The sequence below is a fragment of the Streptomyces sp. PA03-3a genome (assembly GCF_033792735.1).
GTDB lineage: Bacteria > Actinomycetota > Actinomycetes > Streptomycetales > Streptomycetaceae > Actinacidiphila.
Window position 1 is genome coordinate 1 of sequence record NZ_JARAVM010000039.1, and the last position, 57,671, is coordinate 57,671.

Consider the following 57,671-nt stretch of genomic DNA (forward strand, 5'->3'; position numbering starts at 1 on the left):
GAACCCATCACACCAACTCCCGCCCGGCAGAGGGGAAGGAACATCTGCCGGACACCACCATCCCAACCAAATAACCCAGGATTAAGCAACGACACGCTACTAGCGTGCCGTGAGCTGTCGCCCTTGTACCGATCGGCCGGCAGCCGCCGGCTGTCCGGCCCGTGTCCGAGATGTTCGCGCATGAACCCGCTGTGCCGGATGAGTGCCGCTGACACCGGCTGCCAGGCTCGGGCGTCCAGTCGCCACAGCCCTGCTGGTCTGTGCTGGCTCTGCTCTAGGGTTGCGCCTGTGCTGACGACCGCCTCCCCTTCGCCCGCGACCACGCCCTCGGACGCCCGGAGGCTGAAGCGTGAACCACGAGGTGCCGGCAGACTTGCTGGAGATCGTTGACGCACTCCTGCCGGGCGCCCCGCTGGATCGGGCGCTTCTGGCTGCCGATGGCAACGTCCATCACGTGGTGCTTCTCCCCGGAGTCGCGGCCGTGCGGATCAGCAAGCGTGCGTCCGCGGCCGAGGCGCTGCCGCGCCGGACGGACTTGCTGCGTGCGATCGGGGCGGCCGGACTGCCGTTCGCCGTACCCGAACCGCTCACACCGGTCACTGTCTTTGACGGACGCGCCGCCGTCGCCGTGTCCTGGCTTGACGGCACCGCACTACCCGAGGGCGAGGGAGATCCGGAACAGATCGGCGAACTGCTACGGGCCCTGCGAGAGGTGCCTCTCACTCCGCTGCTCCGCCGAGCCATGGCCGCCTCCCAGGCGCAGACTCCGACACGAGGCTGGGCCGTCGTCCTGGCCGAGGATGTCATCCCCCGACTGCCTCCACGGTGGCGCGCTGAAGGACGACGCCGCCTGGACGACGCGGTCGCGCTGGAACCGGTCCCGGATGCGCTCGTCCACGGCGACCTCGCCGGCTCCAACGTCCATTGGGGCCCGGACGGCAAGCTGGTCGGCGTGCTGGACTGGGACCTCGCGCTGCCCTTCGACCCCGCCGTCGACGCCGCCTGCATGGCCTGGCACGGTGGGGACACGATCCGCGCCGCCGTCGACGACGAGACCTACCGGCGAGCACGGGTCTGGAACCAGACCTTCGGCATCGAACACCTCATCGCCGTCCTACCTGGAAATACCCTGTCCAACGTGGACAGTTACGTCGACCACATCGTGCCCTGCCTCGAACACAACACCCGTTGGACGAGAAGTTGATCCCCGTAAGAACCGTGCGCCCGCAACACGGTGCCGGTCAGCGTCCCCGGCCCGCGTGCGTTGTGCAGCCGGATCTCGCAGGTGGAACCCGCGCCCCGGGCATCGGCGAGCGGCCGGCCGTCACCTCCGGACATGGTCACCTGGGCGACTTCCTCCCAGGGGATCGCTGGGTCCTTTCCGTTGCGGAGGCACGTCTCCCGCCCGGATGCGACGGATGGGAGGGGGTTCCGAGAAGACCGGCTGATTCAGCGGCCACACATAGGCCCGGCCGGGGCCTCCCGTGTGGGGAGACGGGCCCGGCCTCGTCGGTGCACGACGCCTTCATGCGCCGTCGACGCCACCGCTTTCGTCTTCCGCGGCATCACTGTGCCCGGCGGCGGTCGCCAGCTGCATCTCGATGGCGAGGGCGCCGAGCGCCTCCTTCTCCTCCGGGTAGATGCTGCGGATGCTGCCCAGTTGCTCAGCGCGCGTGGCCGTCGGATCGATGTTCGCCGCGCCCTCGGCGTCGAGCAGGGCTTCGAAGTCCTCGTAGGCGGTCACCCGCCTCACGGACACCTCGCACGTCTCGTCGGTGCCCTTGACGCGGAACCGGATCACGTCCCCGGCGGCCAGGTCGGCGAGGTGCGCGTAGCGCACGCGCACCTCGATCGACTTACGGCCGGCGGCGACCAGTTCGAAATAGCGGCGGTAGAGGTGGAGTTCCCGGACGCGGGCGGCGGTGCTCATGGGCGGACACACTCCTGGCGGCTGGTGCGGTCATCGTGCGGCCGAGCTCGCCGGCCGGGTGTCGATGTACCGGACGAGGGTCGGCGCGTCCTGAGGGGTCGTCGGCCTGGAAGGCGGTGCGAGGCGGCAAGGCGAAACCCTCCAGAACGACTCGACTCGCCTGATTCGGCGTCAACCATGATAAAGAACGCGGACGACCAGCGCCTCGGGCGGCAGTTGTTCGAGGTAGGTGTTGAAGTGACGGCGGCCCTCGAGCGTGCCCGCGTAGGTCCATTCGCCGTCGAGGGTCAGGAGGGCATGAGTCGACAGGACGTCCATCGCCTGGCGTTCCACGAAGGCCTCAAGATCGTCACCAACATAGTCGACGGGGCAACTGCTCACTCGATCCCGCAACTCCGGGCGCTCGCGGTGGAGCGCCTTGATCACCGATTGGCTGTCGTGATCCTCGTGCACACGCTGCCCGCGGAGGGCCTGGGGGGCGGCTTGGTGCTTCTCCCAGAAGTAGTTCAGCGGCCGCGCGGGCGGGTAGTGGGAGGCGAACTCGTGCCACTCTCGGAAGGTGCGCGCTGCCTCGGCGGCCACCGGGTCGCGCGCGGCGCCGAGATCCAGCAGTCCGCGAGGGCCGCCGTCACATGTACCCGGAGGAAAGACCCGCGGCGTGCCGGAGATGGTCAGGGCGCCCCTGATGATGCGGGGGTCGTCCTCGTAGCCTGCACGGACGGGCAGTTCGCAGCCTCTGCCGTCGATCTGCCAGTAGTCCCACTCACCCATCCATTCGGGATCGTCGGGTACATCCTCGCGGTTGTAGTCGTACGGAGCCATGGCGGCGCTGATCGCGTCCTGCACGTCGCCCGGATCGCAGGGGGGCAGACAGACCGTCACTCGTTCTCTCGCCATGGTTTTCCCTGCCCCCAACTGATCGTTCCGGAATGACGTGCTGAGCCGTCGAAGGCAGGCGACGCCACAGGCGAGTCGCCGACGCATGGCCTCCTGCCGGGGCCCGAACCGCCCGCAGGCAAGATCAGCCACGACGTTCCGGCGTCTCGTTCGCGTGCCTGCCTGCCTGCCTGCCCGCAGGATGTCATCGTTCGGGAGGGCCGCGCGCACCGCGTCCACCATCCGCCCGGGGTGAGGTGTCCGATGCCGAACGGCAAGAGGGCCTGCCCGCGACCTCTCGGTCACGGGCAGACCCTTCGTTCCAGCGGGCGCGCCTACTTCTTGAACGCGTAGTTCATCATCTTCGTCGCGTCCGTCGCACGGCTGGTCGCCGAGGAGGAGGCGAGAACGGTGCCGATGACCGTCTTGCCGTTACGGGTCGCGGCGAAGACCAGGCAGTACTTGGCAACCGAGCCGGAACCGGTCTTGACGCCGATGGTCCCGGAGTAGCTCTTCAGCAGCGTGTTGGTGTTGGTCCACGACATGTAGCGGTAGCCACCGCTCTTCGTGGTCACCTTCTGCTTCGTCGACTTGGTCTTCACGACGGCGCGGAAGGTGGAGTACTTCATCGCGCTGCTGGCGAGCTTGGTCAGGTCGCGGGGCGTCGAGTAGTTCGCCCCGTTCCCGATGCCGTCGAACGAGTCGAAGTGGGTGTTCTTCAGACCCAGGCTCTTGGCCGTCGAGTTCATCTTGCCGATGAACGACTTGACCCGTGCGGCCCGCGTGGAGCCGGTGCCGAACTTGTCGGCGAGGGCGTAGGCCGCGTCGCAGCCGGACGGGAGCATCAACCCGTACAGCAGCTGACGGACGGTCACCTTGTCGCCGACGATCAGGCGCGCCGAGGAGGCGCCCTTGGAGACGATGTAGTCGCTGTAGGCCTTCTGGATCGTCACCTTGGCGTCAAGGTTCAGATGCGGCTGGGCGAGCACGACCCGGGCGGTCATGATCTTGGTGGTGGAACCGGTGGAACGACGGGTGTCGGCAGCCTTCGAGAAGAGGGCCTTGCCGGTCCCGTTGTTCATCACGAATCCGCCCTTGGCGGTGATCGTGGGCACCGCCAACGTGGCCGCCTGGGCCGGAGCGGTGAGCGCTCCAGCGGACAGCACGGCTCCCGCGGTGATGGTCACCGTGGCCAAGCGAGATGTAATTTTTATGCCGTTTTTCAAAGCTTGTACCCCAAATGCTCCTACGGGTTGACGGCAAAACGAGGCCGCCAGCCCATAGGACTCCCGAGCGGATCAAATGGATGCACGATCAGCGTGAGAAAAGTTGCGCCACAGCTCAGGGCAAGGACGTCCGGATGCGGCGGAGCGACGCGCCCCCGCGACCCGCTACCGCCCAGGCCGTGGACCACCGCCGCCCTCGCACGAGTAGCCGGAGTCTCGCGCGCCACTCTCGACCGCCGCTTCGCGGCTGCGACCGACGAGTCACCAGGCGCCTACCCCACCCGCTGGCGCATGGACCTCGCCGCCCGCCGCCTATGTGACACCCAAAACAGCCTCGGCACGATCGCCGCCGCGGTCGGCCACTCCTCCGGCTACGCCCTCAGCCAGGCCTTCCACCGCGCACGCTCGCAGCCGCCCGGCCAGTTCAACTGCAACCGCTCGTACCGAAGGGAACCCGACCCCGACCGGTGCAGCCGTCGCCCCTGTCTGACCACCGCGCCCAGGCACGCGCCGTCCCCAGCCGCGGGCCACGGAGCGTCAGTCGCCCGCCTTGACGTCCTTCATGCACCGAAGCTCTCGGGACAGGGGCGGATCTCCAGCGCCTCATGCGGACGGCCCCTCCAGCCCCACCAGAGGTGCCGATCGCCGCACTGAGACGCCCTATCGCTGTTCCGCCACCTCCCAATCCAGATCGCCGACGTCGTCCACGCCGGCGACGCACGGCTGTACGGTGCCGCCGAGGGAAGCATGCCGGAGGAGGGCCGGCGACCCTGAATGGACGGCGGCTTCGACGTCTTGGAGCATCGCAGTGACCGAGCTCCACAGTTCCACTCCGAGGACCCAGGCCTCGTGGTCCCACAGGAAGACCGCGCCGTACGAATCACCGGGCCGCAAGTCGACGATGAGGCCGTCACCGCCAGGGCTCATCGCGATCGGCAGGAACGAGGGCAGAAAGCGCGTTTCCGGTTCGCCGTTCCCGACCACGGAACTCCCTTCTTGCTCCGCGCCGAGCAACCAGATCTCCCGCGTCTCCAGAGCTTCTTCCAAGCCCATCGGAGCAAACGCATCGGGGATTCAGTCGTCGGCGCTGACCCGGTGCAGGGTCCACCACGCCACCAGGTCGGCGGGAAAACTCGGCCGCACGCTGTCGGCTCTCGTCCGCAGCCGCTCTGACAGGGGCCTTCCGGAGACGACCCTCGAACCAAGTACCGATACGGTCCCAGGCCTGGTGCAGGTCGTGATCAATCGAGGTCATGGCCCGAGGTATTGCGATGTGCCCGGCAGCCGGCGGAGTCCGCCCATACGCCACTGCCCCGGTTGGCCACTGCCCCGCTCGCCGCCGGTTTCAAGCGGTGAGCGCCCTCGCGCACAGGCTCTGCGTACCAGCACGGCTCACCGCCGGCGTCCGGCATCGACTGTCGGGTCAGCCCAGCCCTCTCCTCCCCACAGCCCACACCCATGGTAACGTGCCTGCGCAAGCATGTTCAATGAAGGGCGATCGCGACGGCGCAGTCAGCCCCGGCCTCCGGGGACGAACCAGGTCGGAATGGCCGCAGAGCACTTCGCCCGCCCAAGCGATCGACCATCGAGCATCGCGGGCCAAGAGGACTCCTTGGGAGGAAGCACCATGACGCGGGCCACCACGACAGGAACAGACCCCGAAGGCGACGGCGACACGCCGGCGAGGGCCAACGCGGAGTTCGGCCGGCGACGCTTCAAGCGCTCCCCCAGGCACTTCGATGACCGCATCACGGCGGACGGCGGGAACGGCTGGCCCGTCGAGAAGGGTCGCTACCGCCTCGTCGTGAGCCGTGCCTGCCCCTGGGCGAGCCGCGTGCTGATCTCCCGGCGGCTGCTCGGACTGGAGGGCGCGATCTCCCTCGGCATCACCGACCCGATCCAGGACGACCGCAGTTGGCGCTTCACCCTCGACGAGTCGGGCCGCGACCCGGTACTCGGCATCCGCTACCTCTCAGAGGCATACGACGCACGCGAGACGGGCTACCCGGGCGGTGTGAGCGTGCCCGCGATCGTCGACGTTCCCACGGGGGAGCTGGTGACCAACGATTTCCACCAGCTGACCCTCGACCTCGCCACCGAATGGGGCGCCCTGCACCGGGAAGGCGCCCCCGACCTCTACCCCGAGGCGCTGCGGGACGAGATGGACGGAGTGATGGACGACATCTACCAGGACGTCAACAACGGGGTGTACCGGGCCGGATTCGCCACCACCCAGCACGATTACGAAGAGGCCTGCGGAGCCGTCTTCGGCCGACTGGCCGTCATCACCGAGCGACTGACCGGCCGCCGGTATCTGATGGGCGACACCATCACCGAGGCCGACATCAGGCTCTTCACCACATTGGTTCGGTTCGACGCCGTCTACCACGGTCACTTCAAATGCAATCTGTACAAGCTCGTCGAGAACCCGGTGCTCTGGGGCTACGCGCGCGATCTCTACCAGACACCGGGCTTCGGCGACACCGTCGACTTCGACCACATCAAGCGGCACTACTACCAGGTGCTCACCGGGGTGAACCCGAGCGGGATCACCCCTCTCGGACCCGACCTCGCGGCCTGGCTGACACCACACCGCAGGGAGGAGCTGGGCGGCCGACCGTTCGGCGACGGCACGCCTCCCGGTCCCGCTCCCGCGGCCGAGGAGGTGCCCGCCACGGGCCGCCCTTGAGTGCCGCGCCCCCTGCCTTGCCGGTCGTCTTCTACGGCGACCAGCACCACGTGGCCTTCTACGCGGGCAATGGCATGGCCCTGCACGCGCCGCGCACCGGCACGGTCGTGTGCTACGAGTCGATCGACAACATGCCGTTCCAGTTCGACGTCCGCATCTGACGCGGGACCGCCGGACCGGTTGACCGCGGACGCCTGCCACCCGCGCAGGCGTCCGGCACGTCTCCCCCGGTGCGGTCACCGTGCGCCGCGCGCACGCCGACGGCCGGGGCCCGTGCACCTGCTGCTGCGGCACGTTCGCGCTCACGGATGCCCGGGCCGCGCGCGAACGCGCGGCCCGGGGACGCCTCCAGGGCAAGATCGTGCTTACGGTCGCTCAGACGTCCGTGTCCCCGGCGGCGTCCCTGACGCTCAGCGCCAGGTGGTTGCTGATCGTGAAGAACGGCTTGATCCGGGTGGCGCCGCGCTCCGCGTGGTCGAGCAGGACCGGCGGGAAGGCGTCGGTCTTCTTGCGTTCGACGAGATCGCCCATGATCCGTCCCACAGGCACGGTCCGGTCGCCCAGCTGGAGCCGCAGATCCCACAAGTCGTGTTCGGCGCCGCGCCGTTCCAGGGCCTCGCGGTACGGCAGGACGAACTCGAAGCGGTCGTCGCCCAGCACGCGAACCGGTACCTCGAAGTCGTGGGCGGTGTCTTCCCGGGGGACGGCGCGGACGGTGGCGTCCGCGAGCCGGGCATCACCGAGCAGCCGGACCGCGACGGTGGCCTCGTTCTCACCGATGACGACCGACTCCACCTCGCCGTGCGCCGGGCGCAGCCAGGTCCGGACGGCGAGGAAGCCGTCGCTGGTGGCGTACGGGATCCACGAGGAGACGCCGTCGGTGCCGACCACCGGCGCGAGGGGGATCAGCCGGGCCTGTTCGACGAGTTCGGCGGTGACGCGGTGCCGCTCCTTGGTTCCGCGGACGCGCACATAGCAGTCCCACCGGCCCTCGGGCAGCTGGTGGGCGGCACGCTCGACGAGTGCGGTCGCGTGCTGCTCGCCCGTGGCGGCGAACTCCAGCGGTACCCGGATCTGCCGGCGCTCGGGGTCTCGGCGCAGGCGGGCGACGAAGTCGACGGGCTTGGTGCGGGGGATGGTGTCGAGGTCGATCCGGACCACGAACCCGCCGTCCGGCGTCGCGGCCGCGTGGCCACGGGGGACGGGGGGCCGCTCGGCGTCAACCGGCTGCGGCTTGTCCTTCCTGCCCGAGGAAGGGACGAGGGCCCGCAGCGAGGTGCGCAGCCGGGTGGCCAGCGAGCTTCGGCTGCGGCGCTCCCGCTGGAGGCGTTCGAAGAGTTCCTCGTAGCGTGCGGCGATCACGGCCGGGGCGTAGGTCGCGGCCTTCGCCTGTGCCGCGGTGCCCATACGCCGGCGCAGGTCGGAGTCCGCGATGAGGCGGAGCAGGGCCTGGGAGTACGCGTCGGGACCGCCGTCCAGCGGCACCAGCAGCCCGTCCTGGCCATGGGTGATGATCTCCCCCGGGCCGTGCGGGCAGTCCGTCGCGACGACCGGGACTCCGCAGTGCATCGCCTCGACGATGGTCATACCGAAGGACTCGCTGTCCGAGGAGACGGCCGCGATGGCACCCTTGCTCCACTCGGTCTCGATCGGGGAGACGGGACCCATGAGGAAGATGCGGTTGTAGAGACCGAGTGCGTCGATCTGCTCACGCAGCGCGGCCCGCATCGGGCCGCGCCCGTATATTCGCAGAGTCCACTCCGGCCGCTCGGCCGCCACCTTCGCGAAGGCGTCTATCAGCCGGTCGTAGCGCTTGACCGCCACCAGCCGGCCCGCGGCGATGATCGTCTTGCTGTCCAGGGCGGACATCTCGACGGCAGGTGCCGGCACGCCGTTGGGGACGCAGACGACGCGGTCGGCGAAGCCCGGGAGGGCCGCGCGGTAGTCGGCGGCGTCGGCTTCGGAGACGGTCACGAAGGCGTCGAGGCCGACCACCGCGGCGTTCTGGTCGTCACGCAGCTGATCGCTGTGGGAGTGGAGGGTCAGATGTTCCTGTCCCACCCTCACGTAGTGGCTCTGCCCGAAGCGGGACAGGTACCCGTTGAGGATCGGACGGGTGGCGACCACCACGTCCGCGTCGGTGCGCGCCAGGTAGTCGGCTATCCGCTGGTCGTGCAGCCCGGTGAAGCGGAGCCGCCCGAAGTCCACCCCCGACTCCGGGAACATGCTGTTCGGCTGCTGCGTGAGCTCGTGCTCGCCCTCGTACGTCGGACTGTCCGGCCGCATGTCGATGAGCGACTCGAGCCTGACCCGCGGGTCGAGGGCGAGCGGCGGTTCGTCCAGGACCCGGTGGACGCTGACGACCTCCACCTCGTGTCGCTCGGCGAGGCCAGCGGAGAGGTTCGCGGTCGAGCGGATGGTGCCGCCGATACCGTACGCGTTGTTGATCAGAAACGAGACCTTCATCGATCCACCCTTGTCGCTGCCCCGCACCCAAACAGTCCGTGAACGCCACGCCATGAAGGCATGGCCAGTCGGGAACTGTCAAAGAGTAGATCATCGCTCCGGGAAGGCGCCCATCATCGCATTGCGGAACGCCTCCGTTACCGCTCCGTGCCGTCGATACAGGCACGGGCACAGTGGCCGCGCCTGAGCAGCGTCACGTCGCGGGGAGAGCGCGGAGCAGTTCCTTGGAGGCCCGAGTGGCGCAGCCGATCCGGCGGGCCCGTGCTAGGTGTCCGTGTCGTCGATCCGGCGGGCGAGAGCGCGCAGGGCCTCGGAAGAACGTGAGCCCGGTTCGGCCGTGCTCACGAACAACCACTGGTCCGGATCACCCGGAAATACGAGGGTCTCATAGTTCAGGGTGAATTCGCCGACAATGGGGTGCCGGTAGTGCCTCGTACCGTGGGAGAACGCCTCCACATCGTGCGCGGCCCACCATCGGCGAAAGTCCGCGTCCGCCTCGGACAGTCCGTCGATCAGCTCGGTCAGTTGCGGATCGTTGGGACGCCGGCCCGCATACAGGTGCAAACCTGTGACCACCATGCGGGCCGCCATTTCCCACTCGACGAACAGTTCACGCGCCACAGGGTCGAGAAACATGAATCGCGCCAAATTGCGCTCACAGATCGGCATGGTCTCGAAGTCAGCGAATATCGCGCGAGCCATCGCATTCAGGGCGAGGACGTCCATACGGCCGTCGAGGATCATCGCAGGAGTGTCCCGGAGCACCTCAAGCAGCGCGTAGGCGCCCGGACGCACCCGGCGGGGATGAGCGGACCGGCTGACCGTGACGACGGACTGCGGCCTGGCCAGGGCGAACAGATGCGCACGTTCGACGTCGTCGAGCAGCAGAGCCCGGGCCACGGCCTCCAGCACCGCTTCGGAGGCATTGGCCACCCGTCCGCGCTCCAGGCGGATGTAGTAGTCCGCACTCAGTCCGGCCGAGAGGGCGACCTCCTCGCGGCGAAGTCCCGGGACGCGGCGACCCGCTCCTGGGGTGACTCCGGCCTGCTCGGGAGTCACCCGGGCGCGCCGCGAACGCAGAAAGTCGCTCAGCTCCTTGTTGTCACCCGAAGCGGACGACACCTTGGCCATATGTTGAGGTTAGCCCTCGATGCGCCATTCCAGCAAGACGGCCGACGGAAAGGGCCAGGCCCGGAAACAGCCGAACAGAGCCATACTGTTTTCCGCCAGAGAGGCGGCTGGCCTCGACGGGCGGACGCCTTTTCAAAATCCTGGCGTATTGAATCCACCGTCACGCCGGCCGCGCCTTTTCGGAGATTCCCGGGATATTCGCAGCGCTCGAGACGATACCGAGTCGCCGCCATGACGGCAGACACGGTCCGGCGATCGGCGCCGCCAGCCGCCCGCGCCGGCCACCGCCGCCCCACCCTCGGGCGACGGCAAGGCCCAGGTGCCGAACGCCCGCGCTGTGGCGCGAGCCGAACCGGCCACAGGGCGCCGCATGCGCCCCGCCGCCCAGGCACCGCCCGGGGCCGGCGCCGGCGAGGTCACCCGGGTTCTCGCGAGGCTTCCCGCCACCCATTCCTCAGCAATGAGGCCGGGGGGGCCTGCCAGTACCTGGACTGGTGGGCCACGTCCGAAGCAGGCCTGCTGCACCGATCCGGAGCGCTCTCTCGGCTGGTTCTCTGGCATTGCACGCCGGAATCGCCAAGAAGAAGGAAATCTCCCATGGACCTGAAGCTCGAAATGATCGTGCTGCCCGTTTCCGACACCGACCGGGCCAAGGCCTTTTACGAGAAGGCCGGATTTCGCCTGGACGTCGACTACACGGCCGACGAGGCATTCCGAGCGGTGCACCTCACGCCGCCCGGCTCCGAGTGCTCGATCATCTTCGGCGAGGGGATGACGTCCATCACGCCCGGCTCGTTCCAGGGCCTGTATCTCATCGTCTCCGACATCCAGGAAGCCCATGCGGATCTCACCGCACGCGGCATCGAGGTCAGCGAGATCTTCCACGACGCCGGCCTCTTCTTCCATGGCCACGGCGGCGGTGACGTCACCCACCGCAATCCGGGCCAGGAGCGGCTGCCCGGCCCGCACCCCGAGCGCTCCTCCTACGGCTCCTTCCTCACCTTCAGCGACCCGGACGGCAACGGCTGGGTGCTCCAGGAGGTCTCGCAGCGCCTCCCCGGCCGCTGACAACGCCGCCGGCCACCGTCCAAGGCCCGCACCGGCCCACCGGGCCATGCGACGCCGCTCTCCGCCGCCCGGGCCGGCCATCCGCGACCGCACACCCCGTGCGGCGCGCGGCGGCCCGGGCGCCGTCCGGCGGCGGGGTGACGGCGGACACGGCAGCCGACGGGCCGCTGCCGCAGCAGTGCCCGACCGAGTCACGGAAGCAATGACGAACGAAACAGTGAGGACCACAGCGTGATGAACGAGACCACCCGTACCTACGACGTGATCGTCATCGGCGGAGGGCCGGTCGGCGAGAACGTGGCCGAACGCGCCCGCGCCGCAGGGCTCAGCACCGTGATCGTGGAGCGCGAGCTCCTCGGCGGCGAGTGCTCGTTCTGGGCCTGCGACCCGAGCAAGGCACTGCTGCGGCCGGTGGTGGCACGCGCCGACGCGAGCCGCATACCCGGGCTCGACCCGGCGGTCGCCGGCCCGCTGGACGTCGAGGCAGTCCTCGCGCACCGCGACAAGATGTCCTCGTACTGGAAGGACGAGGACCAGGTCGACTGGCTGAACTCGGTCTCCGTCGATCTCCTACGGGGTCACGGCCGCCTCACGGGCCCCAAGCAGGTGGCCGTGCGGACCCCGGAGGGCGACACCGTCGCCCTGACGGCCCGGCACGCCGTCGCCGTCTCGACCGGCACCCGCGCCGCCCTGCCCCCCATCCCCGGACTCGACACCGTCCGCCCCTGGACCAGCCGCGAGGCCACCAGCGCCGACAAGGTGCCCGGCCGCCTCGCCGTCGTCGGAGGCGGTGTGGTCGCCGTCGAGATGGCCACGGTCTGGCAGGCCCTCGGCTCCCAGGTCACCATGCTCGTCCTCGACCACGGACTCCTCGAGCGGATGGAGCCGTTCGCCGGCGAACTGGTCACCGACGGACTGCGCGAAGCAGGCGTCGACATCCGCTTCGACACCACCGTCACCTCCCTGACCCGCGAAGGCGGCGAAGACGGCGAGGTACGGATGGCGCTCTCCGACGGAGGCGAGCTGGTCGCGGACGAGATCCTGCTGGCGACCGGCCGCGCCCCGCAGACACACGACGTCGGCCTGGAGAGCGTCGGTCTCACCCCCGGCGACTGGCTGACCGTCGATGACACCTTCCGTGTCACCGGCGTCGAAGGAGGCTGGCTCTACGCGGTCGGCGACGTCAACCGCCGCGCCCTGATGACACATCAGGGCAAGTACCAGGCCCGCATCGCCGGCGCCGTCATCGGCGCCCGCGCCAAGGGAAGGCCCGTCGACGACGCGCCCTGGGGCGCGCATGTCGCCACCGCCGACCACGCGGCCGTCCCCCAGGTCGTCTTCACCACCCCCGAGGTCGCCTCCGTCGGCATGACCAGCCGCGAGGCCGAGCGGAGCGGGCGCCGCATCGAGGTCGTCGACTACGACCTCGCCCACGTCGCCGGCGCCCACCAGTACGGCGAGGACTACCGCGGCAGGGCCCGCATGCTCGTCGACACCGACCGCAACACCGTGGTGGGTGTGACCTTCGCCGGACCCGGCGTCGGGGAACTGGTGCACTCGGCCACCATCGCGGTCACCGGCGAGGTGCCCCTCGACCGGCTCTGGCACGCGGTCCCCGCCTTCCCCACCCTCGGCGAGGTCTGGCTGCGGCTGCTGGAGACCTACCGCGGCTGAGCTCGCCCCGGCCGGCATACGGGCCGTCCTGGCCTGGACTCTGCCAGGTGACTCGGTCGTCTGCAGGTGAGGTGAGAAGCGCTCCCCTGTCCCAGTGGCCGGTACCGGCACGCCTCCGCGATAAATCCCTGCACGGTCGGCCCGAGGAACGTAAGCTGACTGCACCGACGCGGGGTGGAGCAGCTCGGTAGCTCGCTGGGCTCATAACCCAGAGGTCGCGTGGTTCAAATCCCGCCCCCGCTACAAATAGCCGGCCCCTGCCCGACTTCCCGTCGGGCAGGGGCCGGTGCGGTGCGTGGCCGCTTGGGCCGGCCGAAGCTCCGGGCGCGGGGGACTTCGTCCCGTGTGCCCCGGGGCTCACGGAGCCCGCCAGGGCCGAGCCCAGGCGTCGATGAGGAGACGTACCGGCAGGAGGGCGCCGTCGGTAGCGGCTCCCCGCGGCCGCCGGCTGGTGCAGTACGGCCGCGCGCCCATCGTGCAACTGTGCGATGTCGACTCCGGTGAGCTCCAACGGCCAAGCCGGCGCGGGGCGCGTATGGAGCCCGGCGTGTCGGGGGCCACGCCGGGCCGCTGTCGACCATCGAACAGCCGCCCCGGGTCCCGCGCAGTTCCAGGACCTCCATACGGGTCACGGCCGCACATGCCTGCCGCGACACTCCTGCCGTCGGCGGCACACGACGGTGATCGCCCTCCCTACCAGCGCTTCGACCGACCATCAGATGCGGACGGACGGGGCCGGGGCTCTCGGGCCCGTGAACCGCACACGCGGCCTGATCACCACCCAGTCGGCGACGTGCATCGAAACGGGACAAACTCAGATGTCCAAAGGAGTGCTCTGATTGTTCTCCCACACTCGCCACAGCGCGGCATACCGACCCTGGCGATCAAGGAGCTCCTGGTGGTCCCCGGTCTCGATGATGCGGCCTTCATCCAGCATGACGACACGGTCGGCGGTGAGCGCGCTGTCCAGTCGGTGCGCGATCGAAATGACTGTGCGTCCGGCCAGGAGTCCGGCGAGGCCGGAGTCGGCCTCGCGTCGCTGGGATCCGTCGAACATCGAGGTGGCCTCGTCAAGGACGATCACCTTCGGGTCCTTCAGCATCACGCGCGCGAGAGCGAGTTGCTGTGCCTGCGCGGGGGTCAGCTCGTGGCCGCCGTCTCCGACCACTGTGTCCAGGCCGTCGGGCAACTCGGCCGACCATCCCTGGGCTCCGACCGAGGACAGGGCATCGGTGATCTGCTGCCTGCTCGCATCCTCGCGTCCCAGCAGTATGTTCTCGGACACGGTGCCGGCGAACACATGGTCCTCCTGGGTCACCATCACCACGTGGTCGCGCAGCGCGTCGGACGTGAGTTCATGTGGAGCGTGCCCGTCGAGGGTGACCGTACCCACCGACGGCGCGTAGACGCCGGCGACGAGCAGCGCGAGCGTGGACTTCCCCGCACCTGAGGCGCCGACCACGCAGATCCGCTCCCCCGCGGCGATGTCGAGGTTCACTTCGCTCAGCACATCGATGCCGCGGTCGTAGGCGAAGGACACGTCACGGAGCACCACGCGTCCGTCGCCGAGTTCCACGTCCTTGTCACCGCGGTCCGACGGGATGAGGCCCACCCCGGTGATCCGGGCGAACGCGGCGCGGGACATCTGCAGGTCGCCCCACCAGTAGACGAGGTCGTCGAGCGGGTCGACGAGGAGGGTGAGGAACATCGACACGGATGCGACCTGGCCGATGCTGGCCCTTCCTTGGGTGACCAGCATCCCTCCGACCAGCAGCACACACAGCATCGGCAGTTGGTAGCCGAGCTGAACGAGGGGAAACCAACGGGTCCGCAACCGAAGAGGTACGAACTGCGCGTCGCGGGCTTCGCGGGCGCTGATCGCCATCTTCTCGCGGCGTGGGGCACGGATCCCGAGCCCCTCCACGACACTGGCGCCCTGCACGGTCTCGATGACCGACGCGTTGACTGTGCTGTAAGTCGCCAGCTCGGTCGCGAAGGCGGGGCGTGCCCGCCTGGTGAACCAGCGGGTGGCGGTGACGATCACGGGGAGGCCGAGCAGGCAGCAGAGGGCGAGTTTCCAGTCGACGACGAATGCGGCGGTCAGGGAGAGCAGCACGCTCAAAGTGCCCGTCATCACTTCGGGGATGTCGATGCGGACGAAGTCGGCGACGGTCTCGATGTCGTGGGTGGTCCGTGAGGCGATGTCACCGGTGCTGGTCCGCTCCACGGCGGAGAGCGGCAGCCCGAGCACACGGTCGGTGAATGTCGAGCGCAGCTCGTGGAACACGTCCTCACCCAGGACGAACGCCATGCGGCTGGCGATCCACCGGGTCACGGCCTGGGCCAGCACGCTGGCGGCGATCGCGAGGGCGAGCCGGTCCACCTGCGTGGCCTGGTGCCCCCCGGCGACCCGGTCGACGAGGACGCCGAGCAGCCAGGGGGCGACGAGGCCGGCGGCGACGGCGGCGGCGTGCGCGAGGGTCAGGAGGACGATCGGCCACCGGTGGGCGGTCAGCAGGTGCCGGACTTCGCGCCGGACGGTCGGATCGTCGGCGATGGGCAGGGTCACCGGCATCAGGCACTCACCCGCCGGTCCGCGACCCGGGCCAACGTCGCACTGCCGCTGATCACGACGGTCGTCAGGCCACGACGCTCGGAATAGAGGCGCTCCGCGACGCTCGCCTCGGTGACCGCGTCGACCGCCGTGAGCGGATCCACCAGGATCAGCAGCTCGGGCTTGGGCAGCAGGGCGCGGGCCAGCGCGATGCGCTGGCGCTGGCCGCCGGAGAGGTTGCTGCCCGCCTCCTCGATCTCGGTGTCGAGGCCCGAGGCGAAGCCCTTGACCGCGTCGTCGGCCGCCGCCGTGTGGAGGGCCCGCCCGATGGCGGCGTCGCCGTGCCGTCTCACGGGGTCGACGACCTCGCGGAGGGTGCCGGCGAAGAGGTAGGGCACGGCATCGGCGAGCACGGCACCTGTGTGTGCCCTCGCCAGCCGACGGGCGAGTTCGGAGCCATGGCGGCCCGTGGTGTCGACCACGGTGAAGTCGCCCCGCTGTATCCATACGCCACTGGGATGGTCGGTGATGCGATCCCCGGCGACCTCCGCCGCGGCGAGCGGCTCCTGGGTGTCGCCGACCGCGAGGACGCTTCTGATGCGCGTGGCCGCGGTCCTGGCCGCAGCCAGGGCGCTGATGGCGCCGGCCATCGCTGCGATGGGCTGGACCAGGAAGGCGGCGCAACCGTAGAGCGCGACCAGGTCGCCCGCGGCGAGCGTGCCGGCCAGCGCGAGGCGCGCGCCGAACCAGAGCACGGTCACCAGGAACAGGCCCGGGAAGAGCACTTGGGCCGCGTCGAGGAGCGCGTGGGTACCGGCCACCGCGATCCCGGCCTTCCGTACCTGCTGGGACCGGGCCGCGTAGCGCCGCCCGGCGATCCGCTCTCCGCCGATGCCCCGAAGCATCCGCAACCCCCGGCCGATGTCGCTGCCGGCCACGGTGAGAGCGCCGAGCAGTGTGCTCGCGCTGATCGCCGAAGCCGGCGCCGACCCCCAGGATCCGATCTCGAACGGCCCGACGCCGGTCGCACTCCGGCACCTGCGAGGCACGCTGCTCGGTGAGGCGATCCAGTCCGGGTTCCACGCCACCATGAGATCCGACGGCCATGCCTTCGAGATCGAGCCGCTGGTGCCGGACGGCCGCGAGCAGGCGGCCATGGAACTTCTCGCCGAGCTTCTGCCGGTCATCGGACCCTCGACGATGTCCTTCGTCAGCGGTCTGGGGGTCTTCACCGGCGAGCGGCTGACCAGCGCCTACGCGGCCGCGACACCAGGGCTCGTCTACGTCAGCGAGTCCCTGCTCGGCGATCGGCTGGAGACGGCCGATGCCATCCTCCACGAGTGCCTGCACCAGAAACTCGCGGAGATCGAGCTCACCAGGCGCGTGCTGCGGAACGGATACCGGGACGAGGACGCCCACCACATCGTGATCCCCTGGGGCGGGCCGGGCCGAACCTTCAGCGTGGACCGCTCTCTTGGGGCCTTTCACGTATATGTGCACGGCGCTCTGCTGCATCTGGCCGCCGTGGATCGGTCGCACCCCGATATCGATGCGGACGACCTGGACGCCCGGCTCGGGATCCGCTGGAGTCGTGCCGCGTTCTTCGCCTCCGCACTCGCGACGGCGGAGTCCCAGGCCGAACTCGGACCGGACGGCCGTCGCCTGGTGAGGTGGCTGACGGAGTTGAACGACCAGCTCGGCCGGTGCGGGGACCTGAGCGGACGTACCCTTTCCTCCGCCCGGGGCGGGCTGGGCTGAGACGTTGTGCCCGCCACCGGACCGCAGGCCCTTGCGGCAGGACGGATGGCGGACCCCGCTGCCTTCGCGCCCTGGGGACGATCACGCGGTTGCTCGTCGTCGGGGCGCCTGGGACTGAGCCCAGGGTCAGTCCCACCACAGGACAACGAGCATGCGGTGCTTTGCTGCGCGCTGATAGAAGTCGCGCAGGGCGTTGAAATGCTTCAGCAGATAGCCTCGCGGGCCGCCGATGACGCGGTCGGCGCCCTGGCCGATCAGGTATGCGGCCTCGCGGTCGTCGGTCGGCAGGGCGCGCAGAAGAGCGTGCATGTCGATCCCGTCGAGCAGTTCGGAGACGTGCGCCACTCGAGCGATGGACAGAGCCTGCGGGGCAGGCCCGAAGGGACCGATGGCGTGCGGGTGCGCATTGAGGAATCCCCGTTCGGGCATGGTGTCGCCGTGGGTGGCCTGACGCAGCGCGTCGAGGCGAACCTCGTCGAGTCCGGTCACCTCTCCAAGGCGTTCCAGCAGTGCCGGCGCCCAGTCCGGGTCCAGCACGTCCGGTGCCGGCGGATCCCAGCGAGGATCTCCGTCCGGTGACGCACCGGCCGATCGGCGGCAGGCGGCGAGATATTCCGCTGAGACTCGGGCATCTGCTGGGTAACAGCCATGATGGCAGTATCACGGTGATGTCCAGCCAATTCTCTGGCACTCACCCGGCGCCGAGCGCGAGGAGGCGATCAGCCGGGACGCGAATGAGGTGCAGGCGCGGAAGGCCGCGCTCCCGGCTCTCGTGGCGGCCGTCGCCTCCGGCAGGCCGACGCCGCGTCCCTCCAACGGCCGGCCCACTGCTACACCGCGTGACCGCAATGGCCCGGCTCGAGCCAGGGGACGGGCCGAGAACAGCGGCGCCCGTCCCCCGGTGCCGGCCCAGCGTGAGCCGGCGAGCCACCGAAGCCGTCTCGCGGATACCCACGTCCTGCACCGCGACCAGCGCGGGCTCATGCCCGCCGACCCTGGGCACTCCCCGCTACCCTGCACGCCGGGGCGCCCCCATGCGGAGTGAAAGGGCGCGGCTGGGGAGGGGCGGGCGTCCCATCGCCGTCGTGGCCTGAACTCGGGTGCGCCCTCCCGTCACATTCGCCAGAACAGGTGGTGCGTCACGCCGCTCGCACTGGGCACTACCTCCAGGTGGAACCGATCGAGCAGCTCGTCGGGGGACTCCCACAGTCGCAGTCCGGTCCCGAGCTTCACCGGCGCGACCGCCACGTGCAGGGAGTCGACCAGGTCGGCGTCGAGGAACTGCCGGATCGTGGTGACCCCGCCGCCGAGTCGGACGTCCTTGCCCTGCGCCGCTTCACGCGCGCGTTCCAGCACCGCGGCCGGGTCCCCGTCGACGAAGTGGAACGTGGTGTCGGAAAGCGCGAACGAAGGACGCTCGTGGTGGGTCATGACGAACACCGGAGTGCGGAACGGGGGCTCCTGTCCCCACCAGCCGCGCCACTCGTGGTCGTGCCAGGGCCCGCGCTGGGGTCCGAATTTGTTGCGGCCCATGATCTCGGCGCCGATGTTGCGGGCGAAGTCCCGCGTGAAGTAGTCGTCCAGGCCCCGGCTACCTCCCGGATCGGTCCGGTTCGGCCAACTCGCCGTGGCGCCGGCCCAGCCGAAGAGCCTCTCGGGACTGTCACAGCCGAACGGCCTCTCCAGGCTCTGGTCCTCACCGGCACCGATCCCGTCACTCGAGACATTGAAGTTCATGACTCTCAGCAGTTGATCCACGTCGTTCCTCATCACGTCTGTCGCGTCACCGGGTGGCGAGGCGCTTCCACACCATGACGTCGAACGGAACACGACCGGATCGACAGCGGCCCGCAGTATTTTTCCGTAGCCGTCAGGACGCAGCCCCACCTGCGGTGCGGCCGAACCGGACCTGTCACCAGCGTGAGCGTGACGGCGAGCAGCACCTGCCCGGTCGGCCACGCCGTCAGACGTTGGCGTAGCCGGGGATGCGGGCTTTGATGCGCTCGAGTTCGCGCACGTCGGAGATGCCCTGGAAGTCATGGCGGGGGGTGTAGGGCGTTTCCAGGCGGCGGGCCTCCTCGTCGGTGATGTCGAGGTCGAGGGACGCGACGGCGTCGTCGATCTGCTGGATGGTGCGGGCGCCGACGACGGGGGCAGCGACGACGGGGTTTCGGCGCAGCCAGGCCAGGGCGATCTGGGCGCGGGTGCGGCCGCGGGCGTCGGCGATGGCGCCGACCTCGTCGATGATCTGCCGATCGCTGTCGGCGTCGGTGTAGAGCGTGTCGGCGTAGGCGCCGTCGGTCGCGGCGCGCTCGCCGTCGTTCGCCTGGTCGTGGGGACGGGCGAGCCGGCCGCGGGCGAGAGGGCTCCAGATCATGGTGGCGACGGCCTCGTCAGCACAGAGCGGGAGCATTTCGCGTTCCTCCTCGCGGGCGAGCAGGTTGTAGTGGTCCTGCAGGGTGACGAACCGTGCCCAGCCGTTGCGTTCCTGCAAGTGGAGGGCCTTGGCGAACTGCCAGGCGTGCATCGAGGACGCGCCGAGGTAGCGGGCCTTGCCGGACTTCACGACGTCGTGCAGCGCTTCCAGGGTCTCCTCCAGCGGAGTGTCGCCGTCGAGGCGGTGGATCATGAAAACGTCGACGTAGTCGGTGCCCAGGCGGCGCAGGCTGTGGTCGACCTCGCTCATGATCGCCTTGCGGGACAGGCCGCCGCCGTTGGGCCTGCCCGGGCGCATGGCGTGCCGGACCTTGGTGGTGATGACGATGTCGTCGCGGTTCGCGTACTCCTTCAGTGCACGGCCGAGGATCTCCTCGCTCGAGCCGTAGGAGTAGAGGTTGGCGGTGTCGAAGAAGTTGATGCCCGCTTCCAGGGCGTGCTTGATCAGAGGCCGGCTGGCCCCTTCGTCCAGGGACCAGACGGGGTGGCCGCGGTCGGGTTCGCCGTAGGTCATGGCGCCGATGGCCACCGGGGAGACGTCCAGGCCGGTGCGGCCGAGTTTGATGTAGCGCACGAAAGGACTCCTACAATGGAGGACGACAGTAAGCGGAGATCTCTCCGCTTGACTTCGACCAACGTTAACGGAGACCTCTCCGCTTTGCAATGGACGGCCGTCCGCACTCCAGGAGGATCCATGCCCGACGCCGCACGGCAGCGCTCCGATGCGCTGAAGAACCGGGAAGCCATCCTCCAGGTCGCCCACGACGCGCTCGCCGAGTCCCCGGACGCCTCGCTCAACTCGATCGCCAAGCGGGCGGGCGTCGGCGCCGGCACGCTCTACCGGCACTTCCCCACCCGCGAGGCGCTGATCCTGGAAGTCCACCGCCGCGATGTGGAGCGCCTCGTGGACTCCGTGCCGGCCCTGCTTGCCGCCCATGCGCCGCTGGCCGCGCTGCGGCGCTGGTTCACCACTCTTGCCACCTACGTACGCATCAAGCACGGACTCGGAGAGGCACTGCACTCCGCCGCCGCACAAGAAGTCGTCAGTGCCTCATGGCCCCCGGTCACCGCCGCCGTACGCGGGCTCCTCGACGCCTGCGAACGCGCCGGCGAGGTACGACCCGGTATCGACCCTGTCGACGTGATCATGCTCATGAGCTGCTTGTGGCGTACTCCCGACACCGCCGAAGGCGCCGCCCAGGCCGAGCGCCTGCTGGAACTGGCCATCGACGGCTTCCGGCCGTGAACCTGCCCCCGGCCGTCCCTTCGCCACCCTGGAGTACGGCTACGGATCGGACCCGCTGACCGGGTCCACGAACGTCCGGGGGATCGAGCGCCTCCCGGTCGACGGCCGGGTGTCACGACCACGGGACCACCATGCCGAGCGACCGGCCGGTGGACCTGCCGCGCACAGGAGCCGCCCGGCCTGGAGTTGGCCGGCGCCGCCCGGCGCCTGCGATGACCGCAGAGACTTGGGCGGCGAGCGATGCGCCCGTGCGACCTCATGATCGCGGTCGACGTGCCGTCAGGACGCAACAGGCCAAGGACCTTTGCGTCCATACGTCCTCTCTTCCAACCCGCCCGGCCTGCGACGAAAGTAGTGCGAGCCACCGGGACGCCACCCCGAAAGATCCTTCACAGCTGCACCTGCAGGGCAGCTGTCTGGGCCAGGGACGCGCCCACGTCCGCCCGACTTTCCCACCGCAGGAGAAATCATGAAGCTGGGCCATGCCATCCGCCGTGCCACCGCCGCCGTGGTCGCCGTCAGTGCGATGTCCCTCGGCTTGGTCGCGACCGCCGCCGGGACCGCGCATGCCGTCGCGTCGTGCACCGGTGACGTGTCGATGTACGGCACGCTGTCCGACGGCCGGCTGACGTACACGCAGATCGAGCCGAACACCGGCAACCGTGTCAAGACGCTCATCGGCCCGAACCTCGGCTTCACGCCCAAGGCGATGGCAGCCCTCAACTTCAACACCGTCCTTGTCACTTCGACCACCGGCGACCTCTACCGGGTCGACGTGCAGACCAACAACACATCCCTCACGCTCGCCGGCGTCGTCCAGATCTGGGACGGCGGCTGGACCTTCGACAAGCTGGTCTACGACGGCGCGGGCCACCTCTACGGCACGGTCGACGGCCAGCTCCACCAGTACCTGGTGTCGCAGGCCAAGCCCTCAGGGTCGGCCCACATAGGACAGCACGTCGTGATCGACACCGGCTTCGTCCTCAAGACGCTCGCCGCCGCGGGCGACGACCGCATCGTCGCCTCGACCTCGGACGGCCGGCTGCTCAGCTACAAGATCAACGGAGTGAACGACTGGGACAGCGCCGTCCTGAAGTCGAGCGGCTGGTCGGCGGTCGACTCCCTCTCCTCCCCGGGCGGCGGCCTCTACTACGGCCGCACCAACGGCGGCATGTACTGGTACCACGACTCGGACCCGACCGACGGTGACGGCAGCGACATCGCCTACCACTCCGACGACCCGGTGGACGCGTCCGGCTGGACCCAGAGCCTGCTGTCGGCCTACGCCAACAACTGCGCCTACGTGGCGCCGACCCCGCCGAAGTCCGTACAGGGCGGCACCATCTACCGCAACGAGGTCATCGCCCGGGCCAAGGACTGGTACAACCGCAACATCCCGTACAGCCAGAGCGCCTACGCCACCGACGTCGACGGCGACCACTCCTACCGCACCGACTGCTCCGGTTTCGTCTCCATGACCTGGCACCTCACCACCTCGCTGACGACCGAGACCCTCCCCAGCGTGAGCACGCAGATCAACAAGGCCGACCTCCGGCCCGGTGACGCACTGAACGACTACTCCGACCACGCCGTCCTCTTCGCGGGCTGGAAGGACCAGGACGCGGGCACCTTCTACTACTACGCCGAGGGCAGCACCGCGACGGACATGAACTACTCGACCGCGAACGTCTACAGCGGCGACATCGGCGGCCACCCGGCCTCCTCGTACGTCGCCCTGCGTTACAAGAAGATCGCCTGACGCGCCACTCGACGCCGCGAAGGCCCCGCCGGTCCTCGGCGGGGCCTTCGCGGCGTCCATTGCAGGTCGAGCCCCTGGTCCCGGACTCCGCGGTCGGCCGTCACCGGCCCACACAGAAGGGCGGCGCCCCCTCGCTTCGAGGGGGCGCCGCCCCTGGCACGTCCACCGGCGTCGATCCAGGTGTTCGCATGCTGGAAGTCCGGCGGCCGAAGCGCAGGCTGCCACCTACTGCCAGCCGGCGTCCGCCGGGGTGACCTGCCAGCCGGCGTCCGCGACGAGAACGGAGGAGGACGGAACCGCGTCCGCCGTGAACCGGGGCGTGACCACCGGGGCGGCGAGAGCCACGGCGAGGACGAGGGAGCAGACCGCGGCGACCTTGGCGATTCGGGAGCGAAGCATGCCTGTTTCCGTTCATTCCAGAGGAGAGATACGGGGTCCGGCCCGTCCTCGCGTCCCGCGGTGACGCTCGGCCTGGCCGGTGACCAATAGGTTCGTCGCAGCTCAGGCTCGTGGAAAGAGCTCAGGGATGGACGGAAGGGGCCTTGGACTGATGCGTCCACACGGGCCCGTTCACTCCCCGCTCCGGGGCGCGAAGGCCAGCGGCATCAGCGGCACCCCCGCGCCGGTCAGCCGCGCCGTCGCCAACTGCGCCACGTCACCGAGCAGTCGGCGGCACACCCGCAGGGCTCGCTCCTCCGCCTCGTCGAGACCGTCGGCCAGCAGATAGAAACCAAGGGTGAGTTCGGAGCGAGAGACCGTGTGCACGGCGACGTGCTCGACGCGGTCGCGGGGAACGATCGCCGACCGCACCATTGCCCTCACATCCTGCGGCAGTTCCTCGCCGGAGGGCAGTTCCAGATGCACGTGGACCAGATACATGCGCTCCAGAGTCTCAACCGCGGGCGTTTTCAAGTCGCTTTGCTCGCTGGACCGTTGAGGCCCTGGCCGGTTCCGTCCTGCCCCTGTGACGATCCCCCGTCCCTCTGCGAACATCATCGTCGGGCAGGGGGACGCCGTGCGCAGGAAAACAGGGGGAACCACATGCTGACCGCTCTCGGACTCGACTCCGTCACGGAGACGGTGTACCGCGCCATGCTCAGGCACCCGGCCGCCGGTGTCGCGGCCCTCGCCCACACCGCGGGCCTCTCCGTCGAAGAGGTGGGCAACGCTCTCGACACCCTGAGCGAGCTGGCCCTGGTACGCCCCGCAGCGGGGGACGCGGGCCGCCTCCGGGCTGTCTCGCCGGACATCGGCATGGAGATCCTGATGGGCCGCCAGCAGGCCCAGCTGGCGGAGCAGCAGCTGCGTCTCGAAGCCTCGCGGGCCGCCGCGGCCCGGCTCATCTCCGAGTACGCCGAACTCCGCCCGGCCGCCAGCCATCCCGGGGTGGAGCACCTGGTCGGCCTCGACCAGATACGCGACCGGCTGACCGTGCTCACCCGCGAGGTGCGCGAGGAGTTCCTCACCTTCGCCCCGGGCGGACCGCAGACCGCGGAGAACATGGCCGCTTCACGCCCGCTCAACCAGGATCTGCTCGGCCGCGGGGTTCGGATGCGCACGATCTACCTCGACAGCGTCCGCACCCACCGGCCCACCGTCGAACACGCCACCTCGCTGGCCCGGCTGGGAGGCCGGATCCGTACCACTCCGTCCCTGCCGACCCGGATGATCATCATGGACCGGCTGACGGCCATGATCCCGGTCAGCAGCGACGACACCGCGGCGGGCGCCGTCCTGCTGACCGGTCAGGGCACGCTCACCGCACTGTGCGCGCTCTTCGAGACCACCTGGGAGTCGGCGCAGCCGCTCGGCGAGATCGTCTCCACCGACCCGAACGGGCTCAACGGCCAGCAGGCGACCGCCCTGCGGCTCCTGGCCGAGGGCCACACCGACGAGGCGATCGCCAAGCGGCTCGGGGTGTCACACCGCACGGCCCGCCGGATCGCCTCCGAACTGATGGAGCGCCTCGACGCCCGCAGCCGCTTCGAGGCCGGCGTGCGCGCCGTGCAGCGGGGCTGGCTGCCGGACCGGTGCTGAACACCGCCCCAGGGACGGGGCACCATTGACGCTTCGGGTCCGCGTGGTCGGCCGAGTGCCGGGGACGTGGCCGCCGGCGTCACACCTCCGGAAGCGCGGCCACCGATGGCGCCGGCGCTTCTCGAGGCGCCGGGACGGGGCCGTGGACGAAGGCGTGCGCAGCCGAGAGCTCGTCGCGAGCCGCGGCTTCGACCGCCTCCAGGTAGGCATAGGCGTCCTCCCCGACCGGCACGCGCACGGGCGCCGACGGGGCCGCGACGAGCCGCAGCACATGGGCGGCGAACGTCTCCGGACGGCCGATCGACGGATCGTCCAGCATGGCCCGCAAGCCCGCCCGCACCTCCGCCGTGCTCACCAGGTACTCGGGGATACGGTCGGCCGCCTCGGTCACCGCGGTGCTGTAGTGGGTGGCGAACTGGCCGGGCTCCACCGCGTGCACCCTGATCCCGAAGGGTGCGACCTCCGCGGCGAGCGCCTGGGTCATACCCTCCAGGGCGTACTTTCCCGTCACGTACGCGGACAGGCCGGGCAGCCCCATCCGGCCGACGAGCGAGGAGACGTTGACGATGTGGCCCGAGCCCTGACGGCGCATCAGCGGCAGGACGAGGCGGCTCAGGCGCCACGGGGCGACCGTCAGGACCTCGAGTTGGGCGCGCAGTTCCTCGTCGGACACCTCCTCGACCGCGCCGAACAGTCCCGACCCCGCGTTGTTCACCAGCACGTCCACTCCGCCGAAGCGATCGACCGCGTACGTCACCGCGGCCTCGCACTGCCCGGCGTCACACACGTCGAGCGCCATCGCCGTCACCCTGTCCGGATACCGTGTCACCAGATCCCGCAAGGCCGCCGGCTTGCGGGCCGTGGCGATCACAAGATCCCCGTACTCCGCCACCGCGCCCGCCAGCGCCCGCCCCAGTCCCGACGAACACCCCGTCACAAGCCATCGCCGCGTCATGCGTCCCCCCGTATCGCTCGCCGGCGGCACACCGTGCCGCTCGTAGGCGATCATGGCATTCGGACCGATCCACCAGCAGAGGCGTGCGGGGGCAGGACCGGAGCGCGCGCAGGCTCTCCGGCGCGCGTTCCGCGACCAGCACGAAGTCCCGGCCGGCATGGCGCGGCGTCCGCCCCCGCGCAGGCCCCGGTGGCGCACTCGACACGGTGGGATCGGCGGTAAGAGCACCTCACCTTTCCCAACCCGCCGCCGGGCTGGAAGGCGACCCGCGGCGCGCGAGAGCTCGGGGGTCGGCTCGGCTTCGGTGGACTGCTCCCCGCCCGCCGGAGCCCGGAGCGGGTGCCCGACGCAGCACACTTTCGCACACACGTTCGATTCGTCGAGGTGGTCGGAGCGGCCCGCGGCCGCGGCCGGAGTCAGCACCGGGCGGTTCATCGCGGCGCCGCCCTCGACCGCGCCCTGGCCCGACCGAACGCCTTCCTGGCGGTCGCCGTGGCCGGGGCAAGAGCGCTTCGCCGCCGCGTGGACCGAGTTCGGCCCCGAGGACGCCCAGACCGACGGCACGGCCTTGGTGCGAAGCCCGGGCCGCTGACGCACCGGCCGGCCAGTACGCCCGGGGGAACGCCGCTTGCACCCTCCCCGCGCTGCGGCTCCGTCGCCGGGCTTGCCCCGACCCGCTCCCGCCCCGGTGTGCAGGTGGGCCTACCCCTGCGCCGGCGCAGACGGTGGCCTGGCGGGTGCCCGCGCCGAAAGGTGCCTGATCACCGCCCCGGAGCAGCATCCCTCGCGGGGAACCGCCCCGTCTTGCAGGCTGACGGTACGCGCGGGACCAGGGCCGGCTACACGAGCCTCGGCCTGATCGTCATCCCGATCGGCCTCCACCCCGCGACCCCAGGGGAACGGCACCGGATTCCACCAGGTCCACGCGCGAGCGACGGAGCCCGACTAAGGCACCGGAGGTAGTGCTATGAACCCGAAGACGTGGAGATACCCCCGTCGGAGATCGCGCGCGGCGTGGAGCGGCGAGACGGCCTCACCGTCGTGCTCCTCGAAAAGGATCAGGCCGCACTCCCCCGCCCGGCAAGGCGCACTGTCGATGTCCTCGGTTTCTTCGACGGGCGCGGCGTCGGCCCAGTGCTCCACACCAGGGCCTGCCGGGGAGGCGCCGTCGGCGAACAGGGTCGGCGCCCACGCCCGCTCCTGGTGGAGGCTCTGGCCAGGCACGACGCTGTGGCGGTCGCCGAAGTCACCTTGCGCGCCGGGGAGCAGCCGGCAGTACTGAGGTCACCGCGCGCCATGCTCGTGCCATGGCTGCCGGTGTGTCCGTGCACCGGACCACACGTCTCCCCGGCCGTCCTGGGTGACCGAGCGGAGTTTCGAAGCTCGTCAGGCGAGGGTCTTCGCCCGGCTCGGGGCGGGCCGTCGGCTCCAGGCGTCGGCATAGGCGCGGGCCGCGGCACCGGGGTCCTCGGCGGCGCAGATGCCGGACACGACGGCCGCCCCCGCCGCGCCGGCTTCCCGCAGTCGTGGCAGGTCGCCCGGGTTCACGCCGCCGATGGCCACGGCGGGCAGCCCGCTGAGCCGGGCGAGGCGGGCGAAGCCGTCATGGCCGAGCGAGGGCGGGGCGTCGGCCTTGGTCCGGGTGGCGTGCAGCGCGCCGATGCCGACGTGGTGGACGCCTGCCGGGTCCTGCGCGGCGGCGCGCAGTTCTTCGGGAGTGGCGGCGCTCAGGCCCAGGACCGCGTGCGGTCCGATCAGTTCCCGTACGGCGGTCGGAGGCAGGTCCGACTGCCCGACGTGGACGCCCGAGACGCGTATTCCGGCGGCGCGGGCGGCAAGGAACACATCGACCCGGTCGTTGACGATCAACGCCACGTGCTCCGGGAGGACCGCTGCCACTTCCTTGACCGTGCGCAGGAAATCACCGCCGCCGGTGTGCTTCTCCCGGATCTGCACCGCGGTGACGCCCCCCGCCACGGCCTGGGCGACGGTTTCGGCCACGCTGCGGCCGCGGGCCTCGCACTGGGCCGCGTCCGTGACGAGGTAGACCGACAGATCGGCCGGCGTCACCGTCACGACACGGCCGCCCGCTCGACGACGTCGGACTCCCGCAACGCGGCAAGCGCGTCCAGGAACGCCACGGCGAAACTGCCGGGCCCGGAAGCCTGCTTCGCGGCGAGTTCGGCGGCGACCGTGTAGGCGGTGACGGCTGCGACCGTCGAGGCGAACGGGTCCTCGTCCACGGCCGCGTAGGCGGCCATCACGGCGCCCAGGGCACAGCCCCCGCCCGTCACCCGGGTGAGCAGCGGGTCGCCGTTGGCGATGCGAGCCGTACGCGTCCCGTCGGAGATGAGATCCACGGGCCCGGAGACGGCCACCACGCCACCGGTCGCATCGGCCAGGCGCCGTGCTGCTTCCTCGGCCGCCTCGACGCCGTCGGAGGAATCCACTCCGCGGCCGCCGCCGCCCGCTCCCGCCAGCGCGATGATCTCGGAGGCGTTGCCCCGTACGACCGTCGGCCGCAGTTCCAGGAGCTCGCGCGCGAGCGCGGTGCGCACGGGCAGCGCGCCGACCGCCACCGGGTCGAGCACCCACGCGGTACCGGCCGAGCCGGCCGCCCGCGCGGCCTCGGCCATGGCTGACCGCTGCTCGGCGTGCGGGGTGCCGAGGTTGACCAGGACCCCCGAGGCGACCTCGGCGAACGGCCCGGCCTCCCCCGGGATGTCGACCATGGCGGGCGAAGCGCCGAGCGCCAGAAGGACGTTGGCGGTGAAGCCCGTCACCACCGAGTTGGTCAGGCACTGGACCAGCGGTGAGTGGGCCCGTACGCGACCGAGCGCCCGCGCGGCGAAGGCGGTGTGGTCGGCGGAAGTCGGGGGCATGCGGACTCGCTCCTTGGGGGACGGACGGGGGACGATGGTTCAGGGCCGCGAACGGTGGCGCAGGCGCAGTGGGGTGTACACGCCGAGGGCCACGAGGAACGCCACGTAGTACGAGAGATCCGCGCCGTGCAGGGCCTCGGCCACCGGGCCGACGTACAGGCTGGTGTCCATGAACGGCACAGCGGCGGCGAAGGCGGCCACGAACGCGACGACGGCGTACCAGCCGGGCTGCGGTCGGCCGGTCTCGGCGGCGAGGTCGATCGGTGCGCCCGCTCTTGCCCGTGCCCGGGCCAGCCAGTCGACGATGACGATCGCGACGAATCCGGGAATCCAGTAGCCGACGAAGAGCAGCACGTTCTGGAAGCGGGCGGTGGTGTCGGCGGCGTGCATCCACAGGACCAGGGGGAAGCCGAGCACCGCGGCGAAGGCGGCCGCGGCGGGGCGGGGAACGCGCACACCGACGGTCTGCAGGGCCAGGGATCCGCTGTAGTCGTTCATGGCGTTGCTGCACAGGGCCGCCAGGGCGACGGCGAGCAGCCCGAACGCCCCGAGTGGCCCACCACCGAGCAGCTCGGCCACGCCTGCGGCGGTCTGGTCGGTGAGGACCGACGCGCCCCAGAGCCCGAGTGCCTGGACGCCCACGAAGGACACCACCAACCCCGCCAGCGTGTACCAGAACATGCGCGGGGCAGAGGTCGTCCGCGGCAGGTAGCGGCTGAAGTCACTGGCGTACGGAGCCCACGACAGGGCCAGACTCAACGCGATGGTGCTGGTCAGGACGAACGCCCCACCCCGGTCGGCGCCATGGGCGGAGCCGTTGGCCGCGGGGTGCACACCGTCGAGCAGCTTCCAGGCGATCAGCACGAAGGCGGCGGCGAGAACGAAGGTCATGACGATCTGGAGCCGGTGAACGGCCTCATAGCCCAGGACGCCGAGAGCACCCTGGGCGACCATCATGACCAGGACTCCGAGCCAGAACGGCCAGCCGCACAGCCGCGCCAGCGCGTCCCCGCCGAACAGCCCGATCAGCGCGTCCCAGGCGACCGAGGACAGCCACTGCAGGATGCCGGGCACCGCGACGGCCCGGCCGAAAGCGAGCCGGGCCAGCGGCAGCTGCCCCGCGCCGGTCCGGCTGCCCCAGGTGCCCAGGTAGGCGGTGGGTATCGCGCCGACCACGGTGCCGAGCACCACGGCCGTGAGCGCGGTGGCGAAGTCCAGGCCGAGGACTATCCCGATGGTGCCGGTGAACACGCCGGTCATCGTGAGATTGGGGGCGAACCACACGGTGAACAGGCGTCCCGGGCCGCCGTAACGGTTGCTCTCGGGGACCGGCTGTATGCCGTGTGCCTCGATCCGGAGATCGCCGGCGGCCGCCGGCATCCGGCCGTCGAAGACGGTCTGCCGGCCGTCGGCGGGCAGACCGCTGGAAACATGCGCCAATGGCATGGAAGACATCCCTCCGCCAGTACGAACTGGTTCAGGTTCGACGGGTGTGATCTCAGCCCCCGGTGGGGCACCCCGTGTCCGGTACGGGGGACAGAGTAACCCGACGGCGAAGCCCGGCGCGTCGACGGGATGGGACCTGCGCGGGTGGGACGGCCCACCTCTCGGCCGCTGAGGCTCACGCCCCGAGTGGGAGCGGCTCGCGTGGCGGTGCTGCCTCGGACGGGCGGACAGGAGGCGTCACGCAGAACTGGACACCTCGACGCCCGACGGGTAGACAAGCATGCGAAGCCTGGTGGGGACGGTTCCCTCGGTCAATGGCCCGTCAACCTGGGGCTTCACCACATCTGTCAGCCCAGCCACCGTGTTCTGGGGCAGGTTGGAAGAAGCTCATGTGCTTCAGCCCTCCCGGTCAACACCGCTCGCCCCCGGTAAAGGTCCATAGACCCGTGAATGCCTCAGACCCGCACGTCAACGCCTTCGCCAGGATCTTCGGCGATCCGCCGGCCGACTACGCCGTACCTGTCGACTGGGCGGCGGTCGAGTCCTGGTTGGGGACCGGCCTGCCCGCCGACTACAAGGCTGTCGCCGCCGCGTACGGCCCACTCGACATCGGCGCCTGGCTCTGGCTTCACATGCCCTGCGTGAACCGCGGTTGGTTCGACTACGGAGCCTGGGTCCAGCAGGCCCGGCGTGACGCCCCCGGCGTCCTTCCCTTCGGCGCCACCCGTACCGCCGACACCCTGTACTGGGACACCACAGAATCCGACGACCCCGACCAGTGGCCGGTCGTCATGCACTGCCAGGACGACGAGAACGCGGGCCGCGACCCCTGGCGGCGCTTCACGACGCCGCTCGTTCCGACGCTGGCCCGGCTCGTGGCCGACGGCATGCGCCCGGTGGCCTCCCGAAGCGGCATACAAAGCGACCTGGAGCGCACCCCGTGGACGCCGCCGCCGCGGCGGCCGGAGCCGACCGCTCGGCAGCGTGCGGCGCTCACCACAGGCAGCGGGCTGGATGCTCTGATCGCACTCGTGCCGCCGCCGGAGACGCCCGTGCTCGGTAAGCACAACTGGGACTGGCTGCGCGAACGGCTCGGTACATGTCTGCCTGGCGACTACGTACGGCTGATGGAGCGGTACGGGGCCGGCACCTGGTGCGGCTGGCTGCGTTTCAACCTCCCCTTCGGCGAGGGCCAGTACGCGCTCGCGCCGTGGGCCGAGTGGTACGCGGAGACGTACCAGGGGCAGCGCGAGGAGTTCCCTGAGTACCATCCTTTGGCGGTCCATCCCGAGCCCGGGGGATTCCTGCCCTTCGCCGATTCCATCGACGGCGACCAACTGTGCTGGCTGACCGAAGGCGCCACCCCGGACGACTGGCCGTTGATCGTCGTACCGCGCCATGGCGACCAAGGTCCCCCGCTCGACACCGACCTCACCGATACCCTGCTGGAGTGGCTGCGCGGCCGGTTCGCGACCCAAGGCCTGCCCCCGCTCGGACGCCGCGACGAGTACCCCCTCGACTACATCGGATTCGAGCACTACGGCGCAGAACCAGTTGCTGATGACCAATGAGTCAGCGCCGGTCGAGTTGCAGGGGCTGTGGCACGGGTCGCCTCATCGGCGTCGGCCCGGCGCTTGGCGTGGCGGATCTCCTGGGCAGCTTGCTGCGCCACCCACACAACGGCCTTTCGGTGGCGCGTGCATGGCCCTGACCTAGCGGACCCGCCTCTCGGTGCTCGGGTCGCGGGCTAGGTGTCCCGGCTGCGTTCGCGCCACTGGCGTCTCCTGTCAGCCGGGGCCGCGCTTCCAGCGGTAGTCCTCCGGTACGCGGCCCGTTTCGTCAATTCACGCCCGCACAGAATTCCCCACAGCAGGAGACCGAGCGCATCGAGGAAACGACTTATCTTGTCGTCCTCGGAGGTCACGAACACCAACTGCGGCACGATGAGCAACAGATACCAGGCCGGATGATTCTGCCATTTCGGCTTGTCCGTCACGCCTACCCCTCACAAAGCCGCACGCTCAGCACTGTCTTGAAACTGGTCAGGGGTTCGCCCGCACGACGTCCTTCGTGAGCGGTCCGGTGCCCGCGGGCCGTGGCTGAGGCGCCGCCGGCTCCGTCGCCGCGAACGCCTCCGTGCCGACGCCGCTGGGTGCCGCAGCCTGCGGCACCCTGCGCAATGACCACAGCCGCCACGGCCGCCCACTTCGTGCTACGCACAGCATCCCTTCCCGGGTCAGGGACTGTTTGCCCCCTTGATCAAGCGAGGAGTATGACAGGCGGTTGTGGCGGCGGTGATCAGCCCTCAGCTCCCGACTCTCCTGCCGGGGCCGGGCCGGCGCCACGGGCGAGGTCGCGCAGGGCGCGCATCACCGTGTCCGCCTCCTCCCCGCGCAATTCCTGACCAGGTCCCCCGAGAGCGACACCCCGGGCGGCGAGGTCGCGCAAGACCCGCAGCGCGGTGTCCGCCTCCACGGACTGCGGCTGCCGACCGGACCCCGCCGCCCGGAGGCCGCTCCCCATGGCAACGGAGATCGCTTCCCGGGCCGGGAGGAAGGCCATCGGGGCCGAGTACGCGGCCAGGTCGTCAACGCGGACCAGGCGCAGCCCGCCGGGTTCGATCCCGGAGCCGGACAGCACCACTTCGGTGTTCTCGACGCGGCCCCGGGCGACCCAGTGGGGGTTGCTGCCGTTCCGCCATAGTTCGAACGTCGCGGGTTTCCCGTCTGCGGTGATGGTGATGGGTTCGGGTACCGGCCGGCCGGCCGGAAGTCCCTCGTCGGGGTGGCAGTAGTCCTCCAAAGCGTCCTCCAGCACCTCGCGGGCCTCAGCGTTGCCGGAGGATGCGCTGAAAACCCTGACGTGCTCGGCCTGGGAGTCATAGGACGCAGAGCCGAACCACAGGAACACGTGCATGTCGCCGGTGACCTGGTTGTGGCCGCTACCCATGAACTGCCGTGATTCCGGCCAGTCGGCATCAACCGCGACGACCCTGAAGCGGTTCGCCGCAACAGGAGTGCCTTGTTCGTTCATGGATGGGATCGATCTCCTCGTGCTCGTTCGTGATCAGGCATCGTGCCAAGCACGGGTCCGGGGCCGGCGGGGCGGGCCCGGGCTGATCCGTGCACTGTCACTCGTGCGGGAACGGTCTCATCAGGCTCTGACAGCGGAGCGCCGCCGAGTTGCCGCAAGGTACCGCCTCGTTGACGGCATGACCGCTTTGTCGTGCTGCGCGGGCGCGGCTCAGTCGCGCCGTACGGAGATCAGGCACGCGGCCACGGCCAGCACCACCCCCGCCGCGAGGAGGTACAGGCCAAGACGGTCCTCGGTAACTGCCGGCGACCACACCCGCCAGGCCGACCGGGTGGTGAAGTCGGCTGCGAGGAAGTCCCGGTACATCCTGGGGGGAGCGCTGGTTCGGCCGCGCACCCACAGCAGGGCGCCGATTGCGGCGCAGGTCGCGGAGGTCGCATACAGGGCCGAGGTGGAGCGCGGGGCCGGTCTCTTCACGGGTTGTCTTTCGTCTTCGACGTCGTTGCGCGGATTGTCGCTGTTCGCGCGGGTTCGCGTTCATGCCCGGGCCGCCCTGCCTTCGGGAGCAACGCGGGTTTCGGTTCGACCACCCCGGGGCCCGGCCTGTACATCACGCCCTCTGCAACGCGCTTCAGACGCCCAGTAGCGCGGCGAGCAACAGAGCCGCCGTCGCGGAGAAGAGCCGCGGCTTCCTCCAGCCCGGCCCGGAAGCCTGGCGGTCCAATTCCCAGGCGACCACCAGTCCGCCACTCAGGCCCAGCACGCTCCGCAGCAGGAAAACGGGGGTGTGCACGGGGATCCTCCAGTGACTTCGAACGGGCCCGCAGGCTACCTATCGCATCGGTCGCGCGACACTCCGGGGTCCAAGTCTGGAAGGGGCACCGGGCCGGGCTCGACCGGGTAGGCGCATGCACCGGCGTGGCCCTGCCGGCCGGTCGGCGCCGCCCTGCCGAAAGAGGCTGATGGCCGGCCACGCTCCGCGTTCGCCTGGCCCATCCCGCCGGCAGGAGCCGTGGGGAGGCCGCGGTTCAGGCGTGGAACTCGCTGAGGTCGATCGTGTGGACGCGCAGCGGGAAACCGTACTCCGGGTGCGTGATCTCGCGCTGCGGCGCCATGCCGAGCTTGCGCATGACGTTCTCCGAGGCGTTGTCGCCGATCCGGGCGATGCCGATCAGGCGATCCAGGCCGCGGTCCTGGAGCGCGAACTCCATCGCGGCGTGAGCGGCCTCCGAGGCGTAGCCCTGGCCCCAGAACTGCGGACCGAGCCGCCAGCAGACGGACACTTGCGGCATCACCTCCGGAAGGAACTCCGGCAGCGTCAGGCCGGTGAAACCGGCCAGTTCGCCCGAGGCCAGCATCTCGACGGCGAAGAGGCCGAAGCCCTCCTCGTCCCACTCCTCCTCCCACCGCTCGATGGCTTCCGCCGTGTGTTCCAGGTCGCGCACGGAGCCGTCGCCGACCCAGCGCATCACCTGCGGGTCGCCGTTGATCTCGGCCATGGGTACAAGGTCGTCGTCGTGCCAGCGGCGCAGGAGGAGACGGGGAGTCTGGATCTCGGTCATGGGCTCATCCTGGCGAAGGAGACCCCTCAACGGTAATCGGGGATGGGCAAGGCGGTCTTCTCTCCCGGGAACCAGCTCACCCCACGACACCGTGGCCCGGCGCGCCGCACAACCCGTCCGGCCCCTGGGCTACCACCAGATGACCCGGCAGGTCCGGTCTGCCCCTGCGGGCCGGGTGGCCCAGTCGGACCCGGCGGACCCGGCGGACCGGTCGAATATCCGATCATGTTCGGACCGCGAGGACAGCGCCTACGACCTCGCACCCCTCCAGCCCTCGGCGGCGGGCCCCCACCGCGGCGGGGGCACCGGTGACGTTTGCGTGCCGCGACACCTGACGCCCCCTACCGGGCACCCTGTCGGGCGAACGCGCCCGGGAAGGTCACAGGGCCGCGCGCTGAGCAGCCTGGTAGGCGTCCCACAGTGGCTGCACGACCGTGCAATCCCGGGCGGCGCCGTCTCGGCACGTAGGGCATTCGGTGGCGTGGTCCAGCCATGTGCGGTACGCCGCCTGGACCGCCTGGTTCGCCTGCGTCACACGGGCCCGGACCACTGCGCCGGGACCCGAGCCGGTCTCCAGCCAGCGCTCCGTGTACCCGGACTCCCCCATGGCCAAAGACTCCTCAACCTCACCGGATCCCGCATCCGGCTCGCCCCGACAGCAGACCCCTAATGTATCGATGTGTGGCGTGCCACATCTCGAACTGGCGCATCATCTGGACAACTCCAGCGTCTTGGGCTTGTGACTGGCTGGATCCTTGCGGTACGCACCACCCCGCAGCGGGGGGACCGGCCGCGCGTCACTTCCCGACAGGGCCACCGCCGCCCGGCGCGGGAGCGGGGGCCCGCAGCCCGCGCAGCACATTGCCCTCCGTCGTCAGATAGCCGGATCCGTAGTCGAAGCGGCGCGCCTCGGCGAACAGCAGGTAGTAGTACTTGGCGTTCTCGCTGAACCAGTACGCCGGGGTGAGGTCCCCCGTCTTCATCGGGGACGCCGTCACATCGCGGACGACCGTGTAGCCGTTGGCGACCCTGCAGTACCGCTCCTGGCGGTCGAACATCTCGCGGGCGCGCTCTCGGTACAGCTCCTTGCCGGTGACGAGCCACAGGGACAGGCAGGCGTCGACGTACTCGGGGCGCAGGGGATAAGAGGGGACCTCCGCGCGCAGGCTGCGGTAGTCGAGGAGGTCCGGTGGCAGGCGGAAGGCGTCGAGCACGGCCGTCCAGCTGTCGTGGTAGCTCTCGCCTTCGGCGACGCGCCCGCTGCGGGTCAGCAGTCCGGCGTAGAAGGCGGTCAGTTCGGACTGGACCCGGCCTGTGGCGCGACCGGTGCTCATCTCGGCCTGGCGGAACCACAGCCGCCCCGTGCTCCGGTCGGCGAGGTATCTGAAGATCCCGGCGGTGAGGGTGCTGTACCAGGTGCGCAGTTCCTCGTCGCCGTACAGCTTCCAGCCGTACCAGAGGTACTCGAAGAAGGAGTCGGCCGGCGGATCGAGGGTCGCGGTGGTCCCGGTCCACGCGCCGGTCTCGACGTCGAGGGTGGTGCCCAGCAGGTCCAGCCGCGAGCGGCGTTCGCAGGCGGCGCGCAGGGCCTTCTTGGCCACGTCGTAGTAGGTGCGGTCGCCGGTGAGCCGCGACAGCTCACCGAACTCGGTGATGCAGCTGCCGATCTCGGCGAGGTGGTTGTCGCGGCCGCTCACCGCACTCGTGGAGAGGTTGACGAACCGGTAGGGGGCGCCCGTGGGCGATGCGAGGAAGGCGGGCATCAGCCGGTCCGCGAGGTCCCGGGCCAGGTCGAGCAGCGCGTGGTCCCCGGTCGCGAGGTGCCCCGACAGGAGCCCCCCGACCAACCGGATGATCACCTCGAAGACCTGGACGGAGACGTCCTGATCGAGGACGAGCTCGTGCTTCACCCACCGGACGGCCGCGTCCAGCTCCTCGTCCAGCTCCATCAGGTACAGCGTGTCGAGCGCCTCGACGATCGTCAGACCGAACGTGTGGCCCTGGGCGAAGAAGTCCGCGCCGCGGCCACTGAGCGGCCGCAGCTCGTCCCGTCCCCAGGCCAGCCGCCGATAGGCGTCCCAGGCGTGACGGAACGCCGCCACGGACTCCTCCCCCAGACCCGCGTACGGCTCCGCCGCCGCTCTGGCGGAACCGTGCGCGGACACGACCGGGACGGCCGCTACGGGGGTGAAGGCCGCGAGAGCACCGAGCAGCCCGCGCCGCGAGAGAGAGCCGGGACCCGCGCATTTCCTCATGCCCGGGAACATCCCCCGAAAGCCCAGCCCCCCTCACACGAATGACGGAACATCACCGTGTTGACGGGACGGCCTGGGACGGCCCTCCGGCAGAGCACCGCCCGGGCCTTTCGGGTCTGCTCCCGTCCCTTGGCCGGTGAGCCGCCTCCGCACGCCCCCGCAGCGCACGAACGGTCAGGCGGTGACGGCGACGGCGGTCAGAGGGCGCTCGCGGCGCGCGATCCGGTAGGTCAGGAGCACCAGGCGGTACATGAGGGACCGCCGCCGCATCCGTTCCCTTACCGGGACGGTTTCCAGGGCGTCCAGGAGCCGGGCGGTGCCCCGGAACGCCGCCCCGTCGCGGGCGACTGGAGGAGGAACGGCCTGATGGCCGCGAACGCGGTGCGCGTGGCCCTTCCCGTCCTCCGCGCCGCGAGCGGTCCCCACGTCCGGGGTCGGGAGGACCACGGACCCCGGGGCTTCCAGCACGGCAGGGGTTCCCCCGAACCGTCCGGTCCAGCGCCCCGGACCCACGACGCACCGCTCCAGCGCCGGCTCCGGGCGCTGTCCGAGAAGACGACCGGAACCCGCCGGATCACTCGTACGTCCGCACTGACAGAGCCGAGCCCACACCACCGAGAGGCGGCCATGTCGCACCCCGCGGAACCCCTCGTCGAATACTGCTTCATCATCACCTTCAGCCATCGCGAGCAGGATCTGATGACCTTCTCCGGCACATACACCCCCTCACCGGGAATGACCAGGCACGACGTCTACACCACCATCCGTGCCGATCATGTGCGGCGGTTGCCCTCGCACATCCAGAGCAGCCACTACCAGGTGACCTACTTCTCGCTGGAACGCAACCAGCTGACCTGACCGGATGCCCGTCCGCGCCCGGAGCACGCCCCTCCGAGCAGCCCGGGCGCGCGACCCGATTCCGTCCTAGGATCAGCTGAACCGCGCCGCCGGCAGGATGCGCGCTCTGGCGCATGACTCGGGGATCACCCGAACGGGGTATCGACCCGCGCGGCGCCGCGGGCGCCTGGCGATGCGCCCGGGCCGGACAACCGGTGGCTGCGCTCGTCCGTGACGCTCCCGAGGAGACCGAGGTACGCCTGGAACACGGCGCCCCACATCGGCGGACAGACCACGAGCGGGCCAGGAGGAGACGCATGAGCAGTGATCACGGCAGCGAGTACGCGGCCACCGCCGCACGGCTCGGCTGCGCGCCCCTGGTGGACGCCATGGGCCGCCTCCACAACCACCGCGCGCACATCCTCGCCCTGTGCAGCCCCGACCCCACCAGGCCGCTCTTCGGGCCGGCCGCCACTCTCGCCTACCTGCCCTACCGGGACGACCTGCCACAGACGGCGGCCGGCTTCGGCGAACTCTTCGATCAGGCGGTCGGCGACGACCCGGCCGGGAAGGTCCTGGTGCTCTCCAGCGGCGGCTATCGGGACGTCTCACACGGCGGGGGGACGAAACTGTCCAGGGTCGCCCTTCACGGGCTGGCCGGAGTGCTGGCGGACGGCAGGCTGCGGGACTTCGCCCAGTTGCGCGACCACGGGTTCGCGACCTGGTGCCAAGGCGAGGCGACACGCTGGGGCGGCGACACCATCATGCCGTTCGCGGCCGGCGTCACGGTAGAGATCGCCGGTGTGTGCGTGACTCCCGGTGACTACGTCTTCGCCGACACGGCGGGAGCCGTGGTCATTCCGCGGGCCAGTATCGAGCGGGTCCTTCAGGAGGCGGCCGAGATCGACGCCGAGGACGCCGCATACGTCGCCCGGATCCGCGACGAGCACTCACCGCGCTAGCGCGCGGTACGCCCGGTCGTCGGGTTGCCCGGGCGTCGTGTGTGGGTGAGCCTCCTCGAAGAGGACATGGCTCCCCACCGGGCGTCCTCCGGACGGGACCCACGCTGGGAGGAACAGGTGACGACCCACCCGACGACCGCACCCGCGGCACAGGTGCCGCAGTTCGAAGGACTGCGCGCCATGTTCGTCAACACCACGCTGAAGCGCTCACCGGAGACCAGCAACACCGACGGGCTCATCGACCTGAGCGCGGGCATCATGCGCGGGCACGGCGTGCGGGTGGAGCGGGTCCGCGCGGTGGACCACGACATCGCGACGGGCGTGTGGCCCGACATGAGGGAACACGGCTGGGCCGACGACGCCTGGCCGGACCTGTTCGAGCGAGTCCTGGCCGCGGACGTCCTCGTGCTGTGCGGGCCCATCTGGCTGGGTGACAACAGTTCGGTGATGAAGCGCGTCATCGAACGGCTCTACGGTTGCTCCAGCCTGCTCAACGACGCAGGGCAGTACGCCTATTACGGACGCGTCGGCGGTTGTCTGATCACCGGGAACGAGGACGGGATCAAGCACTGCGCCATGAACGTCCTCTACAGCCTCCAGCATCTCGGCTACACGATTCCGCCGCAGGCCGACGCCGGGTGGATCGGGGAGGCAGGACCGGGACCCTCGTATCTCGACCCGGGCTCGGGCGGCCCGGAGAACGACTTCACCAACCGCAACACGGCGTTCATGACCTACAACCTCCTGCATCTGGCGGCCATGCTGCGAAGCGCGGGAGGATTCCCGGCGTACGGCAACCAGCGCGCCGAGTGGGACGCCGGCTGCCGCCCCGACTTCCCGAACCCGGAACACCGATGACGTCGTTGCCACCATCGGGACATGTGAGTCGCCCGGGGCCGGCCGACTACGTGCCCGGCCTGCCGTAGTCGAGCTCGAAGGCCGAGCGGTGTTCGTCGACGAACTCCTCGACCGTCGTGAGCGGCTGCCCGTTGATGCGCGGCGCCGTGTCACTGATGCCCGCGAGAAGGCCCTCCTGCTGGTCGAGCGTCACGGCCTCGAAGTGCTTGAGCTTCGCCATGTCATGCCCGATGCCGAGCAACTCGAGGAAGGTGGCCGGGGTGACCTGCTCGTACGGAAGGTCCCTGCCCAGCACCCGGCCGACCTCCGCGGCGAGCTCTTCATGGCTGTATTCCACAGGGCCGGTGAGGGCGTAGACCTTCCCGCCGTGCTCTTCGGGCGAGGCGAAGATGTTGGCGGCGGTCAGCGCGATGTCGCGGCCCGCGATCGGGGCGAAGCGGCTCTCCTTGCCGAACGGCATCACGTACCGGCCGTAGCGGATCAGCCCGGAGATGTAGAGCAGCCACTGCATGAAGAACGTGACCCTCAGGTGAGTGGTGGGAACTCCGGACCATTGGAAGATCTGCTCGGAGAGCCAGTGGTTCTGCGTGGCCTTGCTGTGCGCGTGCGGCCGGGACTGGAAGTGCGACATGTTCACGATGAGCTCGATGTCCTCCTCGCGGGCGGCCTGGGCGAACATCACGGCGGCCTCCACCAGTCCGTCGCCGATCGGGTAGTTGAAATAGGCGCGCTGGACGCCTTCCATGGCCTTGCGAACGTCGCGGAGGTCGAGCAGGTCGCCGAATACGACGTCGGCTCCCTTGTCACGCAGTCGCTGGGCCCGCTCGTCGTCCGTGCGGACCATGGCGCGCACGTGGAAGCCTTCCCTGAGCAGGTAGTCGACCATCGGTCGGCCGGTCTCGCCGTTGGCTGTCGTGATCAAAATCGTGGTCATCGATTCCTTCTTCTCTGCTTCGCCGGGTGGCACGTCGTGCACGGGGCCTGGGCCTCGGGCCCGGACGCGGGACCGCGGATGGTGCCCGTCCGCACACCGGCAGGGATGTCCGGTGGTGCCCTGTGGACATCCCTGCGGGCAATCGGACCATACGCACATATAGATTACATATAGAATCTAAAAAGCTCAAGGATCGCCACCTCGGGATGCTGACGGCGGCGGACAGAACGGCTGCCCACCGGCGATACGCCGGACGCCGCCAGAGCCCGCACCTACCGGGCGGGGACAGCTTCGGCGCCACGGGCACAGCGCCCGTCTCGCTCACGCCGTTCGGGCCGTCGGCGAGGCGGTTCATGTGGGAGCGGCCGTGGCCGGCCGGTCGGGGCCCGGGCGTCAGAGGACCACGGCACCGGGCCGGTGCCCCGGCCGGGCGGATGCTGGCGGCCACCGACCCGGAGACGATGCTGTTCGCGGGCAGTACGGAGAGTCTGCCGCGGTCGGCGCGCTGGAGTCGCGGCCGGATGGTGCTGACCGGGGACGCGGCACATGCCCCTCCTCCAGCTCGGGCCAGGGGGCCTCGCTCGCCGCGGAGAGCGCCGTCGAACTCGCCCGCTGTCTGCGCGATCCGCCCCTGCCTCGGGCGCCGGCCCGCTATGAGGAGCTGCGCCGGCCCCGGGTGGAGAGGATCGTCAGGGAGACGGCCCGCACCAACGCCCGCAAGGCCGCGGGCCCGGTCGGGCGGATGGTTCGTGACGCGCTGCTGCCGGTGATGTTCAAGCCGGCCAAGCCCGAGAAGAACGCGTGGCAGTTCCGGTACCCGATCGATTTCGACGCCCCGGTGGGGACGGCAGGGACGGGAACGGGCCGGCCCCGAGGGGCCGGCCCGCCTCCGTTTCCGCCGGATCGGCGGGTGCTCCCTACTGCTTCTTGAGCGTGAAGTCGCCGGTGACGGTCTCCCCCTTCCTGACCTTCATCGTGGTGGCCACCGGGCGGTAGCCGTCCTTGGCGACGATGACGTCCAGCGGGTTGTTGCGGGAGTCCAGCCACAGGGAGTAGGTGCCGTCGGCGGCCGTCCTGAGCGAGTAGTCGGCGGCCCAGCTGCCGATCTCGACGGTGGCGCCGGCCAGTGGCTTGGTGGTGCCGTCGCTCTGGACGCCGCGGACGGTGCCGGTGATCTTGCCCCAGGTCTTCGGCGGGTCGACGTGCAGGGTCACCGGGATCTTCCGCATCCCGTACGGGGTGTCGTTGTCCAGCGCCAGCTGCGCGGTGAAGTCACCCGGCTGCGCGATCTCGGGCACGGATGCGTCCAGCGTGACGGTGACCGTCGTGCTCGCCCCGGGCTGCAGGGTGAAGTGCTGGGTACTCGTCCTCAGCCACGGGACGTCGGTCGTGCCGCCCTGGTCGTATCCGGGCAGGAACTCCACGGTGCTGCTCGGGGTGTACGGCTCGCTTCCGCCGCCGATCTTGTAGAGGCCGAGGGCGGCGCCGCCGCGGTAGGTGGCCACGTCGGCGTTGGGCAGGGCGGTCCAGGCGCCGGCCTGCGGGTCGTAGGCGAAGCCCTGGTTGGTGAGGGCTTCGTGGCTGATGCCGCTGGTCATCAGGAGCCGGTCGTTCGCCGCGGTGGAGGACGAGCTCCACAGCGGGATCGGCAGGTCGGGAAGCGACGTCCAGGTGTCGGCGGCCGGGTCGTACACGTAGGCGTGCTTGCTCTCACCGATGGAGTCCGCGTTGCCGCCGGCGCAGTAGAGCTTGCCGTTGACGCCGCCGCACGACTCCCAGGCTACGCGCTCGGGGTAGTCGGCGATCCGGGACCAGGTGTCGGTGTCGGGGTCGTAGGAGTACGCCTCGACGGTGCCGCAGCGGTCGTCGCAGCCGCCGACGGTGTAGAACTTGCCGTCGAGAGCCGCGTTGCCCTGGCCGGCGTAGGCCGCGGGCGCCGGTGCCCCGGTGCTCCAGCGGTCGGCGACGGGGTCGTAGATCTCCAGCTTGGGATCGGTGGTGCTGTCCGGGAGCCAGCCGCCCACGGTGTAGAACCTGCCGTCGACGAACTGGCCCGAGGGGGCCTCCCGGCGGTCCGCCGCGCCGGCCACCTGGCTCCAGGTGCCGACGACGGGGTCCAGGACGTACATCGCGTTGCTGACGTCGAAGCCGGTGTAGCCGAAGGCGGAGTAGACCTTGCCCTCGTAGGTGCCGACCGCGTTGCCGAGGACGGTCTCCGGGAGGTTGGGGGCGGTCTGCCAGGCGTCCCCGGACGGTGCCGCGGTGCGCTGCGACCGGGACGGGGCGGGGCCCTTCTTGCTCGCGTGCGGGGAGAAGTGCCCCTTGACGGTCTGCAGGGGTGCGCCGCTGCCGAGGGCCTGGGGCCGGAAGCCCCCGGCCCGTTCGCCCGCTGTCACGGTGACGGGCGCGCCGCCGGTGTTCTTGACCGTCATGTTCCGCGTGGTGGACTTGCCCCAGCCGAGGGTGGCGCCGACGGCGTCCGGGGTCACGGTCAGCTGGCCGGCCTTGAGCTCGTAGGAGACCGGGACCACGCTGTCGGCCGCGATGCCGACGGTCTTGCTCAGCTCCGTGTAGCGCGGCCTTGCCGCGCTGACCTCGTGCTTCCCGAGGCCGGGCGAGAACATGAGGTAGAGCCCGTCACCGCGTGCCGGGTCCTCGGGGGTCGCGACGGTCGTCGCGGTTGCCCCCGGCACGTCCTTGACGGTGACGCCGGCGCCGACGAGTCCGTCGCCGGTGTTGGCGTCGGTCACGGTGCCGGTGACCAGTCCTCCGGGAGTGGCCGTGTAGCCGCGGTCGCCGACGAAGACGTCGTCGACGCCCCACCACCAGGCGAACTCGGTGACGAAGTGGAAGCGCACCCGGACGTCCCGCTTGCCCGCGAGGCCGTCGAGCGGGATCTCGACCTTGGCGTGGTCGGCGAAGCCCGCCGTCGCGGTCCACAGGGACTTCCATGTGGCGCCGTCGTCGGAACTTGCGTCGACCGAGACGGCCTTGCCGTCGGACACGAAGTACATGGCGTCGAAGGCCAGTTCGGGGTCGGTCGCGTCGGTCAGGTCGTAGGCGGGGCTGATCAGCTGCGTGTCGTGGGGCGAGCCGATCGTGGGGTTGTCGGCGATGGCGAAGGCTCCGTCGCCGCCGGTCTGGTTGCCGCGCCCTTCGGGGTCGTCGAAGGTCCAGCCGCCCTCGCTGCCGTCGGCGTTGACGACGCGCCAGCCCTGCGGGGCGGAGTCGGTGGACGCGAAGTGCTCGGTGGCGCCGTCCAGGTGCACGGCGTAGCCGGGTGCGGTGGCCTTCCAGGGGTCGGCCCGCAGGGGCAGCTGGAGCGACTGGGGCGCGTCGGTGACGGTCAGGGACCTGGTCGCCGTCGTGTAGCCGGGCAGTGACGCGTCGGCGTGGAGGGTGTAGTCGTGGCCCTCGGGAAGGCTGAGGGTGAAGGCGCCGGTGGCCGGGTCGGTCCACACCGGGCCGCCGGGGACGCCGTCCACGGTGATCTTGGCGTAGAGCGGCCAGCCGTGGCCGGAGCCGTCGCCGACCTTGCCGGAGATGGTCTGGCTGGGGACGGGCTTCAGCGCGAAGTCCCGGGTGAGGGCGCCGTCTTCGGTGACGTCGATATCCGTGGCGGTGCCGCCGGCGTAGCCGTAGGCGTCGACGGTGACGTCGTAGTGGCCGACCGGAAGGCCGAGGGTGTAGCCGCCGTCGGCCCCGGTGCGTGTGACGTTCCCGGTTCCCGCGCCGACGGTGGCACCGGCCAGCGGCTTGCCGGTGGCCTGGTCGGTGACGGTGCCGGACAGCGTCCCGTGCGGGCCGGTCCGGAAGGCCCGCAGCCCGTCGGGGGTGCCCAGACCGGTCGGACCGTCGTATCCGGCGGAGCCGGAGCACAGGTAGGCCGGGGTGCAGGTGCCGTTGTCCCCGGCGGTGACGTCGAAGAGCCCCCCGTCCGCCGCGTAGGGGTAGGAGTTCGGGTAGGTGCCCGCGACGGGGGTGCCGGCGTTGGCGTAGACCGCGGCGATGATGGGCGAACCGGCGCTGGTGCCGCCGAACTGCGCCCAGCCGCCGCCACCGTAGGTCTGGTACACCGCGACGGGCGTGGCGGGGTCGGCCACCGCAGACACGTCGGCGACGGCGCGGTTGGCGCAGCCGGTGTCCTTCTGGAAGGCCGGCTTGGGCACGTAGAGCGAGCACCCGGACCCCGCGCCGCCCCAGGCGGTCTCGGACCAGCCGCGGCCGCTCCCGCCGTCGGCGGTCAGGGAGGTGCCGCCCACCGCCGTCACATGGGAGGACGCGGCCGGATAGGAGACGCCGTAACCGAAGTCGCCGGATGAGGCGACCATGGCGACGCCGGGGTGGTCGTAGTGGGCGTCGAGCACCGTCGTCTGGTAGGGGTCCTCACCGCTGCCGAAGCGGTAGTCGGTGCCATAGGAGTTGGAGACGAACTTGGCGCCGAGTGCCACCGCCGTGTCGACGGCGGCGCCGAGGTCCTCGAATCCCGGGGTGTCGGCCTCGACGAGCAGGATGTGGGCCTCGGGGGCGATCGCCGAGACCATGTCCAGGTCGAGGGAGATCTCCCCGGCCCAGTCCGGGTCGGGCTGCGGGTAGTCGGTACCGCCGCGCTGGTCGACCTTCGTGAAGCAGCCGTTGTCCGTGGTGCATGCGGGCAGGCCGTACTGCTCGCGGTAGACAGCGAGGTCGTCCTCGGCGGTGGGGTCGTCGAAGGCGTCGACGATGGCGATCGTCTGCCCTGCTCCGCCGCCCGCCGGGACGTTGTAGGCCGAGCGCAGATCGGCCGGGCCGAACCCGCCCGGCGCCGCCTGGGTCCGCAGGCCCTTGGACGGCTTCACATCGGTGCGGCGCAGGGCGTAGCAGGTGGCCTCGCCCTTCTTGGCGGCGCCGCACGCCGCCTCGTAGGGCGCGTGGCCGTCAGCGGTCGTGGCGGCGGTGGCACTCGCTGTGGACGGCGCCGCGGCCTGGGACGGCGTCTGGATGCCCAGGACGGCCATCGCGGCGGTGACGATCACCGCCGGCCAGGTGGACATCCGCCGCCGCAGCGGTGGAACGGATATGTGTGGTACGTGCAACGTCCGACTCCCAAGTCATCACAGGAACGCCGAGTCATGAAGGTTCGACAGCGACTTCTGTGGTCGCCGGGAGTCCATTAGCGGAGAGATCTTGTGTCCATGTCAACGCCGAAAAGGGCGGAAAAGGGCCACCGTTTTGCTTTCTCCGGTGCACTCGACGGGAATGTGTCCGGATACCGGAGAGTAGGCGTGATCAATGACGCCGCGCTCAACAAGTCCCATTATGAAGGTGGTTGACGCATGCATCGCCTGATTCCCGGACGGCGCCCCCGGTTCCGCGTGCCCCGCTTGCGGTCGACCGGCCCTCGTGACGGGGCGTGCCGAGGCGGCCGTCGACCGGTGACCACGTGACTCAGAAGGGACTGGGTACCTGCGTCGCGATCACCACGACGATCGCAAGGTGGGCCAGACACACGACGCGCACCGCCCTCCACCTGTAGGCGACCGCCGCAGTCGCGGCGAGAGACACAGTGGAGAGGATCAGGCACAGGGCCGCGCCTGCCGCGGTGTCGGGATCGCTTGTCGGTGTCGACACCTCGCCCACGGCTGCCGGAAGAGTCAGCAGCAACATGAACACCGCCACGGCGTAGAGGCCGGCAGCCAGACACCCGCGGAGCCACGGGAACAGCTTGCTCTCGACCACCGTCGCCTTCATTCCGATCTCCGTTGTTCGGATCGCCCGGCATGAGCCCGTCCATTCGGCCGCCCCGCCATCCTAAATGCGACCGGGACCACCACTGCGCCGCGAACACCCGGTCCCTGCGGCGGCCCTGGACGTTCTCAGGCCCACTCCCCCGCCGAACACGCCGCGCGCAGCGGCCGCTCGGCCCTGCGCGACAGCCCCCGTAGTGGGCCAACCCCACTGAAGTTTTACCCAGTTGAGGACAAAGTGTGGACTGTTCGGTGCAACCTTCGTACGCTGGGCGTCGATTTCACGCGGAAACACGCAGGCAACGGTCACGCAACGCCAGCGATCCACCCGTACGTGCACGACTCCACTCCGCGGACGCGGGCCACCCCCCGCTCGCGCCGCATTGCGCGCCCAGCAGGAGGAAGAGTGTCGCCACGCAAGTACCCGAACCTCCGCAGCAAACGTCCCGGAACACGAAGAATCACCGGGCTGTTCCTCTCGGCACTTCTCACCAGCGGTCTCGCCACCGCCACCGCCGGCGCGGAGGAGCGGCCCTTCGCCGACCTGCCGCCCCAGGAGCCCGGTGTCACACTCCGCGTCTTCGACATCCAGTCACCGCTGGACGAGCTCTGCGACCTCAAGCCGGCCCAGACCCCCAACGTCGACAGGCTGATCCCCACCGCCGACTGGACCTCCACGGACGGCTTCGGTTTCACCGACAACTTCGTGTCGCAGATCATCGGCAACATCAACGTGCCCGACGCCGGTTCGTACACCTTCCGGCTGATCAGCGACGACGGCTCCCGCCTCTTCATCGGCGGTCAGCAGGTCATCGACCACGACGGGCTGCACGGCGCGGAACCCAAGGACGGCGAGATCACCCTCACGCCCGGGTACCACGCCCTGCACATCGACCACTTCGACCGCGGCGGCGGCCAGCAGGTCACCCTGCAGTGGAAGCCGCCGGGCGCGGCCGACTTCGCCGTCGTCCCGAACTCCGTCCTCAGCACCGACGCCGGCGTCGTCCGGGTCACCGCCCCCGGGCGCAAGGAGTGCGAGGGCAGCTACGACACCCCCGGCGACGGCCTCCCGCTGACCTCGGTGAACCCCGGCTACACCCTCACCGACCTGCGCCCTGCCGGCTTCGAGCCGCAGGTCTCCGCGATGGACTGGCTGCCGGGCGGCCGGCTCGCCGTCACCACGTGGGGCGGGAGCAGCGTGGACGAGGGCGCGGTGTACGTCCTCGATCACGTCACGGGTGACACCGGTCCGGAGCGGGTCACGTACAAGAAGATCGCCGGCGGCCTGAAGGAGCCCATGGGGATCAAGTACGTCGACGGAAAGCTGTACGTCTCGGAGAAGCACCAGCTGACCGAGCTGTCCGACCTCGAGGGCGACAACAGCGCCGACGAGATCCGCAAGGTCGCCGAGTGGCCGTACGGAGGGAACTTCCACGAGTTCGCCTTCGGCCTGCTCTACGAGGACGGGAACTTCTATCTGAACCTGTCCGTGGCCATCAACTACGGCGGCGCGACGACCGATCCGCAGCCTGCGGCGAACCGCGGCAGCACCATCAAGGTGAACAAGAAGACCGGGAAGATCAGTTACCTGGCCGGCGGTCTGCGCACGCCGAACGGGATCGGACGGGGTCCCGGGGGCGAGCTCTTCGTCACCGACAACCAGGGCGGCTGGCTGCCCGCCTCCAAGCTGGTCCACATCAAGCAGGACCGGTTCTTCAACCACTACACCAACCCTGACGGCCCGTTCGACGACCGCGCGGTCACCAAGCCGGTGCTGTGGCTGCCGCAGAACGAGATCGCCAACTCGCCGAGCACACCGATGCTGTTGAAGAAGGGGCCCTTCGCCGGACAGCTGCTCTTCGGTGACGTCACCTACGGCGGAATCCAGCGCGCCGACCTGGAGAAGGTGGACGGCGAGTACCAGGGCGCGGTGTTCCGCCACACCCAGGGCCTGGAAGCCGGCATCACCCGCATCAGCACCGGACCGGACGGCGCGATCTACGCGGGCGGCCTCGGCGCGGACGGCAACTGGGGCCAGGAAGGCAAACTCCGCTTCGGACTCCAGAAGCTCACGCCGAACGGCACGAACGTCTTCGACATCAAGACCATGCGCGCCACCCGGGACGGCTTCGAGCTGACCTACACCAAGCCCCTGTCGGAGGAGACCGCCGCCAAGCTGACGAGCGGCGCCTACACCGTCGAGCAGTGGCGCTACGTCCCCACCCCCGCCTACGGGGGCCCGAAGGTGGACGAGGAGGAGCTGCCTGTCGCGGCGGCCCGTATCTCCGGCGACCGCCGCACGGTGCGGATCACCGTCCCCGGTCTGCAGACCGACCGGGTGGTGCACGTGCGCTCGCCGCGCCCGTTCGCCTCGTCCGACGGTGAGCAGCTGTGGTCCACCGAGGCCTGGTACACGCTGAACGCCCGTCCGGGCCCGGAGTCACCCGTGACGGCGTACGACGCCGAGTCGGCACGGCTGTCCGGGGGAGCCGACATCGACACCGAGCACGCCGGCTACACCGGAGGCGGCTTCGTCGACGGTTTCGGCACCCCGGGCGCCACCGCGACCTTCGACGTCGACGCGCCCAAGAAGGGCACCTACGACGTGGGATTGCGCTACGCCAACGGCCCCCATCCCTTCACCGGCACCAAGACCATCGGCGTCAGCGTCAACGGCGGTCAGCCGCTGCGGACGAGCCTGCCCTCCACCGGCGCCTGGAACCGCTGGTCCACCCGGTCCGAGCGGCTCGAACTGCGCAAGGGCCGCAACACCATCACCTACACCTACGGGCCCGAGGACACCGGCCACGTCAACCTCGACATGATCGAGGTGCGCCGACCCGGCGGCCGTGTCGACCTGTTCTCCGGCGGCAGCGTCGCCACCGCCTGGCAGCACACCGACGGCCGCAGCGTCGAGTGGCCGCACTCCGCGGAGGAGTCCATCGAGGTGTGCTGTGGCGACATCCGGACCAAGCAGGCCTTCGGCGACTTCAGGCTGCACGCCGAATTCAGGGTGCCCAAGCTCCCGGACGACGTCACCGGGCAGGACCGCGGCAACAGCGGCATCTACCTCCAGGACCGGTACGAGCTGCAGATCCTGGACTCCTTCGGTGTGGCGCAGCTCGCCTCGAACGAGGCCGCGTCCATCTACAACAAGAAGGCCGCGGATCTGAACGCCGCCACAGCGCCGGAGACCTGGCAGACGTACGACATCGTCTTCCGGGCGGCCCGTTTCGACGCGGAGGGCAGGAAGACCGACGACGCCAGGATCACCGTGGTGTGGAACGGCCGGAAGGTCCACGACGACGTCGCCGTCGACGGCCCGACCGGGGGCGGCGACGCGGAGTCGGCCGCGGCCGGCGCCATCCGGCTCCAGGACCACGGCAACAAGGTGCGGTTCAGGAACCTCTGGATCGAACCGCTCGACTGACGGGCGGACCATGACGCGGACCGCAACCTGATCGCGCGGTCCGGGCGCGAGGTCTCCGCGGATGTGGGCGGGCCCAGTGGCGCGAGCGGCCACTGGGCCCCTCGTCGCGATCAGCTCAACGACCCACCTGGCCGGACGAGGCGATGTCTAATGGGGCCGCGGTGAATGGATTCATTCCCCATCGCCGCCCCACCGTTGATGACGCGTCACCGGACAGACGGGAACGGATACTTGCCTATACCAAGAAACGTCGCGCGCTTCGGCCGGCACAGACTCACCGCGGGCCTGACGGCGCTGAGTCTGTCACTGCTCACCCTCCTGGGGACGCAGGCACCGGCCGCCGCACAGACGCCGTCCGGTGCGACGCACCAGGCCGCCGGCGCCTCCAGGGACAACGGGCTGTCCATGGAACCCTCCTGCTCCGCGCCGAAGAAGAACGAGTTCGCGTGCTTCGCCCTGCGCCGCACGGACCTCGCGACCGCCGGACGGTCGTCGGAGCCGGCCGGCTACGGCGCCGGCGATCTGCGCAGCGCCTACGACCTTCCGCCCAGCAGCGGCACCGGCCAGACCGTCGCCGTGGTCGCCGCGTACGACGATCCCACCGCCGAGCAGGACCTGGCGGTGTACCGGGAGCAGTACGGGCTGCCGGCCTGCACCACCGGCAACGGCTGCTTCCGCAAGGTCGACCAGCGCGGCGGCACCGACTACCCGGAGCCCGACCCCGCATGGGCCGGGGAGATCTCGCTGGACCTGGACATGGTGTCCGCCGTGGCGCCGAGCGCGCACATCCTGCTGGTCGAGGCCGACAGCGCCGGCCGCGAGAACCTCGGGGCGGCCGTCGACCAGGCCGTCGCGCTGGGCGCCAAGTTCGTCTCCAACTCCTACGGCTCCTACTACGACAGCTACCCCGGAGGCGGTGAGGACCCCGCCGAGACCACCGACACGCACTACAACCACCCCGGTGTCGCCATGGTCGTCGCGTCGGGAGACCTGAAGTACGGGGTCCCCTACCCCGCCGCCTCCCCCTACGTCACCTCGGTCGGCGGGACCTCCCTCGCCCGTGACCCGAGCACCCCGCGGGGATGGTCGGAGTCGGTCTGGAGCACCGGTGACAGCGGCACCGGCTCGGGCTGCTCCGCCTACCAGCCTAAGCCGTCCTTCCAGAAGGACACCGGCTGCCCGCGGCGTACCGTCGCCGACGTCTCCGCCGTCGCGGACCCCGCCACCGGCGTCGCGGTCTACCAGAGTTACGGGAACAGCGGCTGGCAGGTGTACGGAGGGACCAGCGCGGCCACGCCGATCATCGCCGGGATCTACGCGGCCGCCGGAACGCCGGCGGCCGACAGCTACCCCAACTCCTACCCCTACGCCGCCGGCGGCGGACTCAACGATGTGACCAGCGGGTCCAACGGCGAGTGCGACCCCGCCTATCTGTGCACCGCGGGGCCGGGGTACGACGGACCGACCGGACTGGGCACCCCCCGCGGCCTCGGCGCCTTCCGCGGCGGGCCGCGCGGGGAGGTCTCCGGGACGGTCACGGACTCCGGGACCGGGCGACCGGTGGCCGGGGCGGCGATATCGGGCGGGGACGTCGTGGTGCACTCCGACGCCTCGGGTGCCTACGTCCTGTCCCTGCCGGCCGGAACGTACGACATCGGCGTCGAGGCGTTCGGCTACGCGACCGTGTCCACACCGGACGTCACGATCGCCGACGGTGCCGCCCTGACGAGGGACTACGCACTGCACACGGTGCCCAGCCGCACGATCACGGGGAAGATCGCCGACGGCTCCGGCCACGGCTGGCCGCTCTACGCCAGGATCGTCGTGGACGGTGCGCCCGGCGGTCCGGTGTGGACCGACCCCGCGACCGGCGCGTACAGCGTCACGCTCCCCCAGAACCGCGCGCACACCCTGCGGGTCACGGCCTCCCTGCCCGGTTACGAGGAAGTCACCCGGCACCTCGCGGCAGGCACGACGGCGCAGAAACTCGACATCCCGGTACCCGCCGACGTCTGGTCGGCCGGCGCCCCCGCCTACGCGCCGAAGCTGACCGGCCCGACCCAGCGGTTCACCTCGACGAACTCCGCACCCGAGGGCTGGACGGTCGTCAACGCCGAGGGCACCCAGGGCGGCTGGGCGTTCGACGACCCCGGAGGCCGGTCCAACAACACCGGCGGCGACGGCGGTTTCGCCGTGGTCGACAGCGACCACTACGGCTACCCGGCCGCCCAGGACTCCAGTCTCGTCAGCCCCCGCTTCGACTTCACCGGCGTCGCGGTCCCCGAACTGGCCTTCGACACCGACCTCATGCCCTTCTTCGGCCAGACCGCCGACCTCGACGTCAGCACCGACGACGGCGCGACCTGGAAGAACATCCGGTCCCTGACCACCGACGCGGCCGGCCCGAAGCACATCGAGATGTCCCTGGCCGCCTACGCGGGCAGGCCCTCGGTCCGGCTGCGGTTCCACTACACCGCCTCCTACGCCCTGTGGTGGGCCGTGGACGACGTCTTCGTCGGCAGCCGGGAACTCACCCCCACCCCGGCCGGCCTGATCACCGGAACCGTCACCGACGCCAACACCGGCACAGGGCTGGCGTCCGCCGCCGTCACCTCCCCCGACGAGCCCGCCCTGAGCACGATCACGCGGGCGACGCCCGACGACCCGAACCTGGGCGACGGCTTCTTCACCCTGACCGCGCCCCTGGGCGAGCACGCCCTCACGGCGGCGGCGCCGCACTACACGGAGCGGACCAAGACGGTGACGGCACGCGCCGACACCGCCGTCACCTCGGCATGGAAGCTCACGGCGGGCCGGCTGTCCCTGACGACCGACCCGATCGAGGCGACCGCGGTCCTGGGCAAGAGCGCGACCCGGGAACTGACCGTCACCAACACCGGGGGCGCGCCGGCCACCTTGACGCTGGCGGAACGCGCGGGCTCCGGAAGCACGGAGGACGGCGCACCGCTGCGACGCGTCGGCCCGCGACGGCTCCCGCCGTCCGGCGGCGCCGCGCACCCCGCGCAGATCGACGGCCGGAGCACACGGACCGGCGGATCCGCGACCGCCTCCGCCGGGGCGGGGGCCGGGCCTTCGGGTGACGCCTGGAAGCCCGTGACCGACCTGCCCACGGCCATCATGGACAACGTCGTCGACACCTACGACGGCAAGGTCTACTCGGCATACGGGTACGACGGCGAGGACGACACCGGCGACCTCTACCGCCTCTCCCCGGAAACGGGCACCTGGACCCGGCTCACCTCGTCCCCCCATCCGCGCCGCGCACCCGCGCACGGCTTCATCGACGGCAGGTTCTACGCCGCCGGCGGCTGGGGCAGCAGCACCGGCGGCATCGACCCGGGCCTGGACGTCTACGACCCGGTCCGCAACACCTGGACCAGCGGCGCGAAGGCGCCCAGGGCCTACGCCGGATCGGGCAGCACCGTGCTCGGCGGAAAGCTGTACACGATCGGCGGCTGCTCGGCCACGAGCTGCGGCACGACCGACGCCTCCGTCTACGACCCCCGGGCCGACCGCTGGTCCGAGATCGCCCCTTATCCGGAGCCCATCGCCTGGCAGTCCTGCGCCGCCATCGGGACCAGGATCTACTGCGCCGGCGGGGAGAGCGGAGGCGCCGTCGCGGTGTCCTCCACCTACGTCTACAACCCCGCCACCGACACGTGGTCCGCCCTGCCCGACATGCCGATCCCGCTGTGGGGGGCGGCGTACACCGCGGCCAACGGACTGCTGCTGGTCTCCGGCGGAGTGACCGACGACAGCCGGCTCACCAACGAGGGCTTCGCCCTCGACCCCGCGACCGGCTCGTGGAACACCCTGCCCAACGCCAACACCCCCACCTTCAGAAGCGGCGGCGCGACGGGCTTCTACAAGGTCGGCGGCACCGTCGACGCCTACGAGCTCTCCCCCACCGCCACCGTCGAACTCCTGCCCGGCTACGACCAGGAAGGCCTGTCGGAGGTCAGCTGGCTCGGCGAGTCCGCCAGGAAGATCACCCTGGCCCCCGGCCAGAGGACGGTGCTCACCCTCACCTTCGACACCGCGGAACTGGAGGTCGCGCAGCCCGGCGACTACGGCGCCCGGCTGGCCCTGTTCACCGACACCCCGTACGCGGTGCCCGACATCCCCGTCACCCTGCACGTCGACCCGCCCCGAACATGGGGCGACATCAGCGGGACCATCCTCGGGGCGACCCCCGCGGGAGGCGCCGCCCCACTGGCCGGAGCGACCGTGCAGATCGACAGCCGGGCCGGCTCCCACACGCTCACCACTCGCACGGACGGCACCTTCGGTCTGTGGCTCGACACCCATGACAACCCGCTGACCGTGATCGTCGCCAAGGACGGCTACCGGCCGACCGTGGCCACCGTCCGGCTCAAGAAGGGAGCCATCGTCACCCACGACGTCACTCTCGAACGGGCATAGCCGCCGCCCGCGGCCGCCCCTCACGCGACGGGGCGGCCGGTCGCGCGGGGCCCAGCGCGGACCGCGCGCGGCCGATGCCATGGTCCACCCGGACGATCAGCCGCGTCCTTTGGGCGCGCCGCGGCATCGTCGGGCGGGTCGCGGCGGGACGCTCTCTCTAGCCACGGCGGGTTCTTCCCGTCGGCGGGCCGGGCGCCGTATCCCCGAGCACGGCGCCCGGCCCCCGGCATCCTCGGCCGGCCGGGGCAACGCCCTACCGGCACCAGGACGGGCAGGCGGCCAGGCGGTCGGCGCCCACTCGCACCGCATCTGAGCGAGCGGCGGGCGCCGGGCACCCCGACGGGGTTCGGCAGAGGTCCGGGCCCCACGCCGACCGGATGCCGGAACTGCTCACCCCGCCCGCCGAGTCCGGAATTCCAGCCGCGCACAGGCCCCCGGGCGATATCCTTGGGCCCTCATTCCGGAAGCGGATACGGGAGAGCGGCAGCGGGGGGCCACCGGTGGATGTCGACGTGAAGCGGCGTGCCGTCAACCGACTGCAAGCGCTCGACGACTGGCTCCTGTCGGCCGAAGGATGGGCCCGTGTGGAGGCAGTGCTCGCAGATCTGTACGCCGCAGTGACCGCCGGCTCCGACGACGCGATCAACAAGGGCCTCGCCGGTCTGCAGGACCTGGAGTCCGCCAATCGTGCCCAGACCCTGCCCGGCGCCCTGAAGACCCTCATCCCCGCGGACCGGCGCGAGCAACGCAACGTCCTGGTCGAGATACTCATCCTCGATCTGGACGGCCCGGACGAACCGCGCGACGAGAGGGACACGGGCCCCGCGACCGACTGAGCGCCATTCGCCTACGTCTGGAATCGGGTGACGCCTGGTGCAACGGTTCGTCAAACCGTCGCTGATCATCACATGCTTCGTGCCGGCCGTACCGAAGCCGGAGGACACCGCCCCCCGGCAATACCTCGGACGCCTGTGGGAGGCGTGCCGCCTGCTCGGCATGACAGAGGCGTTCGGCGGGCTGCCTTCACGCGAAAGACCCGCTCCCGGATCCGAAGCCGTCACAGCGGAGTTCACCATCCTGGAAGCGGCGAAGCGAGCGGGCGGCCCCGGCATCCACGCCGCTTTCCGGTTCGCCGAGCACGATGTGCTCGGGCTGGTCGCCCTGATGGCGCCGAACGACCTCGACGCCGGGCTCGGGCAGTGGAGCACCCTGCTGGACCAGTGGTCGGCGGCCCTGACAGCCGCGGGGGTCACCGACCCCCCACCGGACGGGATCCTGGGCGAGTTCCACGTGTTCACCGCGCTGCACCAGGCGGGGACGCCCCGGTCACAGCCCCCCGTGGCCGAATCGGTCCGACGCCACGCCCCGCCGTCCGCCCCGGACGAGGACACCTGGTGGCGTGGGCACGACGTCACCGACCACGGGTTCTCCGTCTGGCGCACCGGCCCGGGAGACCCGAGGAACGTGGTGACCGACTTCTGCGTCCTCGCCCCGCTCCGAGCCGAGGAGGCACTGGACGAGTGGGTTTGGGCGAAGGACGGCGAGAACGGCTTACGGCCGCTGACCCGCTACCTGATGCACGCCGCCAAGGTCGGCTACGAGGCTCGCCGTTATCACACGCTCGCCTCCACCAAGCCCCTGCACGAGCGCCGGGCCGAAAGCGACCGGGAGAGCCGCGCCCTGCTGCGTGCGCTGCAGCCCGGCGCCTCCGGCGAACAGGTCAGTCTCAAGGACGTCCTGGCAGCTGCCGCCATGCTCGACCAGACCCAACTCGGGCCCCACGGAACACTGTGGACGATCACCCAGCATCGCGACCTGGCCCGCACGGTGAACATCGCGATCACGAACCTGCGCCTGCACACACCCCGGCTGCGCCGCGTCGGACACGGTACCTCCTGGCCCGAGCGCGACCTGGCCGCGGCCGAGACCCTGGTCGCCCAGGTCCAGAACGATCTGGAGTACCTGTCGACCGCCCGCGAACGGGCCGAGGCGGCGCGCACCGCGGCCACCGCGGTCACCGACCGGGCGTTGAACGAGTACCGCAACCGGCTGAGCCTGGTGCAGACCTCGACACTGGGATCCCTGCTCACCGCGCTGACCGTGGTGCAGACCCTCGACTACGACCTTCCGCTGCCGAAGGCCGCCCAGTTGCCCACCATCCTCGTCCTCGCGGCCGTCGCGCTGCTCCTGCCTCTGGCCGTGCTCAGGCAGGCCGCGGTATCCGCGGCCTCACTCCCCTACCGCTGGATCGACTCGGCCGCCGCGGGCCTGCTCGGATCCTCGGTGTGCTGGCTGGTGCTGACCTTGTGGCGCTTGCACTTCGGTCACGCCCCGCCGGCGCCCGTCGTGACAGTGGGCGCATGCGTGGCCGTGGGCCTGGCCGTCACAGCGGCGGTCCATCGGGCGGCCCGCCGCCGCTGATTCCCCCGACCACCCCGTCCTCACAGAAGCGGGAGCCGAACAGGCCATGCCCCAGTCGACGAGCCCCCAGCCGGAAGACTCCGTCTCGGCCATTCTCGCTCTCATCGGCCGACTCGACGTCGAGGACGTCATCCTTCGTTTCGACGTGGACTTCGACGTCCCCATGCGGCAGGGCGGCGCCCTGCGCCTCCTGCGGCTGGCCGGGGAGTCCGGCCACGGCGGGCGGAACGACATCAGGGCCACGGCGCGCCGGGTGGGCGCCCACTGGTGCGAGATCGTCCACGCGGATGTGACGTACAAGCTGTTCACCGGCCTGCAGCTGATCAAGGCCTCACGGGACGACGCCCGGCTGCTCCACGATCTCCACCTCCGCGGTGAACTGCCGGCGGATGACCCCTTCGCCGCCTACGCGGCCGCCCGGTGGTTCGACGGAGAGGGCCGGATCCGGTACCGGCTGGGCAGTTTCACCTCCGCCCGCATCTCCTTCGGCACCGCCGTCGGCATCGCCCGGCGGGCCGGACTGTGGTGGGCCGTGCCGGATCTGCGCGGCAACCGCGAACGCGCGCGGTTCGAGGAGCAGGGGCAGCCGATGCGGGACGGTGGAGAGGCAGCGGCCAGGGGCGGGTTCGTCACGGAACTCGAGGCGCTCCTGCGGGAGATCGAGGAGCTGGCCCACCTGCACGGCGTGGACGTCGTCGTCCCTCCGACGCCCGGCACTCCCGCCCGCCACCGCGAGTTCCTCCGCGGCTATTCCAACGTCCTCCACAACCTCGCCATCGCACTCCGTGAGGCCGGACGGCCCGAAGAGTCGCTGGCGGTCACTTCACGCTCCTTGGCGATCTCCGAGGGCCTCGCCGACGTCTACCGGGTGGCGCAGTCACGTACCAATCAGGCGCTGTGCGACCCGGAGAACGCCCAGCGGCACTTCGAGGAACTGCTGACCCTCCCGTGGCAACGCGGAAGGGCCATCGCCCGGCAGAATCTCGCGCTCCGCACCGGGGGCGGCCGGGGGCTGGAGGAGCTGAGGCGACTCCTGGACGAGATCGAGCAGGACGACTTGGCGGACGGACACCACGC

46 protein-coding genes, 1 tRNA gene, 1 pseudogene and 1 riboswitch (1 of these 49 running past the window's edge) are annotated in these 57,671 nt (G+C 70.5%); of the genes and pseudogenes, 21 read left to right on the forward strand and 27 right to left on the reverse strand.

Features of this window, described 5'->3' with window-relative positions; all coding sequences use genetic code 11:
* The first annotated feature begins 349 nt into the window (after positions 1-349).
* On the forward strand, positions 350-1,204 hold the full coding sequence (locus tag PV342_RS33870) for a phosphotransferase family protein (protein WP_400806082.1): 855 nt from the start codon (positions 350-352) through the stop codon (positions 1,202-1,204).
* 321 nt (positions 1,205-1,525) lie between these two features.
* On the opposite strand, the gene PV342_RS33875 is transcribed toward PV342_RS33870, so the two are convergent.
* The 3 genes from PV342_RS33875 to PV342_RS33885 form a co-directional block, all read right to left on the reverse strand.
* The gene (locus PV342_RS33875; protein ID WP_386995665.1) at positions 1,526-1,930 is read right to left on the reverse strand and encodes an ASCH domain-containing protein; all 405 of its coding nucleotides are present in this window, start codon (positions 1,928-1,930) and stop codon (positions 1,526-1,528) included.
* 171 nt (positions 1,931-2,101) lie between these two features.
* Positions 2,102-2,776, reverse strand: a complete 675-nt coding sequence (locus PV342_RS33880; RefSeq protein ID WP_400806081.1) for a hypothetical protein — start codon at positions 2,774-2,776, stop codon at positions 2,102-2,104.
* A gap of 365 nt (positions 2,777-3,141) precedes the next feature.
* The gene (locus tag PV342_RS33885) at positions 3,142-3,993 is read right to left on the reverse strand and encodes a D-alanyl-D-alanine carboxypeptidase family protein (RefSeq protein WP_386995775.1); all 852 of its coding nucleotides are present in this window, start codon (positions 3,991-3,993) and stop codon (positions 3,142-3,144) included.
* Between the two features lie 132 nt (positions 3,994-4,125).
* On the opposite strand from PV342_RS33885, the gene PV342_RS33890 reads away from it, so the two are divergent.
* Positions 4,126-4,686, forward strand: coding sequence for a helix-turn-helix transcriptional regulator (locus tag PV342_RS33890; RefSeq protein WP_400806078.1), 561 nt, complete (start codon positions 4,126-4,128; stop codon positions 4,684-4,686).
* Positions 4,687-4,692: 6 nt separating this feature from the next.
* Here PV342_RS33890 and PV342_RS33895 read toward each other — a convergent pair whose 3' ends face one another.
* On the reverse strand, positions 4,693-5,085 hold the full coding sequence (locus PV342_RS33895; RefSeq protein WP_500320020.1) for an SMI1/KNR4 family protein: 393 nt from the start codon (positions 5,083-5,085) through the stop codon (positions 4,693-4,695).
* A 574-nt stretch (positions 5,086-5,659) separates the two neighbouring features.
* Between PV342_RS33895 and PV342_RS33900 the strand changes: the two genes are divergently transcribed.
* The gene (locus tag PV342_RS33900) at positions 5,660-6,721 is read left to right on the forward strand and encodes a glutathione S-transferase family protein (protein ID WP_400806076.1); all 1,062 of its coding nucleotides are present in this window, start codon (positions 5,660-5,662) and stop codon (positions 6,719-6,721) included.
* Complete coding sequence (locus PV342_RS33905) at positions 6,718-6,882, forward strand: hypothetical protein (RefSeq protein WP_400806172.1); 165 nt, start codon at positions 6,718-6,720, stop codon at positions 6,880-6,882. Before PV342_RS33900 ends, PV342_RS33905 begins: the two co-directional genes overlap by 4 nt.
* Positions 6,883-7,096: 214 nt before the next feature.
* Here the strand turns inward: PV342_RS33905 and PV342_RS33910 are convergent, their stop codons facing one another.
* Together PV342_RS33910 and PV342_RS33915 are read right to left on the reverse strand one after the other, a co-directional pair.
* On the reverse strand, positions 7,097-9,187 hold the full coding sequence (locus PV342_RS33910; protein ID WP_400806072.1) for a glycosyltransferase family 4 protein: 2,091 nt from the start codon (positions 9,185-9,187) through the stop codon (positions 7,097-7,099).
* Positions 9,188-9,451: 264 nt separating this feature from the next.
* Positions 9,452-10,318 carry a helix-turn-helix transcriptional regulator gene (locus PV342_RS33915; RefSeq protein ID WP_400806069.1) on the reverse strand — a complete coding sequence of 289 codons (867 nt, stop codon included), beginning with the start codon at positions 10,316-10,318 and terminating at the stop codon, positions 9,452-9,454.
* Between the two features lie 597 nt (positions 10,319-10,915).
* Here PV342_RS33915 and PV342_RS33920 point away from each other — a divergent pair.
* From PV342_RS33920 to PV342_RS33930, 3 genes are all read left to right on the forward strand, one after another.
* Entirely contained in the window at positions 10,916-11,386 is a 471-nt protein-coding gene (locus tag PV342_RS33920) for a VOC family protein (protein ID WP_386995680.1), read from the forward strand.
* 234 nt (positions 11,387-11,620) lie between these two features.
* The gene (locus PV342_RS33925) at positions 11,621-13,060 is read left to right on the forward strand and encodes a dihydrolipoyl dehydrogenase family protein (protein WP_400806065.1); all 1,440 of its coding nucleotides are present in this window, start codon (positions 11,621-11,623) and stop codon (positions 13,058-13,060) included.
* A 168-nt stretch (positions 13,061-13,228) separates the two neighbouring features.
* A tRNA-Met gene (locus PV342_RS33930) sits at positions 13,229-13,303 on the forward strand.
* A 571-nt stretch (positions 13,304-13,874) separates the two neighbouring features.
* On the opposite strand, the gene PV342_RS33935 is transcribed toward PV342_RS33930, so the two are convergent.
* Complete coding sequence (locus PV342_RS33935; RefSeq protein WP_400806062.1) at positions 13,875-15,635, reverse strand: ABC transporter ATP-binding protein; 1,761 nt, start codon at positions 15,633-15,635, stop codon at positions 13,875-13,877.
* Positions 15,635-16,552, reverse strand: coding sequence for an ATP-binding cassette domain-containing protein (locus PV342_RS33940; protein WP_500320024.1), 918 nt, complete (start codon positions 16,550-16,552; stop codon positions 15,635-15,637). Before PV342_RS33940 ends, PV342_RS33935 begins: the two co-directional genes overlap by 1 nt.
* Here PV342_RS33940 and PV342_RS33945 point away from each other — a divergent pair.
* Positions 16,536-17,372, forward strand: coding sequence for an aKG-HExxH-type peptide beta-hydroxylase (locus PV342_RS33945; RefSeq protein WP_500320026.1), 837 nt, complete (start codon positions 16,536-16,538; stop codon positions 17,370-17,372). The genes PV342_RS33940 and PV342_RS33945 overlap by 17 nt on opposite strands.
* A 126-nt stretch (positions 17,373-17,498) precedes the next feature.
* On the opposite strand, the gene PV342_RS33950 is transcribed toward PV342_RS33945, so the two are convergent.
* The 3 genes from PV342_RS33950 to PV342_RS33960 all read right to left on the reverse strand — a co-directional run bounded on the left by PV342_RS33950 (position 17,499) and on the right by PV342_RS33960 (position 20,382).
* Positions 17,499-17,909, reverse strand: coding sequence for a DUF1877 domain-containing protein (locus tag PV342_RS33950; RefSeq protein ID WP_400806054.1), 411 nt, complete (start codon positions 17,907-17,909; stop codon positions 17,499-17,501).
* A 576-nt stretch (positions 17,910-18,485) separates the two neighbouring features.
* Entirely contained in the window at positions 18,486-19,130 is a 645-nt protein-coding gene (locus tag PV342_RS33955; RefSeq protein WP_500320028.1) for a dihydrofolate reductase family protein, read from the reverse strand.
* A 205-nt stretch (positions 19,131-19,335) separates the two neighbouring features.
* Positions 19,336-20,382, reverse strand: coding sequence for an aldo/keto reductase (locus tag PV342_RS33960; protein WP_400806047.1), 1,047 nt, complete (start codon positions 20,380-20,382; stop codon positions 19,336-19,338).
* Positions 20,383-20,502: 120 nt separating this feature from the next.
* On the opposite strand from PV342_RS33960, the gene PV342_RS33965 reads away from it, so the two are divergent.
* Together PV342_RS33965 and PV342_RS33970 are read left to right on the forward strand one after the other, a co-directional pair.
* On the forward strand, positions 20,503-21,054 hold the full coding sequence (locus tag PV342_RS33965; RefSeq protein ID WP_400806044.1) for a TetR/AcrR family transcriptional regulator: 552 nt from the start codon (positions 20,503-20,505) through the stop codon (positions 21,052-21,054).
* 469 nt (positions 21,055-21,523) lie between these two features.
* On the forward strand, positions 21,524-22,813 hold the full coding sequence (locus tag PV342_RS33970; RefSeq protein WP_400806041.1) for a tachylectin-related carbohydrate-binding protein: 1,290 nt from the start codon (positions 21,524-21,526) through the stop codon (positions 22,811-22,813).
* A 225-nt stretch (positions 22,814-23,038) separates the two neighbouring features.
* Here the strand turns inward: PV342_RS33970 and PV342_RS33975 are convergent, their stop codons facing one another.
* Complete coding sequence (locus tag PV342_RS33975; protein ID WP_386995706.1) at positions 23,039-23,212, reverse strand: hypothetical protein; 174 nt, start codon at positions 23,210-23,212, stop codon at positions 23,039-23,041.
* 171 nt (positions 23,213-23,383) lie between these two features.
* Positions 23,384-23,692: a hypothetical protein gene (locus tag PV342_RS33980; RefSeq protein ID WP_500320032.1), complete on the reverse strand. Its 309-nt coding sequence runs from the start codon at positions 23,690-23,692 to the stop codon at positions 23,384-23,386.
* 162 nt (positions 23,693-23,854) lie between these two features.
* On the opposite strand from PV342_RS33980, the gene PV342_RS33985 reads away from it, so the two are divergent.
* The gene (locus tag PV342_RS33985) at positions 23,855-24,850 is read left to right on the forward strand and encodes a helix-turn-helix transcriptional regulator (RefSeq protein ID WP_500320034.1); all 996 of its coding nucleotides are present in this window, start codon (positions 23,855-23,857) and stop codon (positions 24,848-24,850) included.
* A gap of 79 nt (positions 24,851-24,929) precedes the next feature.
* On the opposite strand, the gene PV342_RS33990 is transcribed toward PV342_RS33985, so the two are convergent.
* Entirely contained in the window at positions 24,930-25,859 is a 930-nt protein-coding gene (locus PV342_RS33990; protein WP_500320036.1) for an SDR family oxidoreductase, read from the reverse strand.
* Positions 25,860-26,786: 927 nt separating this feature from the next.
* Between PV342_RS33990 and PV342_RS33995 the strand changes: the two are divergent.
* A pseudogene (locus tag PV342_RS33995) lies at positions 26,787-27,074 on the forward strand (Ku protein); the annotation flags it as partial.
* Between the two features lie 117 nt (positions 27,075-27,191).
* Here the strand turns inward: PV342_RS33995 and thiE are convergent.
* The 3 genes from thiE to PV342_RS34010 form a co-directional block, all read right to left on the reverse strand.
* Entirely contained in the window at positions 27,192-27,881 is a 690-nt protein-coding gene (gene thiE, locus PV342_RS34000) for a thiamine phosphate synthase (protein ID WP_400806032.1), read from the reverse strand.
* Positions 27,878-28,687, reverse strand: a complete 810-nt coding sequence (gene thiM, locus PV342_RS34005) for a hydroxyethylthiazole kinase (protein WP_400806029.1) — start codon at positions 28,685-28,687, stop codon at positions 27,878-27,880. Before thiM ends, thiE begins: the two co-directional genes overlap by 4 nt.
* A 39-nt stretch (positions 28,688-28,726) precedes the next feature.
* Entirely contained in the window at positions 28,727-30,133 is a 1,407-nt protein-coding gene (locus PV342_RS34010; protein ID WP_500320038.1) for a purine-cytosine permease family protein, read from the reverse strand.
* Positions 30,125-30,218: riboswitch (TPP riboswitch) on the reverse strand. (Overlaps the previous gene by 9 nt.)
* Before the next feature lie 361 nt (positions 30,219-30,579).
* Here PV342_RS34010 and PV342_RS34015 point away from each other — a divergent pair.
* Positions 30,580-31,704 carry an SMI1/KNR4 family protein gene (locus PV342_RS34015; RefSeq protein ID WP_500320039.1) on the forward strand — a complete coding sequence of 375 codons (1,125 nt, stop codon included), beginning with the start codon at positions 30,580-30,582 and terminating at the stop codon, positions 31,702-31,704.
* A gap of 176 nt (positions 31,705-31,880) precedes the next feature.
* Here the strand turns inward: PV342_RS34015 and PV342_RS34020 are convergent, their stop codons facing one another.
* From PV342_RS34020 to PV342_RS34050, 7 genes are all read right to left on the reverse strand, one after another.
* Positions 31,881-32,129 (reverse strand): hypothetical protein, encoded by a 249-nt coding sequence (locus PV342_RS34020; RefSeq protein ID WP_500320041.1) that lies wholly within the window; start codon positions 32,127-32,129, stop codon positions 31,881-31,883.
* A gap of 302 nt (positions 32,130-32,431) precedes the next feature.
* Positions 32,432-33,166, reverse strand: coding sequence for a hypothetical protein (locus tag PV342_RS34025; protein ID WP_500320043.1), 735 nt, complete (start codon positions 33,164-33,166; stop codon positions 32,432-32,434).
* A 631-nt stretch (positions 33,167-33,797) separates the two neighbouring features.
* Complete coding sequence (locus PV342_RS34030) at positions 33,798-33,959, reverse strand: hypothetical protein (RefSeq protein WP_386995721.1); 162 nt, start codon at positions 33,957-33,959, stop codon at positions 33,798-33,800.
* A 235-nt stretch (positions 33,960-34,194) separates the two neighbouring features.
* Entirely contained in the window at positions 34,195-34,728 is a 534-nt protein-coding gene (locus tag PV342_RS34035; protein WP_018559462.1) for a GNAT family N-acetyltransferase, read from the reverse strand.
* A gap of 379 nt (positions 34,729-35,107) precedes the next feature.
* A complete protein-coding gene (locus tag PV342_RS34040; protein ID WP_018559463.1) occupies positions 35,108-35,335 on the reverse strand; it encodes a hypothetical protein in 228 nt (75 codons plus the stop codon).
* A 190-nt stretch (positions 35,336-35,525) separates the two neighbouring features.
* Positions 35,526-36,983, reverse strand: coding sequence for a glycoside hydrolase family 47 protein (locus tag PV342_RS34045; RefSeq protein WP_500320046.1), 1,458 nt, complete (start codon positions 36,981-36,983; stop codon positions 35,526-35,528).
* A 174-nt stretch (positions 36,984-37,157) separates the two neighbouring features.
* Complete coding sequence (locus PV342_RS34050) at positions 37,158-37,451, reverse strand: hypothetical protein (RefSeq protein WP_500320048.1); 294 nt, start codon at positions 37,449-37,451, stop codon at positions 37,158-37,160.
* A gap of 159 nt (positions 37,452-37,610) precedes the next feature.
* On the opposite strand from PV342_RS34050, the gene PV342_RS34055 reads away from it, so the two are divergent.
* The 3 genes from PV342_RS34055 to PV342_RS34065 all read left to right on the forward strand — a co-directional run bounded on the left by PV342_RS34055 (position 37,611) and on the right by PV342_RS34065 (position 39,640).
* A complete protein-coding gene (locus tag PV342_RS34055) occupies positions 37,611-37,841 on the forward strand; it encodes a hypothetical protein (RefSeq protein ID WP_386995726.1) in 231 nt (76 codons plus the stop codon).
* Positions 37,842-38,137: 296 nt separating this feature from the next.
* The gene (locus tag PV342_RS34060; RefSeq protein ID WP_500320050.1) at positions 38,138-38,782 is read left to right on the forward strand and encodes an RraA family protein; all 645 of its coding nucleotides are present in this window, start codon (positions 38,138-38,140) and stop codon (positions 38,780-38,782) included.
* Positions 38,783-38,962: 180 nt separating this feature from the next.
* Positions 38,963-39,640 carry a flavodoxin family protein gene (locus tag PV342_RS34065; RefSeq protein WP_391580077.1) on the forward strand — a complete coding sequence of 226 codons (678 nt, stop codon included), beginning with the start codon at positions 38,963-38,965 and terminating at the stop codon, positions 39,638-39,640.
* Positions 39,641-39,686: 46 nt separating this feature from the next.
* Here PV342_RS34065 and PV342_RS34070 read toward each other — a convergent pair whose 3' ends face one another.
* The 3 genes from PV342_RS34070 to PV342_RS34080 all read right to left on the reverse strand — a co-directional run bounded on the left by PV342_RS34070 (position 39,687) and on the right by PV342_RS34080 (position 46,304).
* Positions 39,687-40,574: an NmrA family NAD(P)-binding protein gene (locus tag PV342_RS34070; RefSeq protein ID WP_500320052.1), complete on the reverse strand. Its 888-nt coding sequence runs from the start codon at positions 40,572-40,574 to the stop codon at positions 39,687-39,689.
* 917 nt (positions 40,575-41,491) lie between these two features.
* A complete protein-coding gene (locus PV342_RS34075; protein ID WP_500320075.1) occupies positions 41,492-45,571 on the reverse strand; it encodes a carboxypeptidase regulatory-like domain-containing protein in 4,080 nt (1,359 codons plus the stop codon).
* 430 nt (positions 45,572-46,001) lie between these two features.
* Entirely contained in the window at positions 46,002-46,304 is a 303-nt protein-coding gene (locus PV342_RS34080; protein ID WP_400806004.1) for a hypothetical protein, read from the reverse strand.
* Between the two features lie 402 nt (positions 46,305-46,706).
* Between PV342_RS34080 and PV342_RS34085 the strand changes: the two genes are divergently transcribed.
* The 5 genes from PV342_RS34085 to PV342_RS34105 form a co-directional block, all read left to right on the forward strand.
* Positions 46,707-49,730, forward strand: coding sequence for a 3-keto-alpha-glucoside-1,2-lyase-like domain-containing protein (locus PV342_RS34085; RefSeq protein WP_500320054.1), 3,024 nt, complete (start codon positions 46,707-46,709; stop codon positions 49,728-49,730).
* Positions 49,731-49,961: 231 nt separating this feature from the next.
* On the forward strand, positions 49,962-54,173 hold the full coding sequence (locus PV342_RS34090) for a carboxypeptidase regulatory-like domain-containing protein (RefSeq protein ID WP_500320056.1): 4,212 nt from the start codon (positions 49,962-49,964) through the stop codon (positions 54,171-54,173).
* Positions 54,174-54,673: 500 nt separating this feature from the next.
* On the forward strand, positions 54,674-55,009 hold the full coding sequence (locus PV342_RS34095) for a CATRA system-associated protein (protein ID WP_500320058.1): 336 nt from the start codon (positions 54,674-54,676) through the stop codon (positions 55,007-55,009).
* 37 nt (positions 55,010-55,046) lie between these two features.
* Positions 55,047-56,594, forward strand: a complete 1,548-nt coding sequence (locus PV342_RS34100) for a CATRA conflict system CASPASE/TPR repeat-associated protein (protein WP_400805994.1) — start codon at positions 55,047-55,049, stop codon at positions 56,592-56,594.
* Between the two features lie 46 nt (positions 56,595-56,640).
* Positions 56,641-57,671, forward strand: the start of a protein-coding gene (locus tag PV342_RS34105) for a CHAT domain-containing protein (RefSeq protein ID WP_400805993.1). The gene runs 1,645 nt beyond the window's last position; the window shows 1,031 of its 2,676 coding nt (coding positions 1-1,031); its start codon is at positions 56,641-56,643; its stop codon lies beyond the right edge, outside the window.

What these genes read in the sequence shown, in the direction of transcription:
- PV342_RS33875 (WP_386995665.1), bottom strand. Translation starts at nt 1,930, where the DNA reads ATGAGCACCGCCGCCCGCGTCCGGGAACTCCACCTCTACCGCCGCTAT.
- PV342_RS33895 (WP_500320020.1), bottom strand. Translation starts at nt 5,085, where the DNA reads ATGGGCTTGGAAGAAGCTCTGGAGACGCGGGAGATCTGGTTGCTCGGC.
- PV342_RS33900 (WP_400806076.1), top strand. Translation starts at nt 5,660, where the DNA reads ATGACGCGGGCCACCACGACAGGAACAGACCCCGAAGGCGACGGCGAC.
- PV342_RS33910 (WP_400806072.1), bottom strand. Translation starts at nt 9,187, where the DNA reads ATGAAGGTCTCGTTTCTGATCAACAACGCGTACGGTATCGGCGGCACC.
- PV342_RS33915 (WP_400806069.1), bottom strand. Translation starts at nt 10,318, where the DNA reads ATGGCCAAGGTGTCGTCCGCTTCGGGTGACAACAAGGAGCTGAGCGAC.
- PV342_RS33920 (WP_386995680.1), top strand. Translation starts at nt 10,916, where the DNA reads ATGGACCTGAAGCTCGAAATGATCGTGCTGCCCGTTTCCGACACCGAC.
- PV342_RS33925 (WP_400806065.1), top strand. Translation starts at nt 11,621, where the DNA reads ATGAACGAGACCACCCGTACCTACGACGTGATCGTCATCGGCGGAGGG.
- PV342_RS33935 (WP_400806062.1), bottom strand. Translation starts at nt 15,635, where the DNA reads ATGCCGGTGACCCTGCCCATCGCCGACGATCCGACCGTCCGGCGCGAA.
- PV342_RS33945 (WP_500320026.1), top strand. Translation starts at nt 16,536, where the DNA reads ATGTCGCTGCCGGCCACGGTGAGAGCGCCGAGCAGTGTGCTCGCGCTG.
- PV342_RS33965 (WP_400806044.1), top strand. Translation starts at nt 20,503, where the DNA reads ATGCCCGACGCCGCACGGCAGCGCTCCGATGCGCTGAAGAACCGGGAA.
- PV342_RS33970 (WP_400806041.1), top strand. Translation starts at nt 21,524, where the DNA reads ATGAAGCTGGGCCATGCCATCCGCCGTGCCACCGCCGCCGTGGTCGCC.
- PV342_RS33975 (WP_386995706.1), bottom strand. Translation starts at nt 23,212, where the DNA reads ATGCTTCGCTCCCGAATCGCCAAGGTCGCCGCGGTCTGCTCCCTCGTC.
- PV342_RS33980 (WP_500320032.1), bottom strand. Translation starts at nt 23,692, where the DNA reads ATGTATCTGGTCCACGTGCATCTGGAACTGCCCTCCGGCGAGGAACTG.
- PV342_RS33985 (WP_500320034.1), top strand. Translation starts at nt 23,855, where the DNA reads ATGCTGACCGCTCTCGGACTCGACTCCGTCACGGAGACGGTGTACCGC.
- PV342_RS33990 (WP_500320036.1), bottom strand. Translation starts at nt 25,859, where the DNA reads ATGATCGCCTACGAGCGGCACGGTGTGCCGCCGGCGAGCGATACGGGG.
- thiM (WP_400806029.1), bottom strand. Translation starts at nt 28,687, where the DNA reads ATGCCCCCGACTTCCGCCGACCACACCGCCTTCGCCGCGCGGGCGCTC.
- PV342_RS34010 (WP_500320038.1), bottom strand. Translation starts at nt 30,133, where the DNA reads ATGCCATTGGCGCATGTTTCCAGCGGTCTGCCCGCCGACGGCCGGCAG.
- PV342_RS34025 (WP_500320043.1), bottom strand. Translation starts at nt 33,166, where the DNA reads ATGAACGAACAAGGCACTCCTGTTGCGGCGAACCGCTTCAGGGTCGTC.
- PV342_RS34035 (WP_018559462.1), bottom strand. Translation starts at nt 34,728, where the DNA reads ATGACCGAGATCCAGACTCCCCGTCTCCTCCTGCGCCGCTGGCACGAC.
- PV342_RS34040 (WP_018559463.1), bottom strand. Translation starts at nt 35,335, where the DNA reads ATGGGGGAGTCCGGGTACACGGAGCGCTGGCTGGAGACCGGCTCGGGT.
- PV342_RS34045 (WP_500320046.1), bottom strand. Translation starts at nt 36,983, where the DNA reads ATGAGGAAATGCGCGGGTCCCGGCTCTCTCTCGCGGCGCGGGCTGCTC.
- PV342_RS34055 (WP_386995726.1), top strand. Translation starts at nt 37,611, where the DNA reads ATGTCGCACCCCGCGGAACCCCTCGTCGAATACTGCTTCATCATCACC.
- PV342_RS34060 (WP_500320050.1), top strand. Translation starts at nt 38,138, where the DNA reads ATGAGCAGTGATCACGGCAGCGAGTACGCGGCCACCGCCGCACGGCTC.
- PV342_RS34065 (WP_391580077.1), top strand. Translation starts at nt 38,963, where the DNA reads ATGTTCGTCAACACCACGCTGAAGCGCTCACCGGAGACCAGCAACACC.
- PV342_RS34070 (WP_500320052.1), bottom strand. Translation starts at nt 40,574, where the DNA reads ATGACCACGATTTTGATCACGACAGCCAACGGCGAGACCGGCCGACCG.
- PV342_RS34075 (WP_500320075.1), bottom strand. Translation starts at nt 45,571, where the DNA reads ATGGCCGTCCTGGGCATCCAGACGCCGTCCCAGGCCGCGGCGCCGTCC.
- PV342_RS34080 (WP_400806004.1), bottom strand. Translation starts at nt 46,304, where the DNA reads ATGAAGGCGACGGTGGTCGAGAGCAAGCTGTTCCCGTGGCTCCGCGGG.